Source organism: Actinotignum timonense, from assembly GCF_900155575.1.
Taxonomy (GTDB): Bacteria; Actinomycetota; Actinomycetes; order Actinomycetales; family Actinomycetaceae; genus Actinotignum; species Actinotignum timonense.
This window is the reverse complement of the sequence record NZ_LT706966.1, coordinates 620323-674588: the sequence shown is the minus strand read 5'-3', so window position 1 is coordinate 674588 and position 54266 is coordinate 620323. Positions and strand designations below refer to the sequence as shown.

42 protein-coding genes, 1 tRNA gene and 1 pseudogene are annotated in these 54266 nt (G+C 60.8%); 28 read left to right on the top strand and 16 right to left on the bottom strand.

The genetic code is table 11. From position 1 onward, the window contains the following. The 4 genes from CZ322_RS02815 to CZ322_RS02800 form a co-directional block, all read right to left on the bottom strand. On the bottom strand, positions 1-1499 hold a 1499-nt coding region (locus CZ322_RS02815; RefSeq protein WP_234984431.1), incomplete at its 3' end, for an FtsW/RodA/SpoVE family cell cycle protein. Continuing rightward, on the bottom strand, positions 1438-2970 hold the full coding sequence (locus CZ322_RS10220) for a PP2C family protein-serine/threonine phosphatase (RefSeq protein ID WP_234984430.1): 1533 nt from the start codon (positions 2968-2970) through the stop codon (positions 1438-1440). The genes CZ322_RS02815 and CZ322_RS10220, both read right to left, overlap by 62 nt. Further along, positions 2967-3464, bottom strand: coding sequence for an FHA domain-containing protein FhaB/FipA (locus tag CZ322_RS02805; RefSeq protein WP_087070128.1), 498 nt, complete (start codon positions 3462-3464; stop codon positions 2967-2969). Before CZ322_RS02805 ends, CZ322_RS10220 begins: the two co-directional genes overlap by 4 nt. Continuing rightward, the gene (locus tag CZ322_RS02800; protein ID WP_087070127.1) at positions 3461-4159 is read right to left on the bottom strand and encodes an FhaA domain-containing protein; all 699 of its coding nucleotides are present in this window, start codon (positions 4157-4159) and stop codon (positions 3461-3463) included. Before CZ322_RS02800 ends, CZ322_RS02805 begins: the two co-directional genes overlap by 4 nt. Positions 4160-4543: 384 nt before the next feature. Between CZ322_RS02800 and CZ322_RS02795 the strand changes: the two genes are divergently transcribed. After that, positions 4544-4630, top strand: a tRNA-Leu gene (locus CZ322_RS02795). 767 nt (positions 4631-5397) lie between these two features. Here CZ322_RS02795 and CZ322_RS02790 read toward each other — a convergent pair. Beyond that, entirely contained in the window at positions 5398-5625 is a 228-nt protein-coding gene (locus CZ322_RS02790; protein ID WP_087070126.1) for a helix-turn-helix domain-containing transcriptional regulator, read from the bottom strand. A 572-nt stretch (positions 5626-6197) separates the two neighbouring features. Here CZ322_RS02790 and CZ322_RS02785 point away from each other — a divergent pair. The 9 genes from CZ322_RS02785 (at position 6198) to CZ322_RS02750 (ending at position 21480) form a co-directional block, all read left to right on the top strand. Beyond that, complete coding sequence (locus CZ322_RS02785) at positions 6198-8153, top strand: ABC transporter transmembrane domain-containing protein (protein WP_087070125.1); 1956 nt, start codon at positions 6198-6200, stop codon at positions 8151-8153. Further along, positions 8150-9901: an ABC transporter ATP-binding protein gene (locus CZ322_RS02780; protein ID WP_087070124.1), complete on the top strand. Its 1752-nt coding sequence runs from the start codon at positions 8150-8152 to the stop codon at positions 9899-9901. The genes CZ322_RS02785 and CZ322_RS02780 overlap by 4 nt, the downstream gene beginning before the upstream one ends. 414 nt (positions 9902-10315) lie before the next feature. Beyond that, a complete protein-coding gene (locus CZ322_RS02775) occupies positions 10316-12013 on the top strand; it encodes a hypothetical protein (protein ID WP_087070123.1) in 1698 nt (565 codons plus the stop codon). Beyond that, complete coding sequence (locus CZ322_RS02770; protein WP_087069845.1) at positions 12010-13434, top strand: IS3 family transposase; 1425 nt, start codon at positions 12010-12012, stop codon at positions 13432-13434. The genes CZ322_RS02775 and CZ322_RS02770 overlap by 4 nt, the downstream gene beginning before the upstream one ends. Before the next feature lie 27 nt (positions 13435-13461). Continuing rightward, positions 13462-16455 (top strand): Ig-like domain-containing protein, encoded by a 2994-nt coding sequence (locus CZ322_RS02765; RefSeq protein ID WP_143231822.1) that lies wholly within the window; start codon positions 13462-13464, stop codon positions 16453-16455. A gap of 318 nt (positions 16456-16773) precedes the next feature. Beyond that, complete coding sequence (locus CZ322_RS02760; protein ID WP_087070121.1) at positions 16774-17685, top strand: LysR family transcriptional regulator; 912 nt, start codon at positions 16774-16776, stop codon at positions 17683-17685. A gap of 322 nt (positions 17686-18007) precedes the next feature. Next, positions 18008-18361: a hypothetical protein gene (locus tag CZ322_RS09825; RefSeq protein ID WP_143231820.1), complete on the top strand. Its 354-nt coding sequence runs from the start codon at positions 18008-18010 to the stop codon at positions 18359-18361. Positions 18362-18439: 78 nt separating this feature from the next. Next, positions 18440-19108, top strand: a complete 669-nt coding sequence (locus CZ322_RS02755; protein ID WP_087070120.1) for an ATP-binding cassette domain-containing protein — start codon at positions 18440-18442, stop codon at positions 19106-19108. Between the two features lie 2 nt (positions 19109-19110). Beyond that, positions 19111-21480: a hypothetical protein gene (locus CZ322_RS02750; protein ID WP_087070119.1), complete on the top strand. Its 2370-nt coding sequence runs from the start codon at positions 19111-19113 to the stop codon at positions 21478-21480. An 80-nt stretch (positions 21481-21560) separates the two neighbouring features. On the opposite strand, the gene CZ322_RS02745 is transcribed toward CZ322_RS02750, so the two are convergent. From CZ322_RS02745 to CZ322_RS02730, 4 genes are all read right to left on the bottom strand, one after another. After that, positions 21561-22307, bottom strand: coding sequence for an ABC transporter permease (locus CZ322_RS02745; RefSeq protein WP_087070118.1), 747 nt, complete (start codon positions 22305-22307; stop codon positions 21561-21563). Continuing rightward, positions 22304-23023, bottom strand: a complete 720-nt coding sequence (locus tag CZ322_RS02740) for an ABC transporter ATP-binding protein (protein WP_087070117.1) — start codon at positions 23021-23023, stop codon at positions 22304-22306. Before CZ322_RS02740 ends, CZ322_RS02745 begins: the two co-directional genes overlap by 4 nt. A gap of 384 nt (positions 23024-23407) precedes the next feature. Then, complete coding sequence (locus CZ322_RS02735) at positions 23408-24526, bottom strand: DsbA family protein (protein ID WP_087070116.1); 1119 nt, start codon at positions 24524-24526, stop codon at positions 23408-23410. Next, positions 24526-25407, bottom strand: a complete 882-nt coding sequence (locus CZ322_RS02730) for a macro domain-containing protein (RefSeq protein ID WP_087070115.1) — start codon at positions 25405-25407, stop codon at positions 24526-24528. The genes CZ322_RS02735 and CZ322_RS02730 overlap by 1 nt, the downstream gene beginning before the upstream one ends. 181 nt (positions 25408-25588) lie before the next feature. Between CZ322_RS02730 and CZ322_RS02725 the strand changes: the two genes are divergently transcribed. From CZ322_RS02725 to CZ322_RS02715, 3 genes and pseudogenes are all read left to right on the top strand, one after another. Then, positions 25589-26419, top strand: a complete 831-nt coding sequence (locus CZ322_RS02725; protein ID WP_087070114.1) for a ribonuclease H family protein — start codon at positions 25589-25591, stop codon at positions 26417-26419. Between the two features lie 148 nt (positions 26420-26567). After that, positions 26568-27503, top strand: coding sequence for an Abi family protein (locus CZ322_RS02720; protein ID WP_087070113.1), 936 nt, complete (start codon positions 26568-26570; stop codon positions 27501-27503). A gap of 679 nt (positions 27504-28182) precedes the next feature. Further along, positions 28183-29148, top strand: a pseudogene (locus CZ322_RS02715) (S9 family peptidase); the annotation flags it as partial. Between the two features lie 31 nt (positions 29149-29179). Here the strand turns inward: CZ322_RS02715 and mtnN are convergent. The 3 genes from mtnN to CZ322_RS02700 all read right to left on the bottom strand — a co-directional run bounded on the left by mtnN (position 29180) and on the right by CZ322_RS02700 (position 32061). Continuing rightward, positions 29180-30001 carry a 5'-methylthioadenosine/S-adenosylhomocysteine nucleosidase gene (gene mtnN / locus CZ322_RS10450; protein WP_459543373.1) on the bottom strand — a complete coding sequence of 274 codons (822 nt, stop codon included), beginning with the start codon at positions 29999-30001 and terminating at the stop codon, positions 29180-29182. Between the two features lie 224 nt (positions 30002-30225). Further along, positions 30226-30681 carry an S-ribosylhomocysteine lyase gene (locus CZ322_RS02705; protein ID WP_180948688.1) on the bottom strand — a complete coding sequence of 152 codons (456 nt, stop codon included), beginning with the start codon at positions 30679-30681 and terminating at the stop codon, positions 30226-30228. Positions 30682-31239: 558 nt separating this feature from the next. After that, positions 31240-32061, bottom strand: a complete 822-nt coding sequence (locus CZ322_RS02700; protein ID WP_087070110.1) for a hypothetical protein — start codon at positions 32059-32061, stop codon at positions 31240-31242. 208 nt (positions 32062-32269) lie between these two features. Between CZ322_RS02700 and CZ322_RS02695 the strand changes: the two genes are divergently transcribed. Beyond that, positions 32270-32521, top strand: coding sequence for a type II toxin-antitoxin system Phd/YefM family antitoxin (locus CZ322_RS02695; protein ID WP_307886365.1), 252 nt, complete (start codon positions 32270-32272; stop codon positions 32519-32521). Positions 32522-32588: 67 nt separating this feature from the next. On the opposite strand, the gene CZ322_RS02690 is transcribed toward CZ322_RS02695, so the two are convergent. After that, entirely contained in the window at positions 32589-33143 is a 555-nt protein-coding gene (locus CZ322_RS02690; protein WP_159454979.1) for a DUF4232 domain-containing protein, read from the bottom strand. A 417-nt stretch (positions 33144-33560) separates the two neighbouring features. On the opposite strand from CZ322_RS02690, the gene CZ322_RS02685 reads away from it, so the two are divergent. The 3 genes from CZ322_RS02685 (at position 33561) to CZ322_RS02670 (ending at position 40177) form a co-directional block, all read left to right on the top strand. Beyond that, positions 33561-36095 (top strand): hypothetical protein, encoded by a 2535-nt coding sequence (locus CZ322_RS02685; RefSeq protein ID WP_087070107.1) that lies wholly within the window; start codon positions 33561-33563, stop codon positions 36093-36095. Between the two features lie 1761 nt (positions 36096-37856). Then, on the top strand, positions 37857-39677 hold the full coding sequence (locus CZ322_RS02675; RefSeq protein ID WP_087070105.1) for an LPXTG cell wall anchor domain-containing protein: 1821 nt from the start codon (positions 37857-37859) through the stop codon (positions 39675-39677). 326 nt (positions 39678-40003) lie between these two features. Continuing rightward, complete coding sequence (locus CZ322_RS02670; protein WP_087070104.1) at positions 40004-40177, top strand: toxin-antitoxin system protein; 174 nt, start codon at positions 40004-40006, stop codon at positions 40175-40177. On the opposite strand, the gene CZ322_RS02665 is transcribed toward CZ322_RS02670, so the two are convergent. Next, a complete protein-coding gene (locus CZ322_RS02665) occupies positions 40167-40397 on the bottom strand; it encodes a hypothetical protein (protein ID WP_087070103.1) in 231 nt (76 codons plus the stop codon). The genes CZ322_RS02670 and CZ322_RS02665 overlap by 11 nt on opposite strands. 566 nt (positions 40398-40963) lie before the next feature. On the opposite strand from CZ322_RS02665, the gene CZ322_RS02660 reads away from it, so the two are divergent. The 4 genes from CZ322_RS02660 to CZ322_RS02645 all read left to right on the top strand — a co-directional run bounded on the left by CZ322_RS02660 (position 40964) and on the right by CZ322_RS02645 (position 45264). Further along, positions 40964-41818, top strand: a complete 855-nt coding sequence (locus CZ322_RS02660; RefSeq protein WP_087070102.1) for a GmrSD restriction endonuclease domain-containing protein — start codon at positions 40964-40966, stop codon at positions 41816-41818. A gap of 120 nt (positions 41819-41938) precedes the next feature. Beyond that, positions 41939-43525 (top strand): L-serine ammonia-lyase, encoded by a 1587-nt coding sequence (locus CZ322_RS02655; protein WP_087070101.1) that lies wholly within the window; start codon positions 41939-41941, stop codon positions 43523-43525. A gap of 153 nt (positions 43526-43678) precedes the next feature. Then, complete coding sequence (locus tag CZ322_RS02650) at positions 43679-44569, top strand: dihydrodipicolinate synthase family protein (RefSeq protein WP_087070100.1); 891 nt, start codon at positions 43679-43681, stop codon at positions 44567-44569. A gap of 368 nt (positions 44570-44937) precedes the next feature. After that, on the top strand, positions 44938-45264 hold the full coding sequence (locus CZ322_RS02645; RefSeq protein ID WP_087070099.1) for a hypothetical protein: 327 nt from the start codon (positions 44938-44940) through the stop codon (positions 45262-45264). A 133-nt stretch (positions 45265-45397) separates the two neighbouring features. On the opposite strand, the gene CZ322_RS02640 is transcribed toward CZ322_RS02645, so the two are convergent. Next, positions 45398-46528, bottom strand: coding sequence for an L-talarate/galactarate dehydratase (locus CZ322_RS02640; RefSeq protein ID WP_016442116.1), 1131 nt, complete (start codon positions 46526-46528; stop codon positions 45398-45400). A gap of 398 nt (positions 46529-46926) precedes the next feature. Here CZ322_RS02640 and CZ322_RS02635 point away from each other — a divergent pair, with 398 nt between their 5' ends. Beyond that, positions 46927-47136: a hypothetical protein gene (locus CZ322_RS02635; RefSeq protein WP_087070097.1), complete on the top strand. Its 210-nt coding sequence runs from the start codon at positions 46927-46929 to the stop codon at positions 47134-47136. After that, on the top strand, positions 47120-47779 hold the full coding sequence (locus CZ322_RS02630) for a hypothetical protein (RefSeq protein ID WP_087070096.1): 660 nt from the start codon (positions 47120-47122) through the stop codon (positions 47777-47779). Before CZ322_RS02635 ends, CZ322_RS02630 begins: the two co-directional genes overlap by 17 nt. Before the next feature lie 162 nt (positions 47780-47941). On the opposite strand, the gene CZ322_RS02625 is transcribed toward CZ322_RS02630, so the two are convergent. After that, positions 47942-48706: an IclR family transcriptional regulator gene (locus tag CZ322_RS02625; protein ID WP_087070095.1), complete on the bottom strand. Its 765-nt coding sequence runs from the start codon at positions 48704-48706 to the stop codon at positions 47942-47944. Between the two features lie 316 nt (positions 48707-49022). On the opposite strand from CZ322_RS02625, the gene dapA reads away from it, so the two are divergent. From dapA to CZ322_RS10395, 5 genes are all read left to right on the top strand, one after another. After that, on the top strand, positions 49023-49910 hold the full coding sequence (dapA, locus tag CZ322_RS02620; RefSeq protein WP_087070094.1) for a 4-hydroxy-tetrahydrodipicolinate synthase: 888 nt from the start codon (positions 49023-49025) through the stop codon (positions 49908-49910). A 138-nt stretch (positions 49911-50048) separates the two neighbouring features. Then, the gene (locus CZ322_RS02615; RefSeq protein WP_087070093.1) at positions 50049-51410 is read left to right on the top strand and encodes a gluconate:H+ symporter; all 1362 of its coding nucleotides are present in this window, start codon (positions 50049-50051) and stop codon (positions 51408-51410) included. A 182-nt stretch (positions 51411-51592) separates the two neighbouring features. Further along, a complete protein-coding gene (gene garR, locus CZ322_RS02610) occupies positions 51593-52489 on the top strand; it encodes a 2-hydroxy-3-oxopropionate reductase (RefSeq protein WP_087070092.1) in 897 nt (298 codons plus the stop codon). A 215-nt stretch (positions 52490-52704) separates the two neighbouring features. Next, complete coding sequence (locus CZ322_RS02605; RefSeq protein ID WP_087070091.1) at positions 52705-54039, top strand: enolase C-terminal domain-like protein; 1335 nt, start codon at positions 52705-52707, stop codon at positions 54037-54039. 102 nt (positions 54040-54141) lie between these two features. Further along, positions 54142-54266 (top strand): hypothetical protein (locus tag CZ322_RS10395; protein ID WP_412459458.1); only part of this gene is annotated, 125 nt, incomplete at its 3' end.

The window sequence follows — 54266 nt, the reverse complement described above, 5'->3', positions numbered from 1 at the left end:
CGGGCGCGGCCGGCCGTTGGGTTCCGGGATTCCCCGGTAGGCGAGTTAGCTGCGTTGGCCGAATGCACGCCACCGGCCCAGCTCCCCGCGCCGCGCGGGGCGCGTCGCGCGTCGTCGTCGCCCTCATCGTTCCCGCCGTCAGCGTTCCCACGCAGGATCGCGAGTTCGTCGGTGGTGGGCAGCGGGCGGGCTTCTTCGGGGCGGCGCGCGGTGTGCGACATGCGGATGAGCAGCGCGATAATAATCCAATTCGTGAGCAGCGCCGAGCCGCCGTGCGCGAGGAAGGGCAGGGCCAGGCCGGTCAGCGGGATGATGCGCGTCACCCCGCCGATGACGATGAAGCATTGCAACCCGAGCACAAAGGAGAGCCCGGAGGCGAGGAGTTTGCCGAAGCCGTCGCGCGATTCCAGGGCGACCCGCATGCCGCGGCTGATGAGGAGCAGGTAGATGCACAGGATGGCGCCCACGCCCACCAGCCCGAGTTCCTCGGCGAAGGATGCGTAAATGAAATCGGAATGCGCCGCGTACACCAGGTTCGGGTAGCCGCGCCCGAGCCCCGCGCCGAAAAGCCCGCCGGAGGCCATACCGAAGAGGCCCTGCACTACCTGGTAGGAGCCGCCGACGGCGTCATAAAGTTCGGGGTCGAAGGGGTTGAGCCAGATGGCGAAGCGCGCCTGCACGTGGGAAACCGTGGTGGAAATGAACCACACGCCGCCCACGGTGAGGATCCCGCCGATGGCCAGCCAGGAGACCTGCTCGGTGGCCACCCACAGCATCGCCACGAAGAGCCCGAAGAACAGCAGTGCGGTGCCGAAATCGCGTTCAAAAACGAGCACGCCCATGCACAGCGCCCAGGCGATGAGCACCGGGAGGATATGGCGGGCTTTGGGCAGGCGAATCCCCAGGATTTTCGGGCCGGCCAGCGCCAGGTTATCGCGTTCGGCCACGAGGTAGGCCGCGAAGAACACCGCGAAACAGATTTTCGCGACCTCCGCCGGCTGGAAGGACATCCCGCCCACCGCGATCCACAGGCGTGAGCCGTTGAGGGTGCGGCCCAGCGGGCTGAGCGGCAGCAGGAGCAGCACCACCCCGGCGATGAGGGAGGTCCACATGTAATTTTGCAGCACCCGGTAATTACGCACCGCGAGGATGGTGATGGCGAAGAACACCAGCGCCCCGGCGGTGAGGATGAGCTGGCTGCGGGCGTGATCCGTTTCCGCCGCCGCGTCCACCCGGTAAATCATGGCCAGGCCCAGCCCGTTGAGCGCGATGGCGCAGGGGAAGAGCACCGGGTCGGCGTAGGGGCACAGCGCGCGAATGAGCAGGTGGCAGGCGAAAACCAGGGCGGCGCCGGCCCCTACCACCAGCGCGAAGCTCGGTGGCAGCGCGGCAGTACCCGCTCCGGCAGCATCCGCTCCTGTAGTAGGCGCGCCGGCATTACCCAACCCGGTCCACACCAGGTAATAGGCGCCCACCCCGATGGCTCCGGCCAGGAGCAACAGGGTGANGCGCTCCCGATGCCGGCGCGGCCGGAGCGCTGGGCGCGGGACTCGCACTCGCGGGCGCTGGCGTAGGTTCGTTGTTCTGTGCTTTTTGTTCACGAAGGGCGGCGACGACGGCGCGCGCTTCGCGCAGCGAAGCGCGCGTGATGGGCGTGGCTAGCCGATCTTGGGCCACCGGGGTGAGGTCACGGACCTGAAGATCAGTAGCTTCCGCCGCGTGGGAGAACTCCAGTGGGCCGAGCCGCTGCGGGATTCCCTGGTAAATCGTGACGATGCCATTGTTATTAGCCACGTAGTAGCGGCTTTGGGTCCAGCGGTAAGCACCAAATAGGCCGGCCACCGCCAGGGCCAGGACGGTCAGAATAACAGCCAGCCGAGCCCCCCAGCGCGCGCGGGGAGCGCCCTCCGCGCCCGAGTTCCCGCAGCCGGCACCGGATCCGCGGCCTGCGTTACCGGTATCAGTCGCGGAGCTACTTTTCGCGTTTTTCTTGGCGCTTCCCTTCGGGTGGGCACTTCCGGGCGCAGCGGTGGAATCGCTTGAGCTGTTGGCCGCCCCGGGAGTTTCACTATTGCCGGCATCGTTGTGGGTACCGGCACTAGTGCCGCCAGCCCCGGCATTCGCATTCCGCGTCAGCGTCGCCGCTTTCGCGGCCGCGGAATTCCCCCCGCGGGTGGGCCGCCGGTAATCGCGCGCCGCCGAACCCACCACGATCGGCTGAGAGGGCAGCGGGCTGGTAATTGCGGCGTCGTCAATAACATCCGCAAGAATAACCGTGACGTTATCGGGCGCGCCGGCCGCCAGCGCTAAATCAATAAGGTGTTCGCCCAGCTGGTGCAGGTCCGGGATCGCGTACATCGCGTGTTCGATGGTGTCATGCGCGACCACGCCGAACAGGCCGTCCGAGCACAGCAGCCAGCGGTCCCCCACCCGGGCTTCCCGCACGGATTCATCCAGCTCCACCTCGCCGGGAGTATCCCCGAGCGCCCGCATAATCACATTGCGCTGCGGGTGGTGTTCGGCTTCCTCCGGGGTGAGCCGGCCGTGATCCACGAGGTACTGGACCAGGGTGTGGTCATGCGTGACCTGTCCGAGCTTCCCGTCCCGCAACAAATACGCCCGCGAATCACCAATATGCACCATCGCGAGCTTATTCGAGGCGCGCAGCATCGCGATGCAGGTGGTGCCCATGCCCGCCATTTTCGGGTTCTCGGCAACGAGCGCGAGCATATCGTCATGCGCGGCCTCCACCGCGCGGCGCAGCAGCGGCAGCAAATCATCGGCGGCGTGCACATCATCCACCGCCACCAAATGACCCACCGTCACCGATGAGGCGATATCCCCGGCGGCCGCCCCGCCCATCCCATCTGCCACCACGAGCAAATGAGGCGAGGCGTAGCCACCGTCCTGGTTATTGGAACGAACCAGGCCGACATCGGAAAACGCCGCGTAGCGTAGCTGAATACTCAAACTTGTAGCTCCATCGTGGTTTCCCCCACCTGAATAACAACGCCGGGGTCCAGCGCGGCCGAGCCGTTAATGCGGATCCCCCCTACCAGGGTACCGTTTGTTGAGCCCAGATCCTCCACCCAGCGCCGGCCCTCCGCCGCGAAAATACGGGCGTGATGCCCGGAAGCGTAGGTGTCATCCAAGACGAGCGTATTATCCGGGGCTCGCCCGATATAGACCGGTTGCGAGCTGAGCGGCACCGCGGTTCCCAGTAGCGGACCGCCGGTCACCACCAGGTAGACGGGCCGTTCGACGGGCGCGGCAGGCGCCGCGGGAGAGTCGTTTTCCGCGGGGGCGGGCGCGTGGATGCTGCGGCGTCGTGCCGAAAGAAGAGAAGAACGACGGCGCACGTCCGTTCCCAGCACATCGCGGCGCACCGTCAGCACGACGGCGAAAATGAACAGCCACAGCAGCGCTAGAAAACCGAAGCGCAATAAAGTTATTGCGAGATTCATGAGGCGGACGCCGTTCCGGTCCAAAACATAATGTGGGTGCGGCCGATGGTGATGGTATTGCCGTCGACCAGGGTGGCCGCGCTAATGCGGTGGCCTTCCACGAAGGTGCCGTTCGTGGAGTTGAGGTCCGTGGCGATCACGCCGTTCGGGGTGACCTGGAGTTCGAGGTGGTGGCGGGAGATGCCAGAATCGTCCACGCTGATATCGCAATCGGAGCCGCGGCCGATGATTGCGGTGGTGCCGGTGAGGAGGTAGCGATCCCGCCCCACCTGGATGAGCGGGTTTTCCTCCGTGCCGGCGCTGCGAGTGGCCGGGGCGATGGCGCCGCGCTGCGTGGTTGTCCGGGTGCGTGCTGTTCCTTCGCGCAACTGGGGATCCTCCTCGAATGTGATCTCAATCGGGCCGACGAAAAGATAGTCCTGTTCGGTGGCGTATTCCACCGCGGAGCGGGCGAGTTCCTCGCGGAGGGCTTCCTGGCCCCAGGAATCCACCCGGGCCAGATCCGCCGGGGCGAGCGCAACGGTGAACACATTTGGGGCGACGGTGCGGTCGCGGGAAAGCTCCGCGGCATCGCGCGTCATGGCCTTTTTGATGTCGGTGAGGATTTCCACCGGCTTCAGTTCGGACTGGAAAACGCGGAACGCCCCGGCAACGGCGTTCTCCACTCCCTTTTCAAACTTCCCGAGGGCGCCCATGGCCCTGCCCCTTCCCTATTCCTGTTCGCTTCTGTAGCTTCTCAGCCTTTGTAGCTCGTCAAGCTTCGGCGGCCGCTGAAGCTTCGTGAGCCTGTGCGGGTTCTCAAGCTTCTGCAACTTGTTAAGCTTCCGCGGCTTCTATAGGCGACTGTAATCGCCCGCGCCGGTGCGCCGCTACCTTCCGCGCCGTGAGCGGAGCGGGTGGTGTGCGTTCGGCCGGGCGGGTGTGGAGCGATGGCGTGAGCGCGCGGGCCGTGCGCGGTTCCGTTCGGTGGGGCGACGACGCCCAGCTGGCGGCGCGGTGCTGCGACGCGTCTCACGTAAATTCGGGCTGCAAAAACTTGGACTAATCGGGGATGAGACGATAAGCTCATACGTGCACTTGCTCAAGTGGCGGAATAGGCAGACGCGCACGGTTCAGGTCCGTGTGCCCGTGAGGGCGTGGGGGTTCAACTCCCCCCTTGAGCACCACAGTTGATATGAGCGCCGCTGGCTTTGCTCATATCGGTTTTGGCGATATCGCCCTAAATGACATTACCCGGCATTACCCCCAATTTTCCATTGCGCTCTACAGTGTTGTGCCGTACAGTTGCTATCGGATAGTTCCTTTTTCATCGGAACCTCCTTTCGATCAGGGACCCCGGCGCTTACTCCGCCGGGGTCCCTGATTTCAACTCTGGACGGCGGGTTAATAGACAAAAGTGGGTCTAATGGCGGCGTGTCGTTGGCTTGGATCCGGTTCGGATCCGTACGAACTGGGTACGCAGACAAAGTGCGAGGGAGAGTACCGTTTGCACCCGATTTCGTGTCTCTAACGCGCACTATGGCGCCTACACGGCCCAGAATGCGCACTCTGTACCTCTGCCCGCCCCGTGGCTGTGTCGCGTGGCAACGCGGACGGAACGAGTTTTCCGTCGAGGCATGTCACGCAACGGATGTCAAGGAAGCAGGCTTATTGAGGTGCTCGACCTCAATAAGGCCGACTTTTCGTTGCTACAGCAAGGAAAAGTCCGGGTATAAGACCCACCATTTGTCTATTAGCCCCTGGACGGCAGTGCCGCGGGTTGAAAGATCAATAGCGATTCCGCGACAGGGTGCAAATCTACGCACCGTTTTGGCCTGATTTCTGCTCTGAGTTTGCACTACGCACCCCCGACCGTCCGGAATTTGCACTATGTTTGCCCCTGACTTGGTGACGAGCCTTCATCGTCAACAAAGTGTGCGTGAGAGCACCGTTTTCATCCGATTTCATGTTCCTCACGCACACTTTGCGAGCCGCGAGGTTCGGGACGCACACTTTGCGGGGCCTGCTGGATTCTGGCACGCGCGCGGGCAATATCGCGGAGGACTAATCGCATCGTTGCCGCATCTTCGTCTGCACGGGCGATCGCCAGATAGTCGTCAATGGCCTCTTGACTATCGAGGTATTTACTTGCGTCGAAAGTAGAGAAGTTGATTGTGCCCATCGCTCCGCCCCGTGTTTCGATTCATACAGGGCAATTCTTAGACGTTGCTGCTCCCGGGTCAATGGACAGCGAGTCTGAGTGCTTAGGCCGCCGAACCGGGTATGTGTTTTCCGGGGTGTACTGCGGATGTTGTACATACGAAGTACAGCTCTGACAACATATACCCCCTCCCCAGGGGCTGGTGTGAATTTTGAGGTTCGAGTTATGAGGGACCACAGGGCACCCAGCTTATGGCTCGCTCAACTCGCGAAATGCATGGCTTACGGGGTGCTCGGCGCCCAGAATTTCTGTGCTACTATTCCGCACATGGGCATTCAACTATTCCTGTAGATCGGCGTGGCGCCTCGCGTTGAAGCGCGGCAGTCACGCCAGGTCACGCACGCAACACTCACCGGTAGGTACATCGGCGCACTCGCGCTCACTCCGCGTACCCCCGCAATTTTCGCGTACCCCGCTCCCGATCAGCTCCACCTCAGCTCAGCGCACCGCCAGTTCAGAACCGGCTCTAGCTCAGCTCCGGATCCTGATCCAGCTCCACGGAATATTCGAACCACAGCATCTTGAGGAATCCCATGACCCAGCCCTCGGCCGCGTCCGCCACGCACCCAAAGCCCACCCCGCATATCTCCCGCTTCGCTGCCTTCCGCCCGCGCTCGCTGCGCTTCTCGGAGGAACATATCCACGCCTACCCGAACCGGCCCCTTGCCTTCCTCCTCGCCATTACCCGCGAAAACGCCGGGCTTATCGCGCTGACCACGCTGATCGCTTGCCTGACCTCGGTGGCCAGCGTGGCCCAAATTCACTTCGTCGGGAAAATGCTAGATTCCGGGCTGGAGCACGGCATCACCGCCGAGCTCCTCGCGCCGGCAGGGGCCTTCGTCGTCGCCACTCTTATCCTTGCCCTCACGCTCTGCACGGAAATCCCCGAGAACGTGCTGTGGATGCGGGCGATGATCCATCCGCAGCGCACCCTCGCCGCCCGGCTTTTCCCGCGCCGCACCGATCTGGAGATGCAAACGGGCGACGTCGTCTCCGTGCTCAACTCGGATACCTACATGGTCGGGTCCATGCTCATCAACACCCCGTCTACCCTGGCCTCGCTGCTGTCCTTCGCGCTGGTGGCGGTGCTCATGATGCGGATGAGCGTGCCCCTCGGGCTCGCGGTGATTATCGGCCTGCCGCTGGTGATGGCGGTTGTCTCCTGGATTTCCCGCGTCATGGCCAAATGGCGCGAGCCGCTGCGCGAAGAACAGGGCAAACTCACCACATTGGCCACGGACGGCGTGGTCGGGCTGCGGGTGATGCGCGGCGTCGGCGGAGAAGATTACTACAATGCGCGCTACCGCGAACAATCGGAAGCGGTCAAAAAGGCCGGTTTCGACGCCGCCCCGTCGCGTGCCCTCATGTCCACCGTAACCAACGGCGGCCCGCTTATTTTCCAAGCGGTCATCGTGACGGTGGGCGTGAGCATGTTGCTCAGCGGGCACCTCACCGCCGGCGAACTCTTCGCGTTCGCCGGCTATTGCGCCATCCTCTCCATGCCCATCATCATGTTCTCCAGCTTCGCGACCACCGCGGTCGCGGCCTGGGTGAGCGCCAAAATAATCACGCGCGCGCTCGCGGCCGAACCGCTGCTGCCCGACACCGGCACCGTGATCCCGCCGGACTGGCGTGCGGTTTCGCTGTACGACGCCGCGGCGGACCTGCACATCGAAGCCGGGCGCTTCACCGCCGTGGTGGGCGCGAACGTGGAGGAGGGCACCGCGATTGCGGCGCGGCTCGCGCGCATGAACGACGACGCCGACATCCGCCTGCGCTGGCCTGCCCCGCCACCTAACGGTGAGCCGGGCGGGGCGCTCGTTCCGGGCGAAGCCCGCGCCGCGGATATTCCCCTGGATGAACTCCGCGCGCATATCCGCTACTCCGGGCCCGTCGCCGATCTTTTCGCCGGCACTCTGCGCGAGAACCTCCAGGGCGAGCACGCCCCGGCTGTCCCGGCCCGCACCCTGCCCCAGCTGTTCGAGGATTATTCGAGCGGGCAGGCCGGCCAGCAGCACGCCCCGGCGGATACCAGCGCGGATGACCGGCTCAACCGAGCGCTGGCCGCCGCCCAGGCCCGTGACGCCGTGGATTCGCTGGGTGGCCTGGACGGCACCGTGACCGAGCGCGGCCGCAATGTTTCGGGTGGCCAACGCCAGCGCCTGGTGCTCGCCCGGCTGCTGGCCTCCGACCCGGAGATCGCCATCCTCGTGGACCCCACCTCCGCGGTGGATTCCCACACCGAGGCTCGTATCGCCGCGGCCCTGGCCCAGGCCAGGAAAGGGCGCACCACCGTGGTCGTGTCGGCATCCCCGCTGGTGCTGGGCGCGGCTGACGTCGTCGTTCTTATTCGCGACGGCAAAGAAATCGCGCGCGGCACGCACGCGCACCTACTCGAGCACCCGGACTACCGCCGCATCGTGGTGCGGGAAACCGGAGAAGAACCGCAACCCGGAGAAGAACCGCAACCCGGAGAGGAGCCGGCATGATCCTTCCCATCGCATCCCGCAGTTTTTCCGTGCGTGCCCTGGCGCGCATTGTCCGCGGGCGCCTGGGCGAATTCAGCCTGGTCGTCGGGCTGCAATTGGTGGCGGCCATCGCGGCCGTTATTTCGCCCATCGTGATCGGCCGCGCCATCGATATCGCCGGCCACCCGGAAGCCGCCGCCCGCGCGGCCACGCTCATCGCGCTCATGCTCGGGGCGGTCGCGGTCCACACGCTGTTCACGTTCCTCGCGGATTTGCGCGCGGAATACTTCGGCAACCGGGTTTTCGCCCAGCTGCGCGACGGCGTGGTGCACGGCATCACCCACCTGCCCCTTGACCTGGTGGAAAGCGCCGGCTCCGGGGATCTCCTCGGCCGCACCACGGACGATATCACCCGCGTGCAATTCTTCATCCAACGCGGAATTTCCAGCCTGGTGGTGCTGGTGACCACCGTGTGCGTCTCGCTGGGCGCGGCGCTCTTGGCGGCCCCGGCCCTCGGCTGGACGCTGTTCCTCACGGCGCTGGTCACGGCGGTGGTGCGCTGGTTCCTGCGCCGCATCGTCCCGGTTTTCCAGTCCGGGAGCGCGGTGCGCGCGGCTTTCGCCGGCTCGGTTTCCGAAACCGTCACCCAAAAAACCACCGTCGACGCCCTCAACCTGGGGCGGGTGCGCCTCGGGCGCCTGGGCACCTTCATCGAGGAACACGTGCGCGTGGAAACGTACGGCGCGGGGATCGTGTGGCTGTTCCGCGCCGGCGTGGCACTGTCCGTGTGGCTGCCGGTCCTGGTCACGCCGCTGGTGGGCGCGCTGCTCATCCCGCGCGGCGCCGCGACCCTCGGCCAGGTCATCACGGTCACGATGCTCGCGATCCAACTGGCCGGCCCGCTCGAAGAGCTCGGCTGGTTCATCACCGAACTCCAGTATTCCCTGGTGTCCTTCGCCCGCATTTTCGGGGTGGATACGGTGCCGCCCGAGTCGCGCCCCGACGTGCCGCGCGGAACCGATGTCGAATTGCGCGGCGTGCGTTTCCGTTACGGCCGCACCATGAACGACGACGCCGGGCCTAGCGAGCCACGCGCCTACGCGCTCAAGGGCGTGGATCTGGAGGTGTGCAGCGGGGAGCATCTGGCGATTGTGGGGCCCTCCGGGGCCGGGAAATCCACGCTGGCCCGGCTGATCGCCGGAATCAACCGGCCCGAATCGGGAACGGTGCGGATCGGCGGGGCGAATGCTTCCCGAATTAGGGAGGATCACCTGCATACCACGGTGTCACTGGTGACGCAGGAGCACCACGTGTTCGTGGGAACGGTGGCCGATAATCTGCGCATGGCTCGCGCGGATGCCAGCGAGGCGGAGATGCGGGCCGCGCTCGCGGCGGTGGAACTGGATCTGCCTCTGGAGGAGCGCCTGGCGGGTGGGGAGCGCGAGCTTTCGCCGGCGCAGGCCCAGCAGTTGGCGCTGGCCCGCATTATTGTGCTGGATCCACAGATCCTTATTTTGGACGAGGCCACCGCGATGCTGGATCCGAAGGCGGCGCGTTCGGCGGAGCGTGCCCTGGCCCGGGTGCTGGAAGGGCGCACCGTTATTTCCATCGCGCATCGCCTGTATAGCGCCCATGCCGCGGACCGGGTGGCCGTGATGATCGACGGGCGGGTTGCCGAGCTGGGCAGCCACGATGAGCTGGTCGAACGCGGCGGGGAATACGCTCGGCTGTGGGAGATGTGGCAGGCGGTGGATGTGCCGGAGGTGTGAGGATGAAAGGCTGAGGCGCGGGTGCGTTCCCGGGAGCCATTATGCGCATATCAAATGTGTAAAGATGCAGGTCAGTGGCTTGTGAGTAGGTGATCTGGCGGTTGGGTGCGGGGTGGCGGGTGAATAGTGGTGTCTTTCTCTTAACAAATATGCAAGGAAATCGGTTAAGGTATGTGTTTGAAGGCCACTGGATGGTGGTTGTTTCACGCGCCAACAGATAGGGATTGCCGGGAGGACTTGGTTTTTCGCGGTTTTCTTGGTGTTGGTTGGATTCTAATCAAGCTTGGTGCTTGGTGTTTGTGAGGAAAGGTTTGTCTTGATGTTCAAGATTGGGAAACGGGTTGCGGCGTCTGTTGCTGCGCTCGCTGTTGTGACGGGGGGGGGGTAGCGTCTTATAGCTTTGCGGCCGAGCATATGGTGAAGGACCTTGCGGTCGCGGTTGTGGCTGATGGTACCCCTGACTTCAGCCAAGATGAGGGCCCCGGTAAGGATACGGGCCCGAATAATGGGGTTGTTCGTTCGCTAGATACTGTTGATTATGAGGTGTCCTGGCAGGTCACCAAGGATGGTGACTATACGCTTGAGGCGCAGTTGCCTGCTGGTGTGGAGTTTGCTCCGGGTTCTGATTCGTTTTGTAAGAACGCGGGCAGTGCGATCAAGAATGATTTGACGTACCAGAATAAGAACACGCTTCGCTGTGAGCTGTCGGGTAAGGCGGGTCAGTCCGTGAAGTCGGCGGTGAAGGTGTTTGTGCGCCGCGCCGCGAATGACTCGGTGATCCCGCTCCAGTTCACGGCTGGCGGTGTTACCTCGAATAAAGTGTCGACAACGGTGTCGGCAAAACCAGAATTCACCGCCAGCGTAAAAGAAGATAGCTCCCAGATACGCTGGGAAAGCGCTACCGGAAATCTGACTTCCTACCACGTGATACAAATTGCATCTGAGCGTCCCGCTGCAGGGTTAAATAAGGGACTGGAAGCATTAACTGGGGACTATCGTGTTGAGATTCCGGTGACCGCCCCCGAAGGAACGGTATTTTCCTGCGCAACAGACCGAAATTGGGGCTATCCGTATGAAAAATATGGGATTGGTCCAGAAAATGCTTCTTTCCGTAATAGCGGCGAATGCGGTGAAGTAACCGTCACGGATGGGAAAGCAACATTTACAGTTACTGGTGCTGACCTGACAGCTTCCTCCTGGCCAATCAGAAACTACATGGATAAAGCATGGGATAATAATATTATTGCCTTCGTAAAACTAAATTACGGCATACCCGCCGACAAGGCTACTGGCGATACTTTCGTCGAGGTCGGTCAAGCGAAGATCTACGCTCGCACCCTCAGCGGAGTGGAATATCCAATAACTACAGCGGATACTACTTACAAGCGGGCCGTGCTTGATGCTACACATCCGATGCTTCGCGCGGAAATTCATAATCAGTGGAAAACACCGGACTACTACACCCCTGGATACGCGATCACGAAAACTCAACCAGTTGGTATCGCCTACCTTTCTTGGTTCGAAAACTCTGGCAACCTGAAGGGAAAGAACGCCACTGCGTGTGCCATGTTCCCACCTGCCCAACTTAATGTGGTGAAAGTTGAGAACGATCCTGCTGAGTATTATCGCGGTACCGCCGACTCTATGGCTGATGATTTCTCCTGCGGAATGTTTGGGGATGAGGCAGAAGGCTGGAGTAGTGACGCTACAAACATGAGCGATGTAAAAGCGGTGCGAGTCAAAGGAAGATGGCCAATCTCCTTGCCTCAAGAAAATTACCAAAACGCTTCTCGCATAAATTTGAGCATGATTCGCTCCGCTGGTGATACCTCGACTATAGGTACGCAGTTGCCTATACGCTTCATGACAACAGCTGACGGTAATCCTGTCCGGGAGGAAGATGAAGGCAAGTATTCTTCGTCGTATTTCACTGCTGTTGATGGAACCTTTGCTTTGAATCCTGCCTGGGATAAGGCGGATGGTTTGTTTGGGCAGGTTCGTAATCTGAATCTTGGTTTCACCGCGAAAGACGGCCTAAGCGAAGGCACGGTTAAGGCTACGCTTGGGGGTGCGGACGGTTTCCTAGAGATTTTTAAGGAGAACGTTCAATGAGTAAGCGTACGTACACGAGAGAGCAGATCCGTAAAGCCCTCACCACCTACCAACGCACGCAATCGGTAACCGCCACAGTCCGTAAACTGGGCTACCCAGGCCGAGACACGCTCTACAAATGGATCCGGAATAGCAACGAGAAACCAGAGCAGAGAAAACCGAAGAAACACGCCCCTAACCAGAAAATATCAACGGACGTGAAAGTAACTGCCTGCAAGCGATTCCGCAGCGGGGAAAACGCCTACACTATCGCCCAGGATCTAGGAATCGTGAACTGCACAAACATCTATGCTTGGGTTAAAAAGTGGGATGCGGAAGGCAGTCTAGGACTCATGAACGAGAAAGAATGCGACCAGATCAAAGCGAAAACCCGCCACCAACTGGAAGCCCAGCTACCCCAAGACCCGGAAGAATTACGTGCTCTTGTAGCCGATTTAATCGTGCAGAAACGCGTCTTGAAAGCCCAGCTCGAGCTAGCAAAAAAAGGAAAAGCCCGCACAGGCGGGCGCAGTGAAGCGGTAGAGAAAACACGGGTAGCTAACCAGCTACGCTCTACCACGCCGCTAGCCATGGTCTTAGATACCTTGGATTTGCCGGCAAGCTCGTACTATTACACCGCTAAACAGCTAGAGCGGCCTGACAAGCATGCTCGCTTGCGTGAGTTGATCGCTCAGATCGCGCGCGAGGGCTTGTATACGTATGGGTATCGGCGTATCCGTTTAGCGCTTAGAAAGCTTGGGTATGTGGTCTCGGAGAAAGTCATCCAGCGCTTGATGCGGGAAGAGGAAATCCCGGTCAGGTATGCCAAAGCACGCCGGAAGTACTCTAGTTACGGCGGGGAGATCAGCCCGGCACCGGAAAACCTAGTCGAGCGTGACTTCCACGCTGATGAGCCCGGACGGCTTTGGCTCACGGATATCAGCGAGTTCCACGCAGCTAACGGGAAGGTTTATCTCTCCCCGATTATTGACTGTTATGACGGGAAAGTCGTGGCGTATACGAGGGGATTACACCCAACCTCAGTGTTGGCTGATTCCTCCCTTGAAAACGCCCTGGCAACCCTCCCGCACCAGCGTCTAAACGAGCTACAAGCCGGCCAGAGTGAGCATCCACTCGTGATCCATTCGGATCGGGGAGTCCACTACCGGTCTGTGTCCTGGATTGAGCTTACGCGGCGTTACGGGTTGACGCGGTCGATGTCGAAGAAGGGGTGTAGTCCGGATAATTCTGCTTGTGAGGGGTTTTTCGGGCGGATGAAAACCGAGATTTATCACGGGAAGAAGTGGGCTACAACCGATGAGTTATGCGAGGCGATAGACGAGTATATGTTCTTCTATAACCAGAAGCGTATTACCTTGAAGTTCGATGGTTTAACGATTGTGGAGCATCGTCAAGCGGTTTTAAGCGATAATGTCCAATAAACAGTCCGCAGCCCCCTTCCGGCGTGTTTGAAAGTCACCAATCCCGGCGCCGGCACCCTGACCGCCGCGGCTGATGGTGTGAACCGTGAGGATTGCTCGGTTCCTGGGGATACTGTCACCTTCCCGGTGGTGGATGGTGCCCCGAACTATGTAGTGCAGGCCCAGGTCATGGCTAAGTCCCCGCAGACCGGGACCACGAAGGTCATCCTGGATTCGCCTCAACAGCCGCTGAGCGAGGTACGTCGCTCTAAGAGGATCTCCTTCACCACGGGTCTGGTTGAGCAGGCCACCGCGTCTGTCTCAACCAGTGCCCCTGACAACGTCGTGACGCTGGAGAACGGTGCCGCGAGTATTCCGTTGACGCTCTCGTGGGGTAACGCCACCACCGGTGATGCCACGGGTGAGCTGGTGTGGCAGGTGCCGGGTAACGTAACCCTGGTATCGGTTGGTGCCCCGTCTGAAGGCGCGAGCGCCCAATGCACGACCCAAGACCGTACTGCGGTAGCGACTGCCCTTGAGGCGGACAAGTCCGGTAATACCCTGACTTGGGCTGCGTGCCCGACCGAGACCGCCGCTCTTGCGGGCGTGACTGGGTTGAAGGTTTCTACCGGTACGCTGGCTTCGACTGCGACCGGCACCCTGCCCGTGAGCGTCATTGCCAATAGCGTGGGTGACGTGAATACGTCGTTTACCGCGGGTGTCTTCAACACGGCCGGTAACGGACAAGTTGAGTTCAGTGAGGCTACCCCGATTAGCGTGTATGTACGTACACCCGCCCCGGAACCTGTAGTGACTGAGGTCGCCTGGGAGGATGCAACCGATCAGAATGCCAAGAATTGTGACACGAAGCAGGTGACGCAGACTCGCACCGTGACCACGACCCCGCACAAGTGGGATCCGGCCGGAAAGCAATGGGTTGCCGACCCGGACAACGCGAAGGTTGAAACCCAAACTCAGACGCGTGCTATGACCGATAGTGAGCTTCAGGTTTGTACCCCCAAGCCCGCCGATAAGGTAGATACGGCCGAGTGGGTGGACGGGACCGGTAGCGATGCGAAGAACTGCGCGACCAAACAGGTGACTCAGACCCGTACCAAGACCACAACCCCGTATAAGTGGGACACCGCTACCAAGACCTGGGTTTTGGATGCGGATAAGGTGAAGGTTGAGTCTGAGACTCAAACCCGGCCCATGACTGACGTGGAGCTTATGGCGTGTGCGATTCGCCCCGCCGACAAAGTCGATACCACCCAGTGGGTGGATTCTACCGATGAGGGTGCGAAGGATTGCGCTACGGGTAAGGTGACTCAGACTCGCTCGAAGACGACCACTCCCTACAAGTGGGATACCGTGGCTCATGAGTATGTGCTGGACACTGAGAACGCGGTAACCGTGACTGAGACCCAGACTCGTGACATGAGTGACGCTGAGCTTCAGGTCTGTACCCCCAAGCCTGCCGACAAGATCGACAACGGTGAGTGGACCGACTCGACTGATGAGGGTGCTAAGGACTGCGCGGCTGGTAAGGTCAAGCAGTCACGCAGCGTGACGACCACGCCCTATAAGTGGGATGCGGCTACCAAGACGTGGGTTGCGGATACCGACAAGGCCGTGACCAGCACGGAAACCCAGACCCGGGATATGACCGACAGTGAGCTTCAGGTATGCACGCCCGCACCCGCCGATGATGTAAAGACCACCGAATGGGTCGACTCGACTGATGAGGGCGCTAAGGACTGCCAGACCGGTAAGGTCAAGCAGTCTCGCACGGTCACCACAACCCCGTATAAGTGGGATGCCACTAGCAAGGAGTGGGTGGCTGATACTGAGAAGGCTGTAACTAGCACTGAGTCTCAGGTTCGGGATATGACAGATAGCGAGCTGCAAGAATGCACCGTAAACCCCGGCCTCAAGGTTGAAGAAACCGAATGGACTGACTCGGCCGAGGATGGTGCAAAAGACTGCACTACCCGTAAAGTCACTCAGACCAGGACTGTGACAACCACGCCGTATAAGTGGGACAGTGTCTCGAAGAAGTGGGTTCTGGATCCGGAGAATGCTACTACTAAGACTGAGTCTCAGGTTCGGGATATGAACGAGGACGAGGTAAAGGTGTGTATGGCCGGTACCGGCGTACCCACGTATCCGGATCCGACACCTGTTCCCCCGAACGGTAGCGTGACTATTGATCCGATTAACGGGCCCGATAACCCCGCCCAATGCGAACCCACCGGCCCGGTAACCCGCGCTGACGGAGTGACCATTACGGTGGATAAGGATTGCAAGGTCACCATCACTATCCCTGAGGGCAAGACGCCCGGTCTGCTGACCCCGCCTATCGAGGCGACACCTAAATACCCCACCCCCGATAAGCCGGTGGTTACTGTGCCTGTGAAGGTGATTGATACACCCGATTGGGATGATACGACCACGACCCCAGGCACCCCGGTAACTGTTGAAAAGAAGAAGGGTGAGGTTCCTGAGGGCACGACAACCCAGGTTACTGGTCCGGGTACCGCGGTGTTGAACCCTGACGGCTCGATTACTGTCACCCCGAATGAGGGTGCGGTACCTGGTGAAAAGATCACGGTCAAGGTTGTCGATAAGGTAGGCAACCCCCTCGATAACATCACCGTGACGATTACGGAGCCGGCCCCGGCCCCGGATTGGGACGATAGCCTGACTGGCCCGGGTAAGAAGGTTGACGTGCCGAATAAGGGCGGGGATGTACCGCCCGGTAGTACGGTTACCGTGAACGGCCCGGGCAGCGCGGTCTTGAACCCGGATGGGTCTATCACGGTTACCCCGAATGAAGGGGCGAAGCCTGGTGAGAAGATCACCATCACGGTCAGCGATGGTGAGGGTAAAGAATTGGATTCGTTTACCGTGAAGATCGGCAAACCCAAAACCAGCACTAAGGCCCTGCCGGTGACTGGTGCTCATACGACGGGCCTGGCTGGCCTGGCTGGTCTGCTTGTGTTGGCTGGTGGGCTGAGTGTTTGGCGGCGTCGTCGTAACTAAACAAAATAAGAGCCATATCGGCTAGCCCCGCCAATGTGTAGGGGCTGGGGGTGGTAGGTGAATGTACGAAACTGGTTTNCGTCGAAACAAAAAAAAAAAAGAGCCATATCGGCTAGCCCCGCCAATGTGTAGGGGCTGGGGGTGGTAGGTGAATGTACGAAACTGGTTTACCTACCACCCCTACTTATTTCCATTGCGCGGGGTGTGCAGTTTTGCTTGCGCTGGGGCGGGTGGGGACGGCGTAGTTTCCCCATTTTGTAGTGAACGCGTGTAGGTCGTGTGGGCGGGTGGCTTTTGTGGTGTTAGAAGACGGGTGTTGTGGTGAGGCTTGAGTTATTAGAAACCCTCGTATCGTATTCGAGGCTTGGGACAATGGACGCGGTAGCCCGCCAGTGTGGGTGTACCACCGCGGCGGTTGTGAAACGTATCCAGTTATTAGAAGAAGAAGTCGGTTACCGGCTCACCCAGAGGGCCGGGCGGGGTAGCGAGCTCACGGCTGCGGGCTGGCTCTTGGTTGAGCGTTCTATCCAGATTCTTGGGCTTGTGGATAAAACCGTGAGCGAGATAAGGGATGCGGTGGATGACCCACAGGGCAGGATTGTGATTGTGGGACGCGAGTCTAGTGCTCTGGAGAGTCTCGCGACTGTGATGGGGCGGGTGAGGCAGGAGTATCCGGGGATTAGTTTTGAGTTGCGGGCTTGTGGGCGGGAGCAAGCGGCTCGCATGCTTGCCGAGGGCGGGGCGTCTTTCGCGGTGTTGGATGCCTCGTGGGAGTGTGAGTCGTGGGAGACACTGGCGTTGCCGGGTGAGGACCGGTGGGGACTCCTGGTTAGGGCTGGTAGTGATGTGGCGGGGCGCGAGTCTGTGCGGCGTGCGGATATTACGAAGCGGGCGTTGGTGTTACCGAGCGAGGGTAGTCGGGAGTTGGGGTATTGGTTGGATAAGGAAAACCAGTTGGATGTGGTGGGCCGGTATGGGTCTGGGCGGGTGGCTTGCCGGCTGGTTGAGGCTGGGGTTGGTGAGGCTATCGTCTTGGAGAATGCCGTTGCGGAGAACGCGGGTATGATCGGGGCCGCGAATTCTGGTGGTGGTTCTGGTTTGGTGTTTGTGCCCCTTGATTGGCTTGTTGGTTTGCGGTGTGTGTTGGCGTGGAGCAAGCAAGCACGCCTGGGGCGGGCTGGTGAGGTATTCGTAGAAACAGCCCGGGCAGCCTTTCGCATGGTAGATTGACATCACTCATCAACCACGATGTTGAAGGAGTATCTGGGGCCGTTCGCTACGCGGGCGGCTCCTGCTGTATACGCTGAATGGGTGCGGACTCCGCCGAAGCTTCGACCAATTCAACCTAGGAGAGGCTTATGTGTGGCGCATGAGCCTGCTTTCCGTGCCTCTCGGCTTATCCTATTGCTTGGGTCGCCGGGTTAAAGTTAGTAGCACTAATTCCGAGTGTTGCATTTAATGGACCGTATTTGTTAAGCTGTAAATAACATCATAATTCGATGAAGATGTGATGGGATGCTACAAGTTCAATGAGGTACTTGGAGGAGGAAACATGTCAAACCTTATGGAACATCAGCCGATTCGAAAAAGTAAAACTAAGCGGGTGCTTATCGCTGGCATCATTGCGATTGCCGGAGTGCTATCGCTGCCGAGCACTGGCGCTCAAGCGTTGGGAGGAAACTGCCAGGCATGGCTTGAAAATGGGGTTGGGTATACTCTCGGTGCGGGCAAGTGCTATTCGTTGAATGCCGACACAAAAGCTCGTGTAACCCTTGATATTGCTATCGCTCCGGATTTTCATTCGAAATGGTTTACCGCTACTAACACCGTTTATCGTACTCTCGGATGGTCATCGACAATGAAGGGGTGGCCCCGTGACGCCCGTGTTGATTACGCACGTCGATAAAATTCAGTAGATGATCCCGGTGGGCGTTATGTTTACTTCGCCCACCGGGATATTCTTCCTACCAATCGGGGAGGGAATATGGGAATTCGCATTGAGGATCTGAGTTTTTCCTACACTTCTCGGAACGAAACCCGGGTTATTTTCCAGAATGCGTCCGTGGCTTTTGAGAAGGGTAAATTTTATAGCCTCATGGGGCCGTCCGGCTCTGGGAAAACAACATTATTTCGCTTACTCTCTAAGCAGCTGGTTCCTGGAGCAGGAACGATAAGCATCGGGGAAGGAAACCTGGAAAACATTGATATTCCAGAACTGCGCTCACGATTGATTGGGCAAATTTTCCAAGATTATCTGCTGGTGCCATTCCTAAGCCCGATCGAGAATATCTTATTAGCAAGAGAAATAGCTGCCGGTAAAGCTACTCCTGCAGATCGCACACACGCACAAGAACTTCTTGCCCGGATTGGATTGGAAACCTCCAAAAACCGCCGGGTAGACACGCTTTCCGGGGGCGAACAACAACGCGTCGCCATCGCGCGCGCTGTTAGTGGGCAGCCACTGCTTCTTCTTGCCGATGAACCCACCGGTGCCCTCGATGCTGATAACACTGCGAGCATAGCTACGTTACTCTCCGATCTTGCGCACTCTGAAGGCTTAACGGTCATAGCGGGTACCCACGACGAGGCTTTCGCCCGGCACACCGATCACGTGGTGCGTATTCGGGATCATCGGCTTGTCGTAGAGAGGTGACCATGGGAAAGCAACGCGTTCGCCTCGTCTGGAAAATGCTGGTTGATCAACCGCGGCGCGCTTTGTATACCCTTATTGTGGCGATTCTTCTTACGATGATTGCAGCAAGTCTGGGTACATTCTTCAATGCGCACAATCAGGTTCAGATCCGCCAAGCGCGGGCATCATTTGGTTCGTATGCGCAGCGAGTTTCCGGAAATGAAAATGTCAAAGATTATCTAAGAGAGCTCGAAAGCAACGGAAAAGCCGTTGCTGTTATCCACTCTCGCGCAAATATCTTGGCCCGACAGGGCCAAACTGATGATGCCGCAACAACGGCCGATGTTACTTACCTGAGCGGTCAGGGGGACATGGGCATGTTAATCGCGGGAAACCACCCGGCTTCTGCGGGCGAGGTTGCAGTGAGTAGCGAGGTTGCCCGTCTTCTCGACATAGAGCTAGGCGGAGATATCGCCCTCGCGGATCTTGAAGGAGAAGGGAAAAATTCTCCTGCAACATTTCGCGTGGTTGGGATAATCGAAAATCCGGCTTCTATTCGCGACCACACCGTCATAGCGGTCACTGATAGCACGGAGATTTTGGGAAGAGCGGATTCGTGGCTGACGGATGATCCGCTCATGCCGCTTGCGGACGAACTCGGGCAAGGCCAGGCGCAGGTGGCAACGCCTGATAGGGTAGCGCATCGCGCTTCCGAGAACGCGATAGCCTACCAGGTCATCCCGGCCTATGTCGCGTGGTTTGTCGGGGTATTTGTTGTGTGCGCTGTTGTTTTCGCGGTTTTTGCAGCTGATAGGCAGCGGCGCCGTTCTGTCCATAATGTTCTTCGGTCGCTTGGCGAATCCCCGTTCAATGCGGCCTTCCATGCATCATTATCGACCGGGCTCACCATGGTGATCGGTGGGATGATCGGGTGGACGGTAACCCAACTGATTGTTGCTGGTAGTGCGGAACGGGTTGGCGTTTTTTATGAAGAAAGATGGACCGGACCATTTACCGCAGATGTCGCGCAAGGGTCCGTTGTTTTATTGCTGCTCTTTGTTCTTGCCACATTCGTGAGTGCGGCCGCAACGCTATTTGCTCACAGGTGGCAGCGGCGTGACTACTACGAAGAACTCTCCTACCGAAAGCTCGGGATCTTAGGGGTGTGCGGACTGGCGGTAACCGCGGTTTTCATCGCCTGCCGGCAGCTTTATATTCTGCCCTGGGGGCATCAGCTCGCGCTGGTGTCGGGAGCATTATCCATCCCGGCATTGGGCTATTATCTTGCGCTCGCTTTCCAGCGGCGCACCATTTTCGCGAAGCTCAGTGCGCGCTTGCATAAGGTTGCGCTGGTTGCCCTCGGATTAGTTTTTGTTACGAGTTACTCGGCCGCGCTTTTCAGTAGCGCCGTCGCCCTCCAAAATAACTGGATCACACGGGAGATTGCCGGTGAAGACAGCTATTTGCAAGTAGCCTATGCCTCGAAAGCCTCGGTGGTGAGTCTGAAGTCGCGTTTCCCGGAGATCGCGACCCAGACAAGTATTTTTGGCGAACCTGAAAATGGGGAACGAATGTACCGCTTGGTGACCTTGGACGGTGCGGATTGCCTCGATATTGGCGCACGCTTGGATAAATGTAACCGGATCGATATGGACGGTGTTTTTCTCGCTTCCGGAAATATGAAAGACCGCGATTTTGTCAATCACGCGCCGGCGCATATGGTCAGCCCGGACGGAAAAGTGGTTGTCGTTGAATTCAGCGCATCTGATCCAACGGTCACCAACATGTGGGTTGTGGATAACGTTATTCCAGACGAGAAGCTGAGTAACAACGTTTTCCGCGGGCTTATTTTGGCTCCCGATGATCCGTTAGTCAGTCAGATCGGGCTCACGGATCCCAGCCTTTTCCGCATCACAATTTTTGGCTTTGGCGAGCTATCTGATGACATTCGGGACGGTGTCCGTTCAACGATTTTGACGCAGGCGCCTTTCGCCTTTGTTACCGATCCGGATGCTCCGGAGGACAGACAGCTGCGAGCAGAGGCGATAACTCGGGTCCTCGTAGCACTCCTTACAGCGGGAATCGTGCTCTGCAGCATGACGATTGCTATTGTCTCTGATCAAGCAATTGAGCGGCGTTTGATTGACTTGGGCGGAGGCGGTATCCGCGCCCGAGTCAGGCTTATCGCTCCGCTATTGGGATCCTATGTTGTGACGGTCGCGGCAGCTGCGGTCATGGGCAGGCTGGTGGTTATGGACCGATTGCCATTCACTCCCGCTATCGTGCACCACGATTATGGTTTGCTGTGGATAGTTGTGTTGGTCAGTATCCTCTTCGCGTTGCCCGCGCTGCATTGGGCTGTGCGGAAGCACGATCCAGTACGGAAGGGGTAGCCCGGCGGCGCAGCGCTCGCTGCGCGAGGCGCGTGGTCTAGTGCGCATTCGTGAATGCCCGCGCCGCCGGGCCGGGGAGGTTACCGCTCGGAGCTGAGCCTATCTGCGCGGCTGAGGGCGTAGCGGGCTAGCGCCGTCGTCGTTCCAACCCAGAGAAGTGCGTACACAACATCCGCAGCCGCCGGTGCGCGCATCCACTGCACGTGATACGTGAGCGGGTTGCAGCGCGCGATGACCTGGAGGTACGTGGGCGCGGAGCTGAGCTCGTAGAACAGCGGGGCGGAGAGGACCACCGGCAGCGTGGTGAATGTGGCGAGCATATCGCGCGCCGCGTAGCTATTCACCAGGGCACCTACCGCCGCGCCGAGGCTCACCCAGCCCCACACAACGAGGAGCGCGATGAACGTTCCCGAAAGGAGCGCGGTGGCGTTTACGCTAGTTCCGCCCGCGAACGAAAGACCCAGGTAAGCTAGCGTGACCGCGGCGACTTGCACGAGGAACACGAGGGAAATCACCGCGAAAATCGAGGCGAGATAGGTCCACACCTTCCCGCCCTGCATCATGAAAATCGCGTAGACGCCCCACTTTCTGTCATTGGCGACGTCGGAAGAGGCGTAGCCGAAAGCGCGGAACGTGAGCAGGCAGACGATGCCCGTGAAGGCGTAGCTGAGGTAGCTCCCGCTCTGGGCGTTACCGAGCATCCCGGAAATGCCGACAACCAGAAAAACGAAATATGCCAGCGGCTCGACAATGCGGCCGAGGTAAACGCCGCGCCAATTCCACAGGGAAGCAATATGGTACTTCGTGAGAATAAGTGATTTTTTCATGGGAGCGGGGTTCCTTCTTCGTATGCTTTGAGGGCTTCCCAGAGGTCGGTGCTTCCGGGGCAGTGGGCCATGAACCGCGCGGCCGGCATATCGGCAATAATGCGACCGCCGCGCAGAGCGATAACGCGGGTGCAGTACTCGGAAAACTTCGAGGTTTCGTGCGTGCTCACCAGCACGGTTCGCCCTTCCGTCACCCGGGAGCGCAGGTAGCTGAACACGGTGTCGATGCCGGCGGGATCCAGGCCGGTGGTTGGCTCGTCCAGAATCATGAGGCTGGGGTTACCGATAATTGCGCGGGCGATTTGGGTGCGGCGCAATTCCCCGCCGGAGAGGGTTTCCGCGGTGCGGTCAAGGAGCTGCGAGAGGCCCAGAACCTCCGCAACGCCCTCAATATCAGCGCGGCGATGCCAGCGGCCTACCCGTAGGTCGAGGCCCAGCAGAATATTCTGCGTCACGGTGAGGGACCAGTCGATAATTTCGCGCTGCGGGCACCAGCCGATAGCGCTTTCGGCCACCGAATTGGTGACCGTGCCGCGGGTGGGCTTGATGAGCCCGCCCAGAATATCGAAGAGCGTGGATTTTCCCGCTCCGTTATGGCCGATAACGGCGACCAGTTCGCCCGGGTGCAGGGCAAGATTCACCCCGGTCAGGGCCGGTGTTGATTTCTTCGGGTAGATTTTTTCTACCCCGATAGCTTTGAGGATAGGGGTATCCATGAACGCTTACCTCCAAAATATGCAAAGACTGCCTTAGTGAATGTGCATACCGGAGAGGCCGAGTCCGCAGAGCGCAGAGGCGCCGGGCGCAAGTGGCGCCGGTGCGGGGCGCGAATATAGCGGTGCTCGATAATGAGATACTGGGATACCAGGAATAAAGGTGCCCAAACGGAGCGTCTCGGTTAGTCACCAAGACGCCGTGTATTACTAGAGCGCGGCCTCGCCGGAAAGGGAGGGCTTAGCGTCGGGCACGTACCACGGATACTCCGTTTTCTATCAGTTGTTTATGATGCGTTCGTTAAGTGTAGCTTGGTTTAGCCCGCCGAGGCGCTTCGGCCGGTTGTGCAGTTTAGCCCGCCGAAGCTATTAGCTCCGCGGAACCCGTTAACTCGCCGCGTCTACCAGCGCTTTTTCCAGCTCAATCGTATTGGTGATCGCGGTGAGCGGCTGGTAGCCGGTGCTCGCGGTGCCGTTGATAATAATCGCGGGGGTGCCGCGCAGGCCGAGGGTTTCTAGCCCCAAGGATTCCTGGGCGGCAATGAAGCTGGTGGTTTCCGCGCTGTCACGCGCGGCCCGGAAAGCTTCCACGTCCAAGCCCAGTTGGGTGGCGTAAGCATCGAGGTTTTCATCGGAGAACATCGACGGTGCTTTGTCAGGGTCGTGGCCGGCGGCAGCTGCGCCGTCGAAAAGAAGAGAAGAATACTCCCAGAACTTGCCTTGCAATCCAGCCGCGTGCGCGGCGGCGGCTGCGCGATCACTGGACACGGTGTCCTTGAAAATCGGGACCTGCACGTACGCGAGGTAAATATCGCCCTTATTGGCCAGCTCCAGGAGCTGCGGCACGGATTCGGCGTGGAGTTTATTGCAGAAACTGCAGGCGTAATCGGAGTAGATCGTCACGTGCACGGGGGCCTTCGGGTCCCCGGCGGTTTGCCCGGAGGCAGTTTCCAGCTGCGGCAGGGCCTGGAGCTGGGTGCGAATCTCATCGGGCTGGGTGGGAATGTAATCCTGCCCGGCCACCCAACCGCGATCCGTGGCGAGCTGGGTGTAGCGCGTCTCAACGGGGCCGGGCGTGGTGTTCAGTCCGCCCTGGCCCGGAGTGCCTTGCCCTGCGCCGGGGGCGGCCGGCGCGGTGGCGGTTGCGGTGGGATGCGGTGCGGCGCTGCCCCCGAAACGCCCGTTGGACGAACCGAGGGTAAGCAGCACCGCGAAAACCACCAGGGCAATAATCGCCAGCACGGTGATCATCACCCAGAACCCGCGGCTGCTGGGATGCTGTTCTTCTTCCCCAGCAGGTGCGGGAGGTGTGGAAGGCGGCCACGCCGGGGCGGCGCCGGTAGCAGCGCCCGTGCCAGAAGCCGGGCCGGTACCAGCGCCCGCGGCTGCGCCGACGCTCGGATCCGGGCCCACGCCCGCACCCGAACCCGCCGCTGCGGGCGTACCGTACTGACCCTGGAACCCAGATTGGCCGCGATCCACGGAGTCAGGAGTTCCCTGGCTCATTATTCCTCCACCCAGCGCTCAATCGTGCGCACGAAATGTTCCGCATCTTCATCAGCGAAGATATCAAAGACCACCAGATTCACATTCGAGCGCGGATTCTGGTGCAGCCACTGCGCCACGGTATCCAGCGCGATCCGCGTGGCTTCCGCGAAGGGGAAATGCGAATGGCCGGTGGCCAGCGAGCAGAAGGACACCGAAGTAATATCGCCCTTTTCTGACGCCAGGTCGAGGCAGCGAGTGTAGCAGCTGGCCAGCGCCGCGCGATCCGCATCCGTGACCTCACCTTCCACCGTGGGCGGCAGGGTGTGGAGCACGTAGCGCGCCGGCAGGCGATACCCGCGAGTGAGCGCCGCTTCGCCCGGTTCCAGTTCGCGATCCGACATCGAGTACAGCGTGGCGCAATCATTGCGCAGCCACGGTCCGGCCTGGCCGTGAATCGCCTGGTCAATGGAGGGCTTATTGTAATCGCGGTAGCCCAGCAGATTGGGGCGCGCCCCGTTGATCACCGCGTCCACCACGAGTTCCCGCGCATCCCCGCGCCACATCACGGTCTTGTCGCGGGCGGGGTATTCGGATTCCGGCATCATGTCAGAAATACGAGCCAGGTGGCGGGCCTCGGTGCGCCCCAGGTAGCCGGACAGCCGGTACAGCAGCACGTCAATCGCGCGCGAGACCTCCTCGCTGACTTCTTCAGGATCGCGCTGGATGAGGCGGTGGTTGAGTTCGGTGAAGAGCTCCCGGTCGGTCATTTTCGCCAGGTTGCCTTCCAGGCCGCCGAAGGCAATCTCAAAAAGTTCCCGGTCGGTGCGCTTCGAGGCGGCGGGCGCGGGCCACTCGTCGTCGAGCTTCAGGGCGTCGCGATATTCAGCTAGGTTGAGCATTATTCTCCTTATTCTGGGTCCGAACAGGGTTCCCTAGTACAAGGGTACCGGGCAGAAACGGTTTTCGTGCGCGTATGCACAGGGCCCGTGGCCGCGTGCGCCCGCGCCCGCCCCTGTGGATAACTTCGCGGTATCCCCGGGGAATGCGTGGCCGCGCCGCCCGGCACGCTAACCTAAAGCTATGACAACCTGGTTAACAACCGCTGAATTGGCCGAACGTTGCGGCACGGATACCTTCACTACCCTCGCCGCCCTCGAACTTTTAGGTTTGGCCGACGGCGCCGCGCCCTCGCCGCTCGCTTCCCGCCACGGTTTAGCTGATGTGGGGCGCGAAAGCGGGGCGCTGTGGCACGCGGATTCTGAGCGCTTGCTGCGCGCGGTTGTGGATACCGATGCGAGCGGCACCGGCGCTGCGGAGCCTGTGGATAACGAGGTGCAGGGTGTGTTGCCGCTCGCGGGCGTGGATGAAGAGGTTGAGGGGTACGACGACGCCGCAGCCAGCCCCGCTCCGGCCCAGCCGGCCGGTGGCGGTAGCCCGGTCGGCAGCCCCCGCCCGGGTTTTGCCGCGGTGCTCGCCACCGATGGGGCGTGCTCGGGTAATCCGGGGCCGGGCGGCTGGGCCTGGGTGGAGCAGCTCAGCGGGGCGCGGAACAGTGGAGGCGCGGCCCGCACCACGAATAGTATTATGGAGCTGACGGCGCTTATCGAGGGCTTGGAATATGTGGCGGCCCAGCACGGTGCCCAGGCGCCGCTGCTTATTCGCGCTGATTCGCAATACGTCATTAATGTGATGACGAAATGGGCGCGCGGCTGGCGCGCGAAGGGCTGGAAGAAGGCGGACGGCAAACCGGTGAAGAACCGCGATCTCGTTGAGCGCCTCCTTAATCTTTACGAGGCCCGCACCGGCCGCACCGAAGTGGAGTGGGTCAAGGGCCACGCCGGCGACGCCGCCAACGAGCTGGTGGACTCCCTCGCCGTCGCCCGCTCCCGCGAATTCTCCCGCCGCGGCTAACCGCGCGTAGTTTCCGTTCGGAATCCGGGCTTGCGTTTTCTTGATGATCTGGTAGAGTTATCTCACCAAGACCGGTACCGCTGCTCCCCGGAGCAGTCCAGGGCCGGTCCTCGTTTTCTTCACCGAGCATGGAAGCACAGGAGCGAACATGACTCAGGCAACGAAAGTATTCAAAACGCATGGCGACCAGATAGCCCTATTGTGCTCTCGTGGCATGCGTATTGACGATCCTGCATACGCGCGTTTTGTTTTGGAACGGGTGAATTATTATCGTTTATCGGGCTATTGGTATTCATTCAGGCAACCGTCCGATAAAAAGAATCAACGCCTAGATGATTTCGTTCCTGGTACTAGCTTCCATGATGTCGTGGAGGTTTACAACTTTGACGAACGTTTACGATCTGCCGTTTTCTCTTGTCTCACCACCATTGAGCTTGCATTGCGATCAATGCTTGGTCACGAACTGGGCCGCATCGACCCACTTATTCATTTACATCCTGAACTGTTAGGCCCGTTGGCCCACCAGAAAAATTCGCGTACAGCACCTTCCGGCCAGTATTTGGCGTGGCGTGCCAGATATGACAAAGAGCTATCGGGATCGCGTGAAGATTTTGTCGAACATCACCGACGCAAGTACGGCGGTGAGCTTCCCATTTGGGCTGGTGTGGAGATCATGGGGTGGGGATTGCTTACTCACCTGTACGAACTCTCGCCGATTACCGTGCGTAATCTTATTGCGGCCCGAGCCGGACTGACATTAGTCCAATTCACATCATGGATTAAAACGCTGAATATCATGCGCAACTATTCCGCTCACCATGCGCGTATTTTCAATCGCGTCTTTACCCTCAAACCGCGTTTTCCAAAGGTTGGAGTGCACCCTGAACTGGATGTTGTTCGGGCAGCGGCCAGTCGCTGCTTCGGTCAGCTCACCTTGATTCAGTACTTGCTGGGGGTGCTCAATATTGGAGATAGAGACCTTTTACCAGCTGTATTAGCAACGTATCCCGATGTGGTCACCGTACCTATAAGCCATATGGGGGCACCGAACAAATGGCAGGAACTCACGTTATGGCGGCAATGATGACGTTCCTAGATGATGGGATTGATGAATAGGTGGAGCGCTGAATTACTCACAGTGAAAGCACCTTGAGTTCTTCACGGGAATGCCGGAATTGACGTGGTGGTAGGGAAGGTTCCACTACAGCAAAATCTAGGAGATATTTGCTGGATTCTTGGGTAATATTGAACGCGCAGAAGGTGGGAACAAGGTCTCCCATCATGTCCAAGGAGGGTCTAGCGGACGTAAGCGCCGCTAGGTTCTCCTTTCTTTCTGATCCAAGATTCTGGTTTTTCCAAATTAAATTTGCTAGGATGTACCTTATCAAGACCGGTTCCGCTGCTCCCCGGAGTAGTCCAGGGCCGGTCCTCATTTTCTCCGTTTTCTCCGCTGGGCACGGGTTGTTTTTCCGAGGTGTACTTCGGATGTCGTACATGCGAAGTACACCTCGGACAACACATGCTCCCTCCCCAGGTGCTGGTGTGACTGCTGAGGTTTGTGAGGTCCCCACTCTCTTCCGCCCGCTAACGTGGCGGGGTCCGCGCTGGCCGGCGGCTGCGCCGTCGGCCTAAACTGCGCCGTCGTACCACACAGACCCGCGCGTACGATGCCGCGCAATAGCGCCCGCCCGCGCTCGCCAAACGCCCACGCCCACCAACCGCCCCCCACGCAACAACCCCCGCATCTCCAGTAGAATCCCTCCATGACTATCGGCCCGATTGCGAAGAAGATCCCTACCGAACGTACTTTCCACGGCGACACCTACGTCGATAACTACGAGTGGCTGCGCGATAAATCCGATCCGGATGTCCGCGCGCTCCTCGACGCCGAAAACGCCTATTTCCGGGAGCAAACCGCGGGGCTGGGCGATCTGCGCGATAACCTCGTGGCCGAATTCAAGGCGCGCACCAAGGAAGCCGACCGCGCCCTGCCCTACCGCGTGGGGGACTGGTGGTATTACCGGCGCACTTTCCAGGACCGGCAGTACCCGGCGATGTTCCGCACCCCCGCGCGCGGCGCCGCCCGCCCGGACCTCAACACGTCTTTCCCGGAATTCCCGGTGTGGGACGGCAACGAGCTCGCCCTCGGGGAAGAATTCTTCCTCTGCGGCGGCTTCATGCCCTCCCCGGACGGCAAGCTCGGCGCGATGAGCGTGGATTTCACCGGCGATGAGCATTTCACCCTGCGCATTTTCGATATCGAAACCGGCCAGATCGTGGACGATTCGGTGCGCAATATCGGCTACGGCCTGGCCTGGACGGCCGATTCCAGCGCGGTTGCCTATTCCCGCGTGGACGATTCGTGGCGCCAGTGGCAGGTCAACCTCCACCGCATCGGCGATTTCAACGACACGATCCTCTTCCAGGAAAACGACGAGCGCTTCTCCGTCGATCACGAACAATCCCGCAACGGCAAGTGGATTATTATCCGCTCCGCCTCGGTGACCTCCTCGGATGTGCGGTTTATTTCCACGGAGAATATCGAGCAGCGCGTCAAGATCCTCGACCGCCGCGAGGGCCTGGAATACACCGCCGAACCGGCCGGCGACCAGGTCCTCATCGTCCACAACGCCAACCGCCCCGATTTCGAGGTGGCTTCCGCGCCGCTGCGCACTTCCACCCCGGAAGAATGGGATCCCATTTTCGTGCCCGAGGAAGGCGAGCGCGTCGATTACGTGGAGGCTTACGCCGGCCACGCCGTCATCTCGATGCGCTCCGAAGGCCAAACGCNGCAATCGCGCCCTGGGCCCGGGCAATGCAGGCGAGCACCTCGTCCACGTCCAGCTCAGAATCTTCGAGCGCTGTGCGCACATCCGCAACCATCTCCGCGTCAAGTGAGGCGGCGGGCGCCGCGGCGTCGTCGCCCTCAGGGGTGTGGATACGGCCGAAAATGTAGAGAATCGCGGCTTCGAGCGCGAGGTGCGAAAAACGCGGCGTGAGGCGGCGGGCGCGCGAGCCACCCGCGGAGGTGCCGAGCCACGGCGTGATTTCCGCGAGGCGCGCGAGCGTGGCCGTGACCGCGCGGGCGGAGAGGTCGGCGGCTTCGTCGATGCCGATGTGGTAGTCGATCCCGGCCTGCGGGCCGCACAGGTCGGAGGCGGAACGGATCGTGAGGAAGGGAATTCCCGCGAGCGCGGCGGTGTGCGCGGCGGCGGTCGATTCCATATCGGTGAGGAGAGCGTCGGGGAAGCGGGTGCGGGTGTCTTCTACGTTCGCGGCCGTGACGAAGGCGTCGGAGGAGAGGACTTCGCCGCGGCGGATGTTCTCGGGGACGGCGGCGAGCAGGGTGGCATCGCCTTCGAAGAATTCGGGGGCGCCGGGGACCTGCCCGAGTGCGTATCCGAAGACGGTTGCGTCCGCGCGGCCGTAGCGGTAGCGGGTTCCGGCGACGACGTCGCCCACCCGGATATCAGCAGCCAGGCCACCGGCGGACCCGGCCGAGATAATGACTTCGGGGCGGTAGCGGAAGAGTGCCCAGCCGAGCGCGCAGGCGGTGGCGACCAGGCCGACGCCGGTGCGCATGCAGAGAATCGGGCCGAGGGCGGTCGGGACGTTCACGCCGGATGCCCCGCGCAGTTCGGTGGGGAAGATGGGCTGGAGGGATTCGGCGGTGGCCGGGGTGGTGGCGTAGAAAGGTTCGGCGCGCAGGGCGGCGAGGACCGGCACGATTTCTTCGTCTTGAGCTGCGATAATGAGGGCGCGTGCCCGGGTCTTGCCGGGGGCGAGGGAGCGGGTGCGGGTAGGGCTCACTTGGCCATCACCTGTTCCCAGGTTTCACGCCCGGCGAGCATGGCGGCTACCGCTTCCTGGGCGGCTTTGAGGTTGTGGTTGGCGCCCCAGCCGCATTGGACTTCGTTCGCGGCCGGAACTTCGGTGGCGGCCAGGATATCGCGGAATGTTTGTTCCACTAGGTCGCAGGTGGCGGGTACGTTCGGTTCGGCGGCCAGCAGCAGGTAGAAGCCGGTTTGGCAGCCCATCGGGGAGAAATCGACCACGGCGTCGCTGTGATTGCGGGAGTATTCGGCGAAGGAATGCTCGATGGAGTGGATGACCGGCATGGTCAGGTGTTCTTTATTGGGCTGGCAGAAGCGGATGTCGTATTTGGTGAGGACGTCCCCGTGCGGCAGGTGTTTGATATCGGCAACCCGCACGTAAGGTGCGGAAACTTTCCGGTGGTCGAGGTTGAAGGACTCGACGTTCATATGCGGCACGGCTCTTCCCTTCTTTGGAACGCGATATGTGTGGCCGGGGTGCGGGCCCGGTTGTGCTGGGCTCGCGCGGTTCGGCTGGGCCTGGCTGGGCCCGCGTGAGCCTGGCGAGGCTTCGCCGGGCTCTGCTGGCCTGGCCGGGTCCGCCCGGCGTATTACAAACAACGGCTATTGTATCTAGCTTTAACAAGTGCGGTGAAGCGGTCTCAGATTCCCAGGAAAATTCCAGCCTTGGTGCATGGTATTTTAGGGAACCTCGGGTTATATAGAACATGTCAGCGGAAAGCAACGGGAGGCGTGGACCCGTTCCGCTGCCGGGAGACTGGTTATCTCCTGGGGACAGGCTCAGTCGCAGCCAAGATGAACCCGGATGGTTCCCATTCCATCCGCTGTTCTAGCGCGAGAGTCTTCAGAAGGCCGGGGGAGCGTGGACCCCCGGCCTTCGCCATGTCTGCCGAGCCCGTTACTGGTGTGGGGCGAACAAAGTGGTACTGGAGCTACAATCAATGGCCAATTTTCTGTTCTGGAGTACCACTTTGTTGGAGCGTCGGCCTATCGCGGATTCTCCGCAGCAACTATTTCCTTCAGCCGCGCCTCGCCGGCTGGGTTGCCTTCCAACACCAGGTAGGAATCGAAACGCTTGGTCGGGGTTTCGGGGACCAGCTGCGCGGCCTCGCGCCGGTTGCCGCCCAAAATGGCGAACTCGTTTCCATCCAGCGCACACAGAATATCGGTGGATGCCGCCGGCTTGGTTTCCGCGGGCTCCCCGATCCAGTAGGAGCGCCCACGCTCGCCGCTCGCAGCTTGCGCGGCGCCACCCGCCGGCACATCCGCCCGGTTATCCGCAATAAACGAGGCGTAGGGGAAGTGCGTGATCGAGTCCGGCCCGCGCAGCGAACACCCGGCGATCCGAGTATCCGACGTGAATACACGCCCGGCCAGCTCGCCGGACATCCCGGTCTCCCGCGCCTTCTCCGCCGTTGCGAGCGCTTCCAGCTCGGCGTTTTTTGGTTGCACGACGACGCTGCCATCGGCCAGCGTGTACTCGACCTGATCCTGGACCCACGCGCTTCCGTTCCACGTGAAACGCCCACGCACGCTGGCCTGCCCACCGAAACTATCCAGCGGCGCCCAGCTCAGGGAGATCTGGTCCGCCTGCATATCCACCACGTCGACTCGGGGAGCACGCGCGCTGCCATGCCGGTAATCCTCGGGCATGATCTGGGCGATGGGCCGGTTGGCGCCGTCGTACCACGCGAAGGTGACCGACGGAGTTTCCGGCGCCGCTTCGGGCCCGGCGCGGCGGATACTGCTCGTGAAAATAACGCCGCGTACGGGCACCCCGCCCAGGGTGGTGGCGCCCAGATCGTCCATCCGGATTTCGAAAAGGTTTGTGCTCGGGGTGGCGCCGGCGGTGACGGGTGTGCGCGCGGGGGTGNGCGAGGGCCAGGGCTGGGGGAGCGAATCGTTTCATGGGTTCTCCTTCGCGGATCGGCGGGCGGCGCCCGCGTGTGCAACGCTGCACAGCTGTTATTCTACGGGTAGATAGCACGCATATACCCGGGGGTGCGCAATGAAAACAATGACGTCTTCAGAGTCGCTGGCGAACTACGCGGACGTTCTGCGATCCGCGGTAGACGACCACGAACCGGTGGTCATCACCCGCAGCGGCCAGCCGCCCGTGGTGATCCTCGCGCTGGACGAGTACACCTCCCTGCGCGAAACGGTCTACCTCATGCGTTCGCCGCGCAATGCTCGGCGCTTGCTTGATGCGATGGAACAAATTGAGGCGGGCGGGGGAACCGACCATCCACTGTGCGAGGTTGCCAAGTAGTTTCGCGCCGTTTCCCACGCGCCGGTTTCGCTCCAGTTCCCGCGCCGCAGCCTCGTCGCAACCGCGCTCACTCCACCTCAAAATCCCCAACCTTCACCGTGGCTTCCCCGGACGAACACGAATTCATCTGCTCCCCGTGGGAAACGGAATACACGCTGGTGCCCGTGTACCCCACCGCAAGATCAAGGTCCGGCACCTCTTTCCCCGGGCACAGCGCGCCGGGATTAATAGCGTCCACCTCCATGGCGATCCGCTCGCCCGGCCCCAGCACCACATCCGCCCCGGTCGCGCTGGTCGCCGGCGCCGGCTCGGTAAACATATTCCCGTTGGCGCTGATGGGAGTGACCTCGAGCTGCGCCGGAATGAAGCACGGCACCCGGCCGGTATTTTCCACCCGCAGCACGTAATACCTATGCCCGGCGCCGCCGTCCTGATACTCCAGCGTGGTCGCCATTTCCGCGGGTGCGCAGCGCGAGGGTGAATCCGTGCTCGCGGTCTCTGCCGGCGCCTGTGTGGGTGCGCTCGCGGCATCCGGCGGCGCGGATTGCGTGGCGCTGCCCGAACACGCGCTGAAGAGTAGCGCCGCGGCACAGGCCACGGGCACAAGCGCGAAACGTTTCATGGTTACCTCCTTCATGCAGGCGTGCGTACCCGCGTGGTTGTTGGTACGACGACGCCGCAGCAGCGGGGCGCCACCAGGCCTGCGAGTGAACCTGCACCACCGCCAGTCTACGTCGCTCCAGTAACCTGCGCCACAAAATGGGGTGATGTGGGGTGGGGCCGCATGGGCCGGAAGGCCCGATCGCTAGTTAAAGGAATAATCATGCGGGTATATGTAAATAATAGCAATTAACCAATAATCCGCTTATTTGCGGGCTTGTGGGCGTTGAATGGCGAAAATGCGGTGGCATTCCCGAGAAAATCCCAGAAAATTCCAAGCCGAATCTGGCTTTTCTGCCATTAACTGTTCCCCGTAAAATCGTGGCCCAGGCAAAGGGTGCCACTCTCACCTAGATGTATATTCCTTGAAAGGATAACGATGAGGTCCCAGACTCACCGCGTCGTCGCTACCGCTCTCACCGCTGGGGTAGCCGTTGCACTTGTTCCGGCCGGCACCGCACAGGCCCAGCCGGTTTCCGGAGCTGGCGAGGTACCCGTGGCCGATGCCGCGCGTCCCGTGCTGAGCGTGGAGGAAGCCGAGCGCAATGTGGCCGCGGCGCAGGTGGAAGTCCAGAATCGCCAGGCGGAACTCGATCAGGCATCCAAGAAGAATTCCGCCGCGCAGGATGACCTCAAGAAAGCGGAAAATGAGGCGGCCACCGCTGCTACTGCTACCCGGGAAGCTGAAGGGAAACTTGGTGCCGCCCAGAAAGAGCGCGATGCCGCGCAGCAGGCTGTTGAAGAGGTAAAAGAAGCGGGCCAGGCCGCCAAGGATCAGCTGCAGGAGGCCAGCGCTCAGGCGCAGGACTCGGCCGAGCGCGCCGATGCCGCGAAAACCAAGCATGACGAAGCGACTGCCGATCTGGAGCGGGCAACGGAGAAACTCGGCGAGCAGCAGAAGCTGGCGCAGCAGAAGGCCGCGGATGTGGAAGCCGCCAATCAAGCGTTAGCGAAGGCCGAAGAAGCCGAAGCTGCCGCTAAGGCCGTGGAGAAGCGCCTGGATGAGGAAGTCAAGCAACTGACCGAAGCGGAAAAGGCTGCTCAGGCTAAGTTGGACGAAGCGCAGGAGAAGCTGAGCAAGGCCGAAGCCGAGCGCGACGAGGCGCTCAAGCAGGACAAGGCCAAGGTCGATGCCGAAACCGGCGCGGTAGCCGCGGCCATGAAGCTCGCTGAGGAGAAGGCTGCGGAGCGGGTAGCTGCTCAGCAAGAAATGGAACGTACCCAGAAAGAGCACGAAGCTGCCGAGCTGAAGCTGGAGGCGGCCAAGAAAACCCAGGCGGAAGCCGGGGCTGCGGCTGAAAAGGCGAAGCAGGAAGAAGCTCGGCTGGCTACCGAGCTTGAAGCGTTACAGCAAGAGTCAGCGCAGAAGGTCGAGGCTGCTGGCAAGCTCAAGACTCCGATGGATAATGCGAAAAAGGAGCTTGATGAAGCGCAAAGCAAGGTAGCGTCAAAACGGGGAGAAATTAAAAACGTAGAACAAGCGATTAGAACCGCTCCGAGTGATGATGTGAAGAAGGTTTTGCGAGCGCGTCTCGAAGAACACCGCGCCGATCTGCAAAAACTGGAAGCACAGGTTACTGAAAAGCAGAAGTTGCATGCCGACGCTAAGAAAGCCTATGAGGCATCGGCCGCTCAGCGCGATGAAACGCTCGCAAAGTTCGAGAAGAAGCGGGAAGAACGCTCTGGGGCCATCCTTAAAAAGGACGAGACTGGGCAGAAGTTGAAGGATGCTCAGCAGGTGGCCAAGGATCTCACCACGGAGGTTGCTCGCAAAAAGGAGGCGGCTGCTCAGGCGAAAACCGCCGCGCAGGAAGCAGATGCAGCAGTAACGCAGGCGAACGTCGACTTGCAAAAAGCCCAGCAGAAATTGACTGAGGCGAACGCCGCGGCGGAGCAGAACAAAACTGCGCAGGATGAAAAGGTGGCGGCTGCCCAGGGTCCGCATAATGACGCGCGTGATAAGCATACGGAAGCCGCGAAGAAGCTGGCTGACGTCAAGGGCCAGGTAGACGGGCTGAAGCAAGGCTGGGCTGATGCAGAAAAGAAGCTCGCCGCGGCCAAGTCGGATGCGAGCACCGCGCGCGAGGCGGCCCTCCAAGCTACGAAGGATCTCGGCGATGCAAACGTGAAGCTAGAAGCCGCGCGCGAAGCTGAGAAGGAAACCGCTCGCAACCTGGAGAATGCGCAGAAGGCTGCTGCCCAGCAGCAAGCTCAGCTGGAGCGCTTGATCGCCGACGCGCAGAAATACGACGAGCGCGCGAAGCACCTGCAGCAGGCTGCCGAGGCGGCTCGGCTTGCCGGTGAAAAAGCAGAGCAGGCCCGGGCTGCGCATGAAAAAGCAACCCAGGCTGTCGCGGCGGCGCGCGAAGCAGCGCAGCAAGCGCAGTCCGCGCAGGCTGAAGCGAAGAAGAAGCTTGGCGCGGCGACGGTCGCCTTGCATGCCGCCGAGCAGCAGCTCACCTTGGCGCGCCAGCAGGCCCCGGCCCCGAAGCCCGATGTGCCAAAGCCGGACGCACCCAAGCCTGATGTTCCGGGTGTGAAGCCGGCTCCGCAGCCGGATGTACCCACGCCCGGCGCTCCGGAGGTGAAGCCCGGCCAGCCCGAGGTGAAACCCGAAGTCAAGCCTGGCGTGAAGCCGGAGACCAAGCCCGATACGAAGCCGAGCACCCCGGCGCAGCCCGAATCTCCCACGGCTCCCGCTGCGAAGCCCGCTGCACCTTCGGCACAGCCGCAGGCCGCTGCTGCCCCGGCCGCGCGCCAGGACACTTCTGCGCCTGCTCAGGCACCCGCCAAACCGACTCTGGCCGCCTCCGGCAGCGAGGCACTCGGTTCCATCGGCGCGGCCACGCTCCTGCTGCTCGCCGGCGGGGCGGTGGTTATGGGCCGCTCCCGCGCCCGGCACGCCGCGAAATAACTGCAAAAACCCGAAATAACACAGAGCCTCGCGCGACCGTAGGAGCGCTGCCCCGCACTGGCAGACACGGGGCAGCGCTCCTGAGGAAATCCCAGAAAAATCCAAGCCCGATCCGGATTTTCTGCTCTTAACTAGTCCCGTACGTCCTCAATCTGGCCCGCGCGCCAGGCTCACCTACACATATTCCGAAAGGATCACGATGAGGTCCCAGACTCACCGCGCCCTCGCGACCGCTCTCACCGCCGGGGTCGCCGTCGCCCTCGTGCCCGCCGGCGCCGCGCAGGCCCACCCGCTCTCCGGCTCCGGTGCCTCGGCCAGCACCCCGCAAACGCAGCGAAATATCGAGCAGGCGGAGCAGAAAGTCGCCGACGCGCGCGCCGCGGTCCAGGCCCAGCAGGCTGAGGTGGATCGCCTCGCCGCCCAATCCGCCGCCGCACACAACAACCTGAAAAATGCGGAAACCGCCGCTGCCACAGCTGCCACGGCCTCGAAGAGCGCTGCGGACAAGCTCAGTGCCGCCGAAGCCGAGAAAGTGGCCGCGCAGCGCGCTGTCGATGAAGCAAAAGAAGCGGGTACCGCCGCCAAGGACCAGCTCCCCTCGGCCCAGGAAACCGCGAAGGATTCCGCGGCTCAAGCCAAAACCGCTGCCGCCGAGCGCGACGCCGCAGCTAAGCAGACCCAGCAGGCCGCTGCAAACCTGAAAGCCCAGCAGGAAACGCTCCGAGAGAAAACCGCCGACGCGGAGAAATCCGCGCAGGCCCTCACTCGCGCGGAAGCTGCCGAAGCCGCCGCCCAGGCCGATAAGACTCGCCTCGCCAAGGAAGTCGAGCAGCTCAGCGCCGCGGAGGCTGCCGCGAAGGCCAAGCTGGCCGAGGCGGAGGAAAACCTACGCAAGGCCGAAGGCGCACGCGACGCTGCGGTTCAAGGTGAGCAGAGGAAGGTCGACGCCGCCGCTAGCCAGCTGGCACAGGCCACCCAGGCCGCGGAAGGGAAAACCGCCACCCGCGAAACCACCCAGCAGGAAGCCCTGCGTGCTCAGGACGCGGTGGTTGCCGCAGCCAAAGACCTCCAAGAATCCCAGAAGGCCGAAACCGCAGCTGAATCAGATGTCAGTGCCGCTGCCAAGAAAGTAGAGCAGCTGGCTGCTGAGCTTGAGCCGCTCGAAGCGAATGTAACGGCCAAGACCGCCGAGGCGAATCGTCTTGATAAAGCCAAGCAGCGGGCTAAGGCACTGTGGGAGAAGGCAAAGAACGACGCAGCGGAGCGTGAACTGTGGGTTCAGGCGGTGGAACGCGCTGCGAAGCTCGATCCGACGGGCCTCAAAGATAAGTTGGAAAAGGAACGTCGGGAACTCAAAGCCCTCCAGGCAGACGTGAAAGTCAAAGAGCAGAAGTACAACAAGGCCGAACAGGATCACGACGTAGCCGTAAATGAGCGCGATGCCGCGATCAACCTGCGCGATTTAAAGAAGGCGGAGCACGATGGCGCCGTCGTCGAAAAGAATAAGGCTGAGCAAAAGCTACAGGAGGCACAGGAGGCGACCGCGCAGCGCACCGAGGCTGAAACTCGCGCGAAGGCGGAGCTCCAGCGCAAGGAGGCGGCGGCGCAGAACGCGGCCACGGAGGCCGCCCAGGCGGAGCAGACCGTGCGTGAGGCGCAGGAGAAGCTCGCCGCGGTGCAGGCGGATGCGGATGCGGCAGCCGCTGGTCTCAAGGAGATTGCCNGCAGGCGGCCGGTGCCGAGCTGACGACGGCGCGCGAGGTGGCCGCGGCGGCGCGGGCGGATAAGGAGCGGCTGGGCAAGGAAGTCGCGCAGCTCGAGCAGCAGAAATCCGCGGCGCTGGAGGCGCTGGTGCAGGCTGAGACGGAGTTGGAACAGGCGAAGGCTAAGCACGAGGAGGTGCTTGAGGCTGAAGTTGCGAAGGTCCGCAAGGAATCGGATGCGGTCCGGGCCGCGCAGGATGCTGTCAAGCAAAAGGAAGCGGAGAAGAATGCCGCGGCAGCGGAGGCTCGCAAGGCAGAAGATGCGATGGTCACTGCTACCGAAGCGGATCAGGCTGCGAAGAAAGCCGTGACCGAAGCAGAGGCGGTTAAGGCGGAAGCTGAGCGCGCGGCTGCGGAATTGGACGCCGAGGCCAAGAAGCTTGAGCAGGCTGAGGGACCTCTTAGTGTTCAGGTGACCGAAAAGCAAGCTGCCGAGAAAGATGCCGAGGCTGCGCTAGCAGATGCGCAAAAGATCGAGAAGATGAAGCGCGAACAGCTCAAAAATCTTGAGGAGTTGGCGAAGAAGGATACCGAGCTGCAGTCCTTGGTAGATCAACAGAAACAAAAGGTCGAGGAAGCTGAGAAGATAACCGCTCAAAAGCAGCAGGCTTTTGAGGACGCAAAGACGGCTCATGCAGATGCGGTGGCTGCACTAGAAGCCGCGCGTAACAAAACGCAGCAGAAAAAAGATGAGCATCAGAAGGCCGTAACCGCAAAGGAAGAAGCGGAGCGGCAAGTACAGCTGGCGACGGCCGCAGCGGAGCAGCGGGCAGAGGAACTCGTAACTGCGAAGGCTGAGTCCGAAAAGGCTACTGAAAAAGCAAGGGATGCAGCGAAAGCGGTTGCCGATGCGCGGGATACGCTGGTAGCGGCGGAAGATAAAATGAACGCCGCCGTTGCCGCTCAGAAACAAGCACTTGAGCAAGCCGAAGCTCCGGTACGTGAGGCGGAGGGTAAGCGCGATGCGGCTAATAAGACAGCCAGCGATGCTACCGAGAAGGTGCGTTCGCTCAAGGAACGCGTCGCGGGACTTGAACCCACCTGGGCGCAGGCCACGGAGAGACTCGCAAAGGCCGAAAAGGATATGACCGCTGCACAGGCCGCCGCGGATGCCGCCAAGGAAGCAGCCACTAAGGCGAAGGCTGCTGCGGAGACAGCTCGTGAGGCAGCGGCGGAAGCTGTGCGTACCCTTGAGGCTGCGCGTGCGACTGCTGCCCAGAAGCAAGCCGAATTGACCCGGCTCGCCGATGCGTCGAATACCTATGACGAACGCCAGTGGAATGTTCGCCTAGCTACTGAGAAGGCGCAGGCAGCCGAGGCGGAGCTGCGCGCGGCTCAGGATGCTCACGCTAAGACGACGCTTGCGCTTGCGGCCGCTCGTGAAGCGGAGGAGTCCGCCCTGAAAGCCCAGGGTGAAGCACAGCGGGAGCTGACCGCGGCGGAGCTTGCCTTGAAGGTGGCTCAGCGGGATCTGGAACTGGCGCGTCAGCAGGCCCCGACTCCGGAGCAGAAGCCGGGTCAGAAACCCGGTTCGAAGCCCGGGAAGCCGGAGAACCCTGCGGTTCCCGAGAATCCGGGGCAGTCACCCGCCGCGCCGTCGCCCTCCCAGCCGGCCGGCAAGCCGGCAGCGAAGCACTCCGCGGCAGAAAATAAAACGACTACCGTGAAGCGAGCAGCGGCGAAGAATGCAGCTCCCACCCAGAAGCTTCCCGAGACCGGAAGCGATATGAGCGGCGCTATTGGTGCGGCAACGCTTCTCATGCTGGCCGGCGGCGCGGTTGTTCTTGGGCGTTCCCGCGCGCGGCATGCGGTGAAGTAGCGGTGCGCTGGAGTTAGGTAGTGGTGCCTGAAACCACGTGTTGCGAATAGGTGCCCCGCTCGGTCAGTATCGTTCTGGCTCCGGGTGGGGCACCTTGTTTTCAGGGCTGTACTTCGTTTGCGTTACGGATGCAGTACAGCTCGAAACTTATATATGCCCGCCCGCGCCGGATTCAGCCCGGCCTGGCGTCGTGAATGCGTTGTCGTACCACGCGCACGCCCCGCTGCGCCGCGTCGCGTGCTAACCCCCGCCGCACTCCCAGCGCTCGCGGCGGTGTGCCACAATAAAACGGTACGTGGGTATTTGATTGCGTGGGAGGTAGCGCTATGGAGAATGATCCGTTCTTTCTCACGCTCCCCGAGGGCTTGCCCGTGAGGGAAAATATGGACGACCAGGCCTTCAACTCAATGATGGCACGTGGCTACGCACAAGCCATCAACGGAGATTCTTATCCGATAGCAGAGGTTTTCGCGGAGCTTGAGGAAGGCATTATTTCTTAGTCTTCCAATGATTTTGCCACCACGCGTTCCACCAGAAGAGAATCGCGCCATCGATGTAGATGAAAATGGCGAAGCCGATCCCGAGTGCGATTTGAAGTACTCGTGACTTCGGTCCGGTAATCATGTCCCACGATGCCCAAAATGCCAAGGGCAGGATAATCGGCATGGCATACAAGGAATATCGCCAGAAACGTGACTCTTTGATATGTGGGCCGGCCATTTTTCTCTCCGTTCTATAGAAAACTACCAGTGCTTGTTTTCGGATGACCGCATCACGAAGGTGGCCGAGCTGGACACATTACAATTAATGAACCGAACGATCTTGTAAGCCGCATTGCTCACTTCTTTCACTGTGTTAGAAACCGGTGGCGGAGCCACGTATGTATCGGTTCATACAGGCTGTTTCACCGTCGCGGTCCTACATGTATATCTTGAATTTACAATAAATGAATTGTGGTAGCAATAGATATTTGCTAGGTGGAACGGATTGTGGTGCTGAATGATGGCCCCGGCCCCGGCCTGGCGTCGTGAATGCGTCGTCGTGCCACACGCATGCCCGGCCTGGGGCCGCGCCTGCCCCGCTGCGCCGCTCACACACACCCCGCGCCGCAAACCAGCCCGCAGCATACCACCACTGGCCCGCACCTCAGCCACCGCGTCCACCTGGTATTCCACCATGCGCCCCGCCTTTGAATCCGCGCGGTTGCTTGTCTACCATTGTCACGCGGCGTTTCGGCGTCGTGCAGTTTTATCTATTCGAGAAGAGAACGAAAAGAGAAGGAAGTCATGCCACGCACTAGTTTTGGCAGCGCCGGCCACGGCGCATCCACCACCGCCCGCACCTCGCTTGCGAAGTGCGCCGCCGCCATGGGGTCCTTGGCTATTCTCGCGGGGATGATGGGGGCATGCACCAAGAGTAGTGATGAGGCTGCCGCCACCTCCGCTCCCGCTACCTCACCTGCCGCTAGCTCCGCCGTCGTCACTCCCGGCGCTTCGGAAACCCCGCCGGAAAAGCTCCCGGCAGTCATCCCGAACCCGGCCCACCCGCAAAGCGCAACCGAACTTCTGAGCACCCTCACAGTTGCCGAACCTTCCGCCACCGATAAGGCTGATCCGGCGAAGTTCGGTCCTAATGCGGCCGATCTGAACGAAGACGAATGTAACGTCTACACGGACATTCTGCGCCGCGACCTCGTGAACGTGGGCGTGCAGCCCGGCACCTCCGGCTGCGGCATCGCTTACGGCACCCTGGTGGATAGCTACACCGGCAATATGGTTGATTACGCGCGCCCGGAAGCCGGCACCAAGACCGTGGTGGTGGACCGCATCGTCAGCCTCGATAACGCCTGGGCTTCGGGCGCCAACCAGTTCACGGACGAGCAGCGCGCCGCTTTCGCCAGCGACCCGCGCAATATGCAGGCCGTCTCCGCGGACCAGGCCAAGGAGAAGGCCGGGCGTTCCGCCGCCGAATGGGTCCCCGCGAACAAGAACTTCACCTGCCAGTACGTCGCGCGGCAGATCGGTGTGAAGGCCACCTACGGGCTGACCGTCACCCAGGCCGAACACGATGCTTTCGCCCAGTACTTGCAGACCTGCCCGAACCAGCTGGTTCCCGGCTGGGAAGGCCCGGCGGGTAAGTAGCCTGAGGGCAGTAGCCAGATAGCCACACAGGCAAGCACAAAAGTGGCCGGGGGCGCGCAGCTCCCGGCCGCTTGCCGTATGATCACAAACGGTGCGTGACCAGCAACCGGAAGGACATGTATGACCTCGCGTTTAAGGCTCAATCCTGATTTCGACGACGCCGCACATACCGTCCCGGTCTCCCTCAGCGAACGTCACCCCGGCACCCCGCACACCGCCCTGCCCGCCGCCATCCTCGCCGGCGAAACGCAAGTAACCGGGACCACCGGCGAATCCGGGAAGGAGGAGACCCGCGCAAATCCCCTGGGGGTATGCGATATGTTCCGGGTGGGGATAGGCCCGTCGTCGTCGCATACGGTGGGGCCCATGCGCGCCGGGCTGCATTTCGCAACGCTGCTGGCCGCCCGCGCCCCGGGCGCCCGCATCACGAGCCTGCGCGTGGATCTTTTCGGTTCCCTCGCCGCCACCGGGCGCGGGCATAATACCGACCGCGCGGTTCTCCTCGGACTGTCCGGCTACAGCCCGGAAAATGTGTCCATCGCGGTGGTGGACGGCATGGAAGCCGCTATCGATTCTTCCGGAACCCTCACCGTGCCCGGTTTCGAACCCACACCGTTCGTACGCGAGCGCGATATTATTTTTCGCCCGCGTGATATTTTGCCCTACCACGTAAATGCGTTAACTTTGCGCGCCTGGGCGGGCGAGGAGCTCCTCGCTGAACATACGTATTATTCAGTGGGCGGCGGTTTCGTGATGGAAGAGCTGGGCGATCCGGCCGAACCGCGGGTGGCGCCGCTCGCCACCGAAGAACAGGCCGACGCCGCACAGACCGCGGTCCCCTACCCATTTTTCACCGCCGCTCGGCTGCTGGAGCTCTGTTCCGAAACTGGCATGCGCATTTCTGAACTCGCGCTCGCTAACGAAACCGCGCTGCGCCCGCAGCCGGCGGTTATCGCCCATATGGATCGGGTGCACGCGGTCATGGACGAGGCCATTAAAGCCGGGATTGCCACGGAGGGCACGCTTCCGGGCGGGCTGCGCGTGAAGCGGCGCGCCCCCGGGCTGGCCCGCGAGCTGGAGGAAAAAACCGCGGCGGGGCACCGGGCGGACCAGCTGGAAGCCCTCGGGTGGGTGAATCTTTTCGCCCTGGCGATCAACGAAGAAAATGCGGCCGGCCACCGGATTGTCACCGCGCCGACGAACGGCGCGGCCGGCGTCGTTCCCGCGGTCCTCACGTATTATGAACGTTTCGTGCCCGGGGCCACCCGCGAGGGAATGTATAATTTTTTGCTCGCCGGGGCGGCCATCGGCGGAATTATTAAGACAAATGCGTCCATTGCCGGGGCGGAAGTGGGCTGCCAGGGTGAAGTCGGTTCAGCATCAGCAATGGCGGCTGCCGGTTTCGCGGAAGCCCTGGGCGGCACCCCGGCCCAAGTGGAAAATGCCGCGGAAATTGCTATGGAGCATTCTCTTGGCCTCACCTGCGATCCGGTGGGTGGCCTGGTGCAAATCCCGTGCATCGAACGCAATGCCATGGCCGCGGTGAAATCCATTAATGCTGCCTATATCGCGCTGTGGGGCGACGGCTCCCACACCGTCTCCTTTGATACCGTGGTGGAAACCATGCGCCAAACCGGGATGGATATGCTCTCGAAATACAAGGAAACCTCGGAGGGCGGGCTCGCGGTCAATGTGGTGGAGTGCTAGCCGTACCGTGCGGCATCTCCGAAATGTGACGTAGCGCAAGCCCCGTCCAGTCCCATTAGGTGGAACTTAGTTCCATAATAGATGTATGAACGACTGCCGCGGCATGCCGCCCATTCGGGGTGGCCGGCCGCGCGCCACTGACAAGGGGTTGGAATGTTTTCTGGTGTGTATTGCCCGTCGGTCACGTTGATCGACGATTCGGGCGCGATTGATTATCCGGCGATGGCTGCCCATATTGATCGTCTTGCCGAGTCCGGGCTCAACGGGGTGCTCTTCTTCGGCTCGATTGGGGAGTTTTTCTCTTTCTCTACCGAGGAGAAGGCCGAGTTCTTGAAGTTCGCGGTCAAGCAGGCCGCGGGGCGTTTCCAGGTGCTGGCCGGGGTGAGCGCGGCGCGTTTGGGTGAGGTGCTGGAGAATATCGCGGCTGCTGAGGTGGCTGGTGTGGATGGCGTGGTGGCCCTCCCGCCCTTCTATTTCGGGCATTCGCACGGGCGGGCCCTTGATTTTTATGACGCGGTTGCGGGCGCCACGCAGCTTCCTGTGATGCTTTATAACTTCCCGGAGCGTACGGGTGCGGATTTGAGTCCGGAGTTGGTGGCTGAGCTGGCCGCCCGGCACGAAAATATTGTGGCGCTCAAGGATACGGTGGATACCCAGAGCCATACCCGGCGGGTGATTCGTGAGGTGCGGAAGGTGCGCCCGGATTTCGCGGTGCTTTCTGGTTTTGATGAGTATTACATTGGGAATCGGGTATGTGGCGGGGCCGGGGTGCTCTCTGGCCTGACGAATTTGATTCCTGAGGTGTTTGCGGCGATGCATGCGGCTTATGAGGCCGGGGATGTTACGCGCGCGGCCACGGAGTTGGGGAAGATTACGCGTTTGGCTGCGGTGTATGAGATCGGTGATATTTTCATTGCTGCGATTAAGGAGGGGGTGCGTTTGTGCGGGGTGGAGTGCTCGCCGTTGATGCGTGCCCCGCAGGTCCCGTTGAGCGCGGAGGATTCGGAGAAAATCGCGACGCTGCTGCGCGACGTACGCGCATAAATAAACGCGCATTAGGTACTGCTCGCTAAATATAGCGCGCTGAATGCCGCGCATTAAATACGACGACGCCCGGGGCGGGCGGAAAGTCCGCCCACCCCGGGGCCAGCCGGCCATTGTGTTCCTTGCCCACACCGTTGCTCGGGTGTTTCGCAGTCATCGGCGACTGTCGCAAAAACGCAGAATCGACGGTCGAAAAATAGCCCGCCCTCCGATTGAAACATTGCTTAAATACTGCACTGACGTGTATGTTAATAATGTATCTAATATGAGATACCCTTCTCCGCAAGAATTTCGCCAAGTTGCGTCGCTGATGACGGAACTCCGAATGTGGCAAGAATTGAAGCGCCGTGAGATAAGGAGGTGAGCCAATGTGGTGGCGTCTATTTCCAGAGGGGTTGTGGGCTGGAATCCTGGTAGCCCTCGCTGCCAATCTTGAGCAGGGGGGATGGACTGGCATCCCGGTTATTCTTGAGGCCGTTCTTCTGGTTCCTGTAACGCTGTGGAGTTTTTCTTGGCGGCGGCGGGAAGGTCTCACGGAAATCCTCCACGCGGGATTCTATATGGCAAGTGCAATAGCACTGCTCGTAATACAGAATTCGTCATGGACGCGATTCGCCGTCGTTATCCTCGTAGTGGGCTATGCGGTCGGCTATAAATATCGGAGGGAAAACCTCGCTATAGGAAGCGAAAATTAGTACCCTTGGGGCGTGATTGTCAGCGTATAGCCGTCAATCACGCCCCAGTTTTCTCTAGGTTCGACTGCGAGATGAACTGTTGTTCATCTCGATGCGGCTCGCAGTTGCCGAACGGTTGAGGGGTGCGTTCCCGTTAGGGCCGCTTACCGACTTCGAAGGTATTAACCGTCCAGGCGCGTAGCTGATCGGAAAGTGTCACGCCGAGGCCGGGCCGGTCAGAAACAATCATGCGGCCGTCCTTGATTTCCATGTGCTCATTGAAGAGCGGATCGAGCCAGGTGAAGTGCTCCACCCACGGCTCCAGGGAATAGGTGGCCGCCAGATGGGAATGGATCTCCATGGCGAAATGCGGGGCGAGCTGCAGGCCGGCATGCTCGGCCAGCTTCGTCAGCTTGAGGAACTCCGAAACGCCACCCACGCGCGGAGCATCCGGCTGAATGAAATCGCAGGAGTGATTCTCGATAAGCTTGACGTGCTCGGCCACCGAAGCGAGCATCTCACCGGTAGCAATCGGGGTGATGAAACGCCGCGCAAGCTCCGCGTGGCCTTCGTAATCGTAGGCATCCAGCGGTTCCTCAATCCACACCAGATTGAATTCTTCCAGCCACTCGCACATGCGGTTTGCGGTGGGGCGATCCCACTGCTGATTCGCGTCCACCATGAGCGGGAAGTCATCGCCCAGCGCCTCGCGCACCGCCTTGACGCGGGTGTAATCCACCTGGTGATCCGGGTGGCCCACCTTGATCTTGATGCCACCAATACCCTTCTCTTTGGACGCCAGCGCATTCTCAATCACTTCTTCCAGCGGCGAGGAAAGGAAGCCGCCGGAGGTGTTGTAGGTACGGATGGAATCCCGGTGGGCGCCAATAAGCTTGGATAGTGGCAGCCCGGCCCGCTTTGCCTTCAAATCCCACAGGGCCACATCAATGGCGGCAATGGCTTGCACCGCCACCCCGCTACGCCCCACCGAAGCCCCGGCCCACAGCAACTTCACGCGCAGCCGGTCAATATCATTGGGATCTTCGCCGATGAGGTTATCGGCAACCTCGGAAGCGTGGGCGAATTGGGCCGGCCCACCCGCCCGCTTCGAATACGAAAAACCAACTCCGGAATGACCGTCGGTTGTTTCAATCTCGCAGAAAAGGAAATTCACCTCCGTCATGGGCTTTTGCCGCCCGGTGAACACCTTCGCGTCAGAAATCGGGTTGTTCAGTGGCAAAATAACGTGGGAAAGCTTCACGTGTGCGATGGTATCCCGGCTCACAATATGCTCCTTTGCCTTGGGGTCTGCCTGAGATATGCCGGAAAGACGCCCGTGTAGTGGTATACACACGACGCCATCATATTTACCGGCAGTACAAGTATCTACACATGTAGACCGGTGTAAATGTGACATAAGTCCCCAGGCGGTGCACTTTCGCGGCCAATAGGGAGATATCCAGGTGGTGGCGGCGTCGTCGTTAGGCCTGAGTTGGTTCACGTTAGTCAAGTTTTCGAAACTGGCTGATGAGAACAGCGAGATCGCCCGGGATAGGTAGTGGCAACGGTATAGAAGTTATCCACAGAATCCTCAAACGTCACCCTTATCCACAGGGCTGCGCATAGGTCTTTTTTACGCTTCCACGCCATGCGAGAATGACGGAAAAGGACGGAGGTAACCACATGACAGTCATTATCGGGCGAACCTACACCTCGCTGGAAGAAATTCTGGAGCGGAAAGAAGAGATTCTGCGCGAGGTCAGAATGACCCGGGAAGAATTCGACCTACGCGCTGATAATTACCTGCTCGGCGAAAAAGAAGCAAAGCTCTATTTCGAATTGGACGGATTAGATTACTTCGAGAAGTTGGCTCGCTATGGCCGTGAACCGTGATCATCCAAGTGAGAGCCTGGAGTTCCAGGCCGAAAGATTTGCTGACCACCTCGGAAAGATAAGCAGTTTTCTAGATGAAAATTCTTCAGTAAGTATCGAGTCGGTGGTGCTGAGCGAAGCGCCTGGAAAACGAATCAGTGGCCGCATAGCTTTCCCACGCAACCCGCTTGTGCTATTTGACTATCGAGTTTTTCTCGATCCGGAGAGTGGTTTTCTCACGGTCGATCAATCAACATTTTCAGTGATCCGCGGACACGAAGGGCGGGAGCCTCTGGTGCGCTGGGATTACATTCGCTCACCACGTTCGAATATTCCTTGCGCGCATATCCAGATACATTCGCACGGCGATGAATGGACACATGCTTTGCTCCTGAGCGGTCATGACTCCCGCCGGGCACGCCGGCGCATCAAGAACGAGGCCCGCACTCCTCGTATTGCTAATGTTCATCTCCCGGTAGGCAGGAGCAGGTTCCGGCCCTGCCTCGAAGAGATTCTTCTTTTCGTGATCGATGAGTTCGGAGCAGCATGCACACCGCAAGCACGCGATGCACTCCATCGAGGAATCCGGGAATGGGAGAAGATCCAGTTACGCGTCGCGGTGCGTCATGACCGCGCCGTCGCACTCGAAGCTCTCGAAGAGTGAACCACCCATCCATTCTTCTCTCTGCTGTATGAACGCGACTACGAGCGTGAGCAAACGGCTAACGCGCGCCACAACACTACCGCGCCGCTGAATCTGCGCTATGCAATCGGCGCGGAACCCCCGCTACGCAAACGCCGCAGCGCCCGCGCCGCGGAACCCCCGCTATGCAATCGGCGCGGAATCGAGAATCCGATTGACGGCCGTGCGCATGGCAGCCGCGAGCTCCGCTTCGCGTTCGGCACTCCAGCGCACGCTAGGAACCGAGCAGGAAATGGCGTCGCGCACCGGGCTTTCGTAAGGGAGGGAAAATGCCACGCAATGCAGGCCGAGGGTATTTTCCTCGTTATCAATGGCGTACCCGCGCGCGGCGGTTTCCTTGAGGTTCTTGCGCAGCTGCGCCGGCGAGGTGATCGTCCGCGCGGTCAGCTCCACCAGTTCCTCCGGAATGTCCTCGGGGCGGTGGGCCAACACGGCTTTGCCCAGCCCGGTGGCTGCGGCGGGCAGGCGGCGCCCCACGCGCGAATAGGTGCGGGTGGACCGATCAGATTGCTGAGTAAGCAGATACACGATTTCCGCATTGTCGAAACGGCCCATATGGAAGGTTTCCCCGTGCTCCTTCGCCAGGTCCACCAGAATCGGGCGCACAATCCGCACGTAAGGATCCGCATCAATATAGGCCGTGCCCACGGTGAGTGCGCGAATGCCCAGCATATAGCGATCCGTGGAGGTAGCCTGCACCCATTCGGCGTCGATGAGGGTGCGCAGCAGCGCGTAGGTGGAGGAGCGTGGCGCATCTAACTCCGTGCAGATTTCCGCCAGACGCGGCGGGTCGGCAATGCGCCTGCCGAGGAATTCGAGCAGGTCAACCGTGCGCGAGGCAGATTTTACGGGGCGAACACCGCCACTATGTGTGCTTGTAGCTCTCAAACGAATCCAACACCTTCGTAGCCGCGGTACCACGGCGAGCGGTGAGACGCCACGCGCTGTGGGGTACCTCAGGGATGCCACGGTACCACGATGATTTCTTCCATTTCTCTAGGTTCCATAGTAAAGGACAGCGCAACAAGTTCCCCGGAACTGCGCCGCTGCACACCTGTGTCGCTCCGCATACCTCAGACGTTAGTCCCAGCCTGTAGTACCGCAATCGCGTTTTAATACTGGCGTCTACATACATAGCTGACTGTCCACAAAGTTTCGAACTTCGTTGCTGAAGTCGAAACTGAAGCCGCAACCAAGGAGAACTATGGAGTTCCATGCAGAAGGCGTGATTCCCGCTCTCGTCACTCCCTTAGATCGCGAAGGAAACTTGCTGGAGCAGGGTCTGCGCGACGTCATTGACTACACGATTACCAACGGCGTGCACGGCATTTTCGTGCTCGGCAGCTCCGGCGAAATCTACGGCCTCGATAATGCCCAAAAGCGCCGCGTTGTTGAAATCGCCGTGGAGCAAGCCAATGGCCGGGTCCCGGTCTACGCCGGCGCCTCGGAAATTACCACGCGCGATTGCATTAAAACCGCGCATATGGTCCAAGAAGTGGGCGGGGTATCCGCTCTTTCGGTCCTCACCCCCTACTTCATGACCCCCACCCAGTCCGAACTGGTCGAACACTACAAGAACATCGCGGCGGAAACCGATCTGCCCATTCTGGTGTACTCCAACCCGGGCCGCACCCAGGTCCCGGTGGCACTCACAACCATGCTCGAACTGGTGGACGTCCCCAATATCATCGGCATCAAGGATTCCGCCGGGAACCTGACCCTGACCGGGGACTATATCCGCGAACTCCCCGATGACTTCGATGTGATTATGGGCCGCGATACCCTCATTTACCCGGCTCTGTGCCTGGGAGCCGCCGGCGCCATCGCCTCCACCGCGAATATTGCGCCCAAGCTCGTTTCCAGCATTTACAACGAATACCGCGCCGGCAACCGCGAACGCGCCCTCGAATTGCAAAATGCGCTCTCGCCGCTGCGCAACCTCGTGGACGTGGCCACCTTCCCGGTGGTCCTCAAAGAAGGCCTGCGCATGGCGGGTGTGGAAGCGGGCTACTGCTTCGCACCGGCCCGCGAACTCGCCCCCGAATTCCGCCCGGCGCTCGAAAAGGCCGTCGAAGCGGTCACCAATATCTAAGCCGCTCGCGGCTCAACATGCCGCGCGGTTCTGCCGGTACCTGCGGCGTAGCTGTGCCTGTGGCACGCCTCGCCGCGCGGCTACCGCAGCGCCGCATCCGGCTCTCTCAGTGATGAGATTGGAAACTAAGGAAAAACCATGCCACTAGTAATCCTCGCACTTGGCATTGCTCTTCTCCTGTTCCTCATGATCGTGCTGAAGATGAATGGCTTTATTGCCCTCGTCATCGTCTCGGTCGTGGTGGGCATGGCGCAGGGTATGCCTCTCCTGGCAACCGTCGATGATAAGGGTGAGAAGGTCAAGGGACTCCTTGACATCATCCAATCGGGCGTGGGCGGGCAGACCGGTAAACTCGTGCTGCTCCTCGGCTTCGGCGCCATGCTCGGCGTTTTCATGGCGGATATGGGCGCGGCGAACCGCCTTGCCACCACCATGATTAACAAGTTCGGAATCAAGCATTCCCAGCTCGCGATTGTTATCGTGTCCTTCCTCGTGGGTGTTGTGCTCTTCTACGAGACCGCCTTCGTGATCATTATTCCCATCGTCTTCGCCGTGTGCCGGGCCTACAAGATCCCGGTCATGTGGCTGGCGATGCCTATGGCGATCGCGCTGTCCACGATGCACTCCTTCCTTCCGCCCCACCCGGGCCCCTCGGCCGTGGCGAATATGTACGACGCCTCCATCGGCCTGACCATGCTTTACGGCCTTATCTTCGCCATTCCGCTGGGCGCCGTGGTCGCGATCATGTGGCCGCGCCTGCCCTTCGTCAAGTCCGTGACCGCCCGCCCGCCGGCCGGCCTGGTCAACGAAAAGGAATGGACCGACGAAGAAATGCCGGGCTTCTGGGCCTCCCTGTGCATCACCGCCCTCCCGGTTATCCTCATCGGCGGGCACGCCATCCTCGAGGTGACCCTGGGCCACGAGCACGCGGTCACCAAGGTGATGGCCTTCATCGGTCACGACTGGTTCGCCCTCATGATCTCCCTGCTGGTGGCGGTGGCCTACTTCGGCCTGGTCCGCAAGGTGGCGATGGATAAGATCATGGCGTCCTGCGCGGCTTCGGTGAAGTCCATCGCGATGATCGTCTTCATCATCGGCGGTGGCGGTGCCTTCGCGGCCGTGCTCAAGAACGGCGGCATTTCCGATTACATTCTTTCCATTACCGAAAACCTCAGCCTCTCCCCGATTATTATCGCCTGGCTTATTGCCGCGCTTATGCGCGTGGCCCTCGGTTCGGCTTCGGTGGCCGTGGTGGCCGCGGCCGGTATCGCGGTGCCGATGATCGCCGGCGGCGGGGTGAGCCCCGAAATCATGACCCTGGCAACCGCGTGCGGTTCCATTATGGCCTCGCACGTGAACGACCCCGGGTTCTGGATGTTCAAGGAATTCCTCGGGCTCTCGGTGGCGGAAACCATCAAGGTCCGCACCACCTACACCTCCCTGCTCTCTGTGCTCGGCCTGGGCGCCTGCCTGTTGCTGAGCCTCGTGGTTCCGGCTTAACGCTGGAGAAATAGGGGGTACGACGGCGCAGCTTGGCCGCGCCCCACCCTCGCGAGGAACGGTGTGCATGGAAAACGGCGCAAAGAACGGCGCATAAAAACGGAGCGCCCCACCCCACGTGACACGCTCCGCCCGTTGGAAACACCAACCTGACGATCATACAAAAAGGAAGGAAAAACTCCATGAAGATCGGATTTATCGGTCTTGGCATTATGGGCAAGCCCATGGCGAAGAACCTCCTCAAGGCCGGCCACGAACTCTTCGTGAACGACCACAATGCCGAAGCTGTTGCCGAGGTGGTGGAAGCCGGAGCGACCGCCGTTGCCAATGGTAAGGAAGCGGCGGAGAAGGCCGAACTGGTCATCACCATGCTTCCGAATTCCCCCCACGTCAAGGCGGTGGCCCTGGGCGAAGGCGGCATTATCGAAGGCGCTCGCGAAGGGCTCATCTACGTTGATATGTCTTCCATCGCGCCCCTCGCCTCGCGCGAAGTGGCCGCGGGCCTGGAAAAGGCCGGCGTGCGGATGCTGGACGCGCCGGTGTCCGGCGGCGAACCGAAGGCCATTGACGGCACCATGTCCGTGATGGTCGGCGGTGAAGAAGAGCTCTTCAACGAGGTCAAGGACGTGCTCGGCGTAATGGCCGGGGATGTTACCTACGTGGGGCCCATCGGGGCCGGCAATATTGCCAAGCTGGCCAACCAGGCCATCGTGGCGATCAATATTGCCGCCTGCGCCGAAGCCTTCACCATGGCCCAGAAGGCCGGGGTGGATCCGGAAGCCGTGTACCGCGCCATCCGCGGCGGGCTGGCCGGCTCCACGGTGATGGACGCCAAGGTTCCCATGATGCTGGCTCGCAATTTCAAGCCGGGCTTCCGCATCAACCTGCATATCAAGGACCTCAATAACGTGATGGACACCGGCCGCGGGGTCAATTCCGCGCTTCCGCTCACCGCCCAGGTGCGCGAGATGATGTCGGTACTCGAGGGCGATGACCATGCCGGTGAGGACCACTCCTCCCTCGTGCGCTTCTACGAGAAGCTCGCGAATATCGAGCTGCACCCGGGCCTGCCCGAGTAAAGCACCCGCCGGCCGCGGGTATGTGACTCCTAGCCACGCGGCCGGCATGATGCGGCTGGCTACCGCGCCGGCCCGGCCGGAAAGGAACCTCCCCTGACCGGCCGGCCGGCGGCCAGCTGGCGGCGTCGTCGTATTACCCGCACTACACGTACCACCCACGTACCCACCCGCGCCGCGCACCCAATTCGCGCAGCGCCCAAACAAGAAAGACAACGATGTCAGTTCCCACAATTAAGAAAATCGATGTTTACCCGGTTGCCGGCCACGACTGCATGGAACTCAACCTCTCGGGCGCGCACGGCCCCTACTTCACCCGCAACGTGGTGGTGATGGAAGATTCCAGCGGAAACGTGGGTATCGGCGAAGTTCCCGGCGGTGAGAAGATCACCCGCACCATCGAGGACGCCAAAGATATCGTGCTGGGGCGTTCCCTCGCCGATTACAATAATTTCCTGCGTGAAGTGGGGCAGCGCTTCGCGGATCGCGATGCCGGCGGGCGCGGCCTGCAAACCTTCGACCTGCGCACCACCGTGCACGCCGTCACCGCGCTGGAAGCAGCCACCCTGGACCTCTTCGGTCAGTTCCTCAACGTGCCGGTGGCTGCGCTCCTGGGCGAAGGCCAGCAGCGCGACCAGGTGCGGGCCCTCGGCTACCTCTTCTACGTGGGCGACCCGGATAAAACGGACCTGCCCTACCTGCGCGAAAAGGATTCGGATGTGGAATGGTACCGCATCCGCCACGAAGAAGCCCTCACCCCCGAAGCGATCGTGAAATTCGCGGAAGCCACCCACGATCTCTACGGATTCCAGGACTTCAAGCTCAAGGGCGGCGTGCTGGAAGGCGCCGAAGAAATGAAGGCGATTGTGGCCCTCAAGGAACGCTTCCCCGAGGCCCGCATCACCCTCGACCCCAACGGCGCGTGGTCCCTCAAGGAAGCCATCGAGCTGTGCAAGGACAAGGTCGGCATCCTCACCTACGCCGAGGATCCCTGCGGTGCCGAAAACGGGTTCTCCGGCCGTGAGATCCTCAACGAGTTCCGCAAGGCCACCGGCCTGCCCACCGCCACCAATATGGTCAATACCGACTGGCGCCAGATGACCCACTCGCTGACCCTGCAATCCGTGGACATCCCGCTGGCCGACCCGCACTTCTGGACGATGCGCGGCTCGGTGCGCGTGGCCCAGCTCTGCCACGATATGGGCATGACCTGGGGCTGCCACTCCAATAACCACTTCGATATTTCCCTGGCCCAGATCGCCCACTGCGGCGCGGCGGCCCCGGGCGAGTACAACGCGCTGGATACCCACTGGATCTGGCAGGAAGGCGTGGAGCGCCTCACCAAGGAACCGCTGAAGATCGTGGACGGCAAGCTCACGATCCCGCAGCGCCCGGGCCTGGGCATCGAACCCGATATGGACCAGATCCTCGCGGCGCACGAACTTTACAAGGAGAAGGTGGAAGGCGGCGGGGCGCGCAACGACGCCATCGGCATGCAGTACCTCATCCCCGGCTGGAAGTTCGACAATAAGAAGCCAGCACTGGTGCGCTAAGTCGGCGACCGCATACGCTAGTTCCTAGCAACCAGTGTTCCTATCGCGCGGGGTGCGCGGGCGCGGGTTTTCTCCATTTCCTCGCGTTCGCGTGCCCCGCGTATGTTCTATAGCTTTAGCATCAACGTGAAAGGCTCTGCCATGAAAATTGTGTGCTGCCCCGATAGCTTCAAAGAATCCATGACGGCGGCCCGGGCGGCCGCGGCGCTCGCGGCCGGGGCGCGGCG

What these genes read in the sequence shown, in the direction of transcription:
- CZ322_RS02700 (WP_087070110.1), bottom strand. Translation starts at nt 32,061, where the DNA reads ATGGACGATCTGGGCGCCACCACCCTGGGCGGGGTGCCCGTACGCGGC.
- CZ322_RS02790 (WP_087070126.1), bottom strand. Translation starts at nt 5,625, where the DNA reads ATGGGCACAATCAACTTCTCTACTTTCGACGCAAGTAAATACCTCGAT.
- CZ322_RS02740 (WP_087070117.1), bottom strand. Translation starts at nt 23,023, where the DNA reads ATGGATACCCCTATCCTCAAAGCTATCGGGGTAGAAAAAATCTACCCG.
- CZ322_RS02695 (WP_307886365.1), top strand. Translation starts at nt 32,270, where the DNA reads ATGACGTCTTCAGAGTCGCTGGCGAACTACGCGGACGTTCTGCGATCC.
- CZ322_RS02690 (WP_159454979.1), bottom strand. Translation starts at nt 33,143, where the DNA reads ATGAAACGTTTCGCGCTTGTGCCCGTGGCCTGTGCCGCGGCGCTACTC.
- CZ322_RS02735 (WP_087070116.1), bottom strand. Translation starts at nt 24,526, where the DNA reads ATGAGCCAGGGAACTCCTGACTCCGTGGATCGCGGCCAATCTGGGTTC.
- CZ322_RS02755 (WP_087070120.1), top strand. Translation starts at nt 18,440, where the DNA reads ATGGGAATTCGCATTGAGGATCTGAGTTTTTCCTACACTTCTCGGAAC.
- CZ322_RS02685 (WP_087070107.1), top strand. Translation starts at nt 33,561, where the DNA reads ATGAGGTCCCAGACTCACCGCGTCGTCGCTACCGCTCTCACCGCTGGG.
- CZ322_RS09825 (WP_143231820.1), top strand. Translation starts at nt 18,008, where the DNA reads ATGTCAAACCTTATGGAACATCAGCCGATTCGAAAAAGTAAAACTAAG.
- CZ322_RS02645 (WP_087070099.1), top strand. Translation starts at nt 44,938, where the DNA reads ATGTGGTGGCGTCTATTTCCAGAGGGGTTGTGGGCTGGAATCCTGGTA.
- CZ322_RS02730 (WP_087070115.1), bottom strand. Translation starts at nt 25,407, where the DNA reads ATGCTCAACCTAGCTGAATATCGCGACGCCCTGAAGCTCGACGACGAG.
- CZ322_RS02615 (WP_087070093.1), top strand. Translation starts at nt 50,049, where the DNA reads ATGCCACTAGTAATCCTCGCACTTGGCATTGCTCTTCTCCTGTTCCTC.
- CZ322_RS02655 (WP_087070101.1), top strand. Translation starts at nt 41,939, where the DNA reads ATGACCTCGCGTTTAAGGCTCAATCCTGATTTCGACGACGCCGCACAT.
- dapA (WP_087070094.1), top strand. Translation starts at nt 49,023, where the DNA reads ATGGAGTTCCATGCAGAAGGCGTGATTCCCGCTCTCGTCACTCCCTTA.
- CZ322_RS02630 (WP_087070096.1), top strand. Translation starts at nt 47,120, where the DNA reads ATGGCCGTGAACCGTGATCATCCAAGTGAGAGCCTGGAGTTCCAGGCC.
- CZ322_RS02745 (WP_087070118.1), bottom strand. Translation starts at nt 22,307, where the DNA reads ATGAAAAAATCACTTATTCTCACGAAGTACCATATTGCTTCCCTGTGG.
- garR (WP_087070092.1), top strand. Translation starts at nt 51,593, where the DNA reads ATGAAGATCGGATTTATCGGTCTTGGCATTATGGGCAAGCCCATGGCG.
- CZ322_RS02785 (WP_087070125.1), top strand. Translation starts at nt 6,198, where the DNA reads ATGACCCAGCCCTCGGCCGCGTCCGCCACGCACCCAAAGCCCACCCCG.
- CZ322_RS02605 (WP_087070091.1), top strand. Translation starts at nt 52,705, where the DNA reads ATGTCAGTTCCCACAATTAAGAAAATCGATGTTTACCCGGTTGCCGGC.
- CZ322_RS02665 (WP_087070103.1), bottom strand. Translation starts at nt 40,397, where the DNA reads ATGGCCGGCCCACATATCAAAGAGTCACGTTTCTGGCGATATTCCTTG.
- CZ322_RS02750 (WP_087070119.1), top strand. Translation starts at nt 19,111, where the DNA reads ATGGGAAAGCAACGCGTTCGCCTCGTCTGGAAAATGCTGGTTGATCAA.
- CZ322_RS02705 (WP_180948688.1), bottom strand. Translation starts at nt 30,681, where the DNA reads ATGAACGTCGAGTCCTTCAACCTCGACCACCGGAAAGTTTCCGCACCT.
- CZ322_RS02770 (WP_087069845.1), top strand. Translation starts at nt 12,010, where the DNA reads ATGAGTAAGCGTACGTACACGAGAGAGCAGATCCGTAAAGCCCTCACC.
- CZ322_RS02725 (WP_087070114.1), top strand. Translation starts at nt 25,589, where the DNA reads ATGACAACCTGGTTAACAACCGCTGAATTGGCCGAACGTTGCGGCACG.
- CZ322_RS02650 (WP_087070100.1), top strand. Translation starts at nt 43,679, where the DNA reads ATGTTTTCTGGTGTGTATTGCCCGTCGGTCACGTTGATCGACGATTCG.
- CZ322_RS02660 (WP_087070102.1), top strand. Translation starts at nt 40,964, where the DNA reads ATGCCACGCACTAGTTTTGGCAGCGCCGGCCACGGCGCATCCACCACC.
- CZ322_RS02775 (WP_087070123.1), top strand. Translation starts at nt 10,316, where the DNA reads ATGGTGAAGGACCTTGCGGTCGCGGTTGTGGCTGATGGTACCCCTGAC.
- CZ322_RS02670 (WP_087070104.1), top strand. Translation starts at nt 40,004, where the DNA reads ATGGAGAATGATCCGTTCTTTCTCACGCTCCCCGAGGGCTTGCCCGTG.
- CZ322_RS02720 (WP_087070113.1), top strand. Translation starts at nt 26,568, where the DNA reads ATGACTCAGGCAACGAAAGTATTCAAAACGCATGGCGACCAGATAGCC.
- CZ322_RS02780 (WP_087070124.1), top strand. Translation starts at nt 8,150, where the DNA reads ATGATCCTTCCCATCGCATCCCGCAGTTTTTCCGTGCGTGCCCTGGCG.
- CZ322_RS02635 (WP_087070097.1), top strand. Translation starts at nt 46,927, where the DNA reads ATGACAGTCATTATCGGGCGAACCTACACCTCGCTGGAAGAAATTCTG.
- CZ322_RS02800 (WP_087070127.1), bottom strand. Translation starts at nt 4,159, where the DNA reads ATGGGCGCCCTCGGGAAGTTTGAAAAGGGAGTGGAGAACGCCGTTGCC.
- CZ322_RS02805 (WP_087070128.1), bottom strand. Translation starts at nt 3,464, where the DNA reads ATGAATCTCGCAATAACTTTATTGCGCTTCGGTTTTCTAGCGCTGCTG.